The sequence below is a fragment of the Paraglaciecola sp. genome, assembly GCF_039942875.1.
Classification (GTDB): domain Bacteria; phylum Pseudomonadota; class Gammaproteobacteria; order Enterobacterales; family Alteromonadaceae; genus Paraglaciecola.
In genome coordinates this window covers 1-57,671 of record NZ_JBDVBQ010000013.1, presented here as the reverse complement: position 1 = coordinate 57,671, position 57,671 = coordinate 1, and the positions used below count along the sequence as shown (strand labels likewise).

At 38.5% G+C, this 57,671-nt stretch carries 49 protein-coding genes and 1 pseudogene (1 of these 50 running past the window's edge); 22 read left to right on the top strand and 28 right to left on the bottom strand.

The window, feature by feature from the left end:
* From glgX to rluF, 9 genes are all read left to right on the top strand, one after another.
* Positions 1-461 carry the 3' portion of a glycogen debranching protein GlgX gene (gene glgX / locus ABJE44_RS03785; protein WP_348110056.1) on the top strand. 1,612 nt of this gene lie to the left of the window's left edge, so the window shows 461 of its 2,073 coding nt (coding positions 1,613-2,073); its start codon lies beyond the left edge, outside the window; it ends in the stop codon at positions 459-461.
* 37 nt (positions 462-498) lie between these two features.
* Entirely contained in the window at positions 499-897 is a 399-nt protein-coding gene (gene msrB, locus ABJE44_RS03780; RefSeq protein ID WP_348110055.1) for a peptide-methionine (R)-S-oxide reductase MsrB, read from the top strand.
* Positions 898-1,207: 310 nt separating this feature from the next.
* Positions 1,208-2,665 (top strand): glyceraldehyde-3-phosphate dehydrogenase, encoded by a 1,458-nt coding sequence (locus ABJE44_RS03775; RefSeq protein WP_348110054.1) that lies wholly within the window; start codon positions 1,208-1,210, stop codon positions 2,663-2,665.
* A 98-nt stretch (positions 2,666-2,763) separates the two neighbouring features.
* Entirely contained in the window at positions 2,764-3,891 is a 1,128-nt protein-coding gene (locus tag ABJE44_RS03770) for a M14-type cytosolic carboxypeptidase (RefSeq protein WP_348110053.1), read from the top strand.
* Between the two features lie 60 nt (positions 3,892-3,951).
* Positions 3,952-5,622, top strand: coding sequence for an amino acid carrier protein (locus tag ABJE44_RS03765; RefSeq protein ID WP_133469399.1), 1,671 nt, complete (start codon positions 3,952-3,954; stop codon positions 5,620-5,622).
* 68 nt (positions 5,623-5,690) lie between these two features.
* Positions 5,691-6,017, top strand: coding sequence for a hypothetical protein (locus ABJE44_RS03760; protein WP_348110052.1), 327 nt, complete (start codon positions 5,691-5,693; stop codon positions 6,015-6,017).
* A 1-nt stretch (position 6,018) separates the two neighbouring features.
* Positions 6,019-6,312: a DUF1315 family protein gene (locus ABJE44_RS03755; protein ID WP_348110051.1), complete on the top strand. Its 294-nt coding sequence runs from the start codon at positions 6,019-6,021 to the stop codon at positions 6,310-6,312.
* 22 nt (positions 6,313-6,334) lie between these two features.
* Positions 6,335-9,109 carry a DUF349 domain-containing protein gene (locus tag ABJE44_RS03750; RefSeq protein ID WP_348110050.1) on the top strand — a complete coding sequence of 925 codons (2,775 nt, stop codon included), beginning with the start codon at positions 6,335-6,337 and terminating at the stop codon, positions 9,107-9,109.
* Positions 9,109-9,843 carry a 23S rRNA pseudouridine(2604) synthase RluF gene (gene rluF / locus ABJE44_RS03745; protein WP_348110049.1) on the top strand — a complete coding sequence of 245 codons (735 nt, stop codon included), beginning with the start codon at positions 9,109-9,111 and terminating at the stop codon, positions 9,841-9,843. The genes ABJE44_RS03750 and rluF overlap by 1 nt, the downstream gene beginning before the upstream one ends.
* 4 nt (positions 9,844-9,847) lie before the next feature.
* On the opposite strand, the gene ABJE44_RS03740 is transcribed toward rluF, so the two are convergent.
* The 8 genes from ABJE44_RS03740 to putP form a co-directional block, all read right to left on the bottom strand.
* A complete protein-coding gene (locus tag ABJE44_RS03740; protein ID WP_348110048.1) occupies positions 9,848-10,270 on the bottom strand; it encodes a BLUF domain-containing protein in 423 nt (140 codons plus the stop codon).
* A 68-nt stretch (positions 10,271-10,338) separates the two neighbouring features.
* Positions 10,339-12,069: an SLC13 family permease gene (locus tag ABJE44_RS03735; protein WP_348110047.1), complete on the bottom strand. Its 1,731-nt coding sequence runs from the start codon at positions 12,067-12,069 to the stop codon at positions 10,339-10,341.
* A 19-nt stretch (positions 12,070-12,088) separates the two neighbouring features.
* Positions 12,089-13,495, bottom strand: coding sequence for a sulfate adenylyltransferase subunit CysN (gene cysN, locus ABJE44_RS03730; RefSeq protein WP_348110046.1), 1,407 nt, complete (start codon positions 13,493-13,495; stop codon positions 12,089-12,091).
* A gap of 2 nt (positions 13,496-13,497) precedes the next feature.
* A complete protein-coding gene (gene cysQ, locus ABJE44_RS03725; protein WP_348110045.1) occupies positions 13,498-14,286 on the bottom strand; it encodes a 3'(2'),5'-bisphosphate nucleotidase CysQ in 789 nt (262 codons plus the stop codon).
* On the bottom strand, positions 14,286-14,882 hold the full coding sequence (cysC, locus tag ABJE44_RS03720) for an adenylyl-sulfate kinase (RefSeq protein ID WP_348110044.1): 597 nt from the start codon (positions 14,880-14,882) through the stop codon (positions 14,286-14,288). Before cysC ends, cysQ begins: the two co-directional genes overlap by 1 nt.
* Positions 14,882-15,796 (bottom strand): sulfate adenylyltransferase subunit CysD, encoded by a 915-nt coding sequence (cysD, locus tag ABJE44_RS03715; protein WP_348110043.1) that lies wholly within the window; start codon positions 15,794-15,796, stop codon positions 14,882-14,884. Before cysD ends, cysC begins: the two co-directional genes overlap by 1 nt.
* Before the next feature lie 132 nt (positions 15,797-15,928).
* Complete coding sequence (locus ABJE44_RS03710) at positions 15,929-17,152, bottom strand: HDOD domain-containing protein (RefSeq protein WP_348110042.1); 1,224 nt, start codon at positions 17,150-17,152, stop codon at positions 15,929-15,931.
* A gap of 49 nt (positions 17,153-17,201) precedes the next feature.
* On the bottom strand, positions 17,202-18,713 hold the full coding sequence (gene putP, locus ABJE44_RS03705) for a sodium/proline symporter PutP (RefSeq protein ID WP_348110041.1): 1,512 nt from the start codon (positions 18,711-18,713) through the stop codon (positions 17,202-17,204).
* Positions 18,714-18,817: 104 nt separating this feature from the next.
* On the opposite strand from putP, the gene ABJE44_RS03700 reads away from it, so the two are divergent.
* Entirely contained in the window at positions 18,818-19,258 is a 441-nt protein-coding gene (locus tag ABJE44_RS03700; protein WP_348110040.1) for a GNAT family N-acetyltransferase, read from the top strand.
* Positions 19,259-19,365: 107 nt separating this feature from the next.
* Here ABJE44_RS03700 and ABJE44_RS03695 read toward each other — a convergent pair whose 3' ends face one another.
* From ABJE44_RS03695 to ABJE44_RS03660, 8 genes are all read right to left on the bottom strand, one after another.
* Positions 19,366-20,073 (bottom strand): DUF3379 family protein, encoded by a 708-nt coding sequence (locus ABJE44_RS03695; protein WP_348110039.1) that lies wholly within the window; start codon positions 20,071-20,073, stop codon positions 19,366-19,368.
* Entirely contained in the window at positions 20,066-20,623 is a 558-nt protein-coding gene (locus tag ABJE44_RS03690; RefSeq protein ID WP_133469414.1) for a sigma-70 family RNA polymerase sigma factor, read from the bottom strand. Before ABJE44_RS03690 ends, ABJE44_RS03695 begins: the two co-directional genes overlap by 8 nt.
* Positions 20,624-20,696: 73 nt before the next feature.
* Positions 20,697-22,430 (bottom strand): BatD family protein, encoded by a 1,734-nt coding sequence (locus tag ABJE44_RS03685; protein WP_348110038.1) that lies wholly within the window; start codon positions 22,428-22,430, stop codon positions 20,697-20,699.
* 2 nt (positions 22,431-22,432) lie between these two features.
* Entirely contained in the window at positions 22,433-24,316 is a 1,884-nt protein-coding gene (locus tag ABJE44_RS03680) for a VWA domain-containing protein (RefSeq protein ID WP_348110037.1), read from the bottom strand.
* Positions 24,313-25,311, bottom strand: a complete 999-nt coding sequence (locus ABJE44_RS03675; RefSeq protein WP_348110036.1) for a VWA domain-containing protein — start codon at positions 25,309-25,311, stop codon at positions 24,313-24,315. The genes ABJE44_RS03680 and ABJE44_RS03675 overlap by 4 nt, the downstream gene beginning before the upstream one ends.
* Positions 25,304-25,801, bottom strand: a complete 498-nt coding sequence (locus ABJE44_RS03670; RefSeq protein WP_348110035.1) for a DUF4381 domain-containing protein — start codon at positions 25,799-25,801, stop codon at positions 25,304-25,306. Before ABJE44_RS03670 ends, ABJE44_RS03675 begins: the two co-directional genes overlap by 8 nt.
* Positions 25,798-26,751, bottom strand: a complete 954-nt coding sequence (locus ABJE44_RS03665) for a DUF58 domain-containing protein (protein ID WP_348110034.1) — start codon at positions 26,749-26,751, stop codon at positions 25,798-25,800. The genes ABJE44_RS03670 and ABJE44_RS03665 overlap by 4 nt, the downstream gene beginning before the upstream one ends.
* A 26-nt stretch (positions 26,752-26,777) precedes the next feature.
* Entirely contained in the window at positions 26,778-27,734 is a 957-nt protein-coding gene (locus tag ABJE44_RS03660; RefSeq protein ID WP_348110033.1) for a MoxR family ATPase, read from the bottom strand.
* 339 nt (positions 27,735-28,073) lie between these two features.
* Here ABJE44_RS03660 and fadI point away from each other — a divergent pair, with 339 nt between their 5' ends.
* A complete protein-coding gene (gene fadI, locus ABJE44_RS03655) occupies positions 28,074-29,384 on the top strand; it encodes an acetyl-CoA C-acyltransferase FadI (RefSeq protein WP_348110032.1) in 1,311 nt (436 codons plus the stop codon).
* Between the two features lie 10 nt (positions 29,385-29,394).
* The gene (gene fadJ / locus ABJE44_RS03650) at positions 29,395-31,539 is read left to right on the top strand and encodes a fatty acid oxidation complex subunit alpha FadJ (RefSeq protein WP_348110031.1); all 2,145 of its coding nucleotides are present in this window, start codon (positions 29,395-29,397) and stop codon (positions 31,537-31,539) included.
* A gap of 523 nt (positions 31,540-32,062) precedes the next feature.
* Here the strand turns inward: fadJ and ABJE44_RS03645 are convergent.
* The 3 genes from ABJE44_RS03645 to ABJE44_RS03635 all read right to left on the bottom strand — a co-directional run bounded on the left by ABJE44_RS03645 (position 32,063) and on the right by ABJE44_RS03635 (position 39,878).
* A complete protein-coding gene (locus tag ABJE44_RS03645) occupies positions 32,063-32,218 on the bottom strand; it encodes a hypothetical protein (RefSeq protein WP_348110030.1) in 156 nt (51 codons plus the stop codon).
* 202 nt (positions 32,219-32,420) lie between these two features.
* Positions 32,421-36,935, bottom strand: a complete 4,515-nt coding sequence (locus tag ABJE44_RS03640; protein WP_348110029.1) for an EAL domain-containing protein — start codon at positions 36,933-36,935, stop codon at positions 32,421-32,423.
* A gap of 180 nt (positions 36,936-37,115) precedes the next feature.
* Complete coding sequence (locus ABJE44_RS03635; RefSeq protein WP_348110028.1) at positions 37,116-39,878, bottom strand: insulinase family protein; 2,763 nt, start codon at positions 39,876-39,878, stop codon at positions 37,116-37,118.
* A 125-nt stretch (positions 39,879-40,003) separates the two neighbouring features.
* On the opposite strand from ABJE44_RS03635, the gene sixA reads away from it, so the two are divergent.
* On the top strand, positions 40,004-40,477 hold the full coding sequence (gene sixA, locus ABJE44_RS03630) for a phosphohistidine phosphatase SixA (protein WP_348110027.1): 474 nt from the start codon (positions 40,004-40,006) through the stop codon (positions 40,475-40,477).
* 259 nt (positions 40,478-40,736) lie between these two features.
* On the opposite strand, the gene ABJE44_RS03625 is transcribed toward sixA, so the two are convergent.
* Entirely contained in the window at positions 40,737-42,029 is a 1,293-nt protein-coding gene (locus tag ABJE44_RS03625) for an HlyC/CorC family transporter (RefSeq protein WP_348110026.1), read from the bottom strand.
* A gap of 58 nt (positions 42,030-42,087) precedes the next feature.
* A complete protein-coding gene (gene ccsA, locus ABJE44_RS03620) occupies positions 42,088-42,879 on the bottom strand; it encodes a cytochrome c biogenesis protein CcsA (protein ID WP_348110025.1) in 792 nt (263 codons plus the stop codon).
* A 245-nt stretch (positions 42,880-43,124) separates the two neighbouring features.
* Here ccsA and ffh point away from each other — a divergent pair, with 245 nt between their 5' ends.
* From ffh to moeB, 3 genes are read left to right on the top strand one after another with little or no spacing between them, the layout of a single operon-like run.
* The gene (gene ffh / locus ABJE44_RS03615) at positions 43,125-44,501 is read left to right on the top strand and encodes a signal recognition particle protein (protein WP_348110024.1); all 1,377 of its coding nucleotides are present in this window, start codon (positions 43,125-43,127) and stop codon (positions 44,499-44,501) included.
* Between the two features lie 60 nt (positions 44,502-44,561).
* Entirely contained in the window at positions 44,562-46,829 is a 2,268-nt protein-coding gene (locus ABJE44_RS03610) for a bifunctional diguanylate cyclase/phosphodiesterase (RefSeq protein ID WP_348110023.1), read from the top strand.
* A gap of 3 nt (positions 46,830-46,832) precedes the next feature.
* Positions 46,833-47,588 (top strand): molybdopterin-synthase adenylyltransferase MoeB, encoded by a 756-nt coding sequence (gene moeB / locus ABJE44_RS03605; RefSeq protein ID WP_348110022.1) that lies wholly within the window; start codon positions 46,833-46,835, stop codon positions 47,586-47,588.
* 73 nt (positions 47,589-47,661) lie between these two features.
* On the opposite strand, the gene ABJE44_RS03600 is transcribed toward moeB, so the two are convergent.
* On the bottom strand, positions 47,662-48,954 hold the full coding sequence (locus ABJE44_RS03600; protein ID WP_348110021.1) for an NAD(P)/FAD-dependent oxidoreductase: 1,293 nt from the start codon (positions 48,952-48,954) through the stop codon (positions 47,662-47,664).
* Between the two features lie 303 nt (positions 48,955-49,257).
* On the opposite strand from ABJE44_RS03600, the gene ABJE44_RS03595 reads away from it, so the two are divergent.
* The 3 genes from ABJE44_RS03595 (at position 49,258) to ABJE44_RS03585 (ending at position 51,738) form a co-directional block, all read left to right on the top strand.
* Positions 49,258-50,583 (top strand): aminotransferase class V-fold PLP-dependent enzyme, encoded by a 1,326-nt coding sequence (locus ABJE44_RS03595; RefSeq protein ID WP_348110020.1) that lies wholly within the window; start codon positions 49,258-49,260, stop codon positions 50,581-50,583.
* Between the two features lie 67 nt (positions 50,584-50,650).
* A complete protein-coding gene (locus ABJE44_RS03590; protein WP_348110019.1) occupies positions 50,651-51,178 on the top strand; it encodes a RidA family protein in 528 nt (175 codons plus the stop codon).
* 65 nt (positions 51,179-51,243) lie between these two features.
* Complete coding sequence (locus ABJE44_RS03585; protein WP_348110018.1) at positions 51,244-51,738, top strand: cupin domain-containing protein; 495 nt, start codon at positions 51,244-51,246, stop codon at positions 51,736-51,738.
* Positions 51,739-51,752: 14 nt separating this feature from the next.
* Here the strand turns inward: ABJE44_RS03585 and ABJE44_RS03580 are convergent, their stop codons facing one another.
* From ABJE44_RS03580 to ABJE44_RS03555, 6 genes are all read right to left on the bottom strand, one after another.
* A complete protein-coding gene (locus ABJE44_RS03580) occupies positions 51,753-52,457 on the bottom strand; it encodes an SOS response-associated peptidase family protein (protein WP_348110017.1) in 705 nt (234 codons plus the stop codon).
* Positions 52,458-52,765: 308 nt separating this feature from the next.
* The gene (locus ABJE44_RS03575) at positions 52,766-53,023 is read right to left on the bottom strand and encodes a superinfection immunity protein (protein ID WP_348110016.1); all 258 of its coding nucleotides are present in this window, start codon (positions 53,021-53,023) and stop codon (positions 52,766-52,768) included.
* Between the two features lie 115 nt (positions 53,024-53,138).
* Positions 53,139-53,708 (bottom strand): hypothetical protein, encoded by a 570-nt coding sequence (locus tag ABJE44_RS03570; protein WP_348110015.1) that lies wholly within the window; start codon positions 53,706-53,708, stop codon positions 53,139-53,141.
* 134 nt (positions 53,709-53,842) lie between these two features.
* A complete protein-coding gene (locus ABJE44_RS03565; RefSeq protein ID WP_348110014.1) occupies positions 53,843-54,397 on the bottom strand; it encodes a hypothetical protein in 555 nt (184 codons plus the stop codon).
* Between the two features lie 270 nt (positions 54,398-54,667).
* Positions 54,668-54,961, bottom strand: a complete 294-nt coding sequence (locus ABJE44_RS03560) for an antibiotic biosynthesis monooxygenase family protein (protein ID WP_348110013.1) — start codon at positions 54,959-54,961, stop codon at positions 54,668-54,670.
* A gap of 40 nt (positions 54,962-55,001) precedes the next feature.
* Positions 55,002-55,517, bottom strand: coding sequence for an adenylate kinase (locus ABJE44_RS03555; RefSeq protein ID WP_348110012.1), 516 nt, complete (start codon positions 55,515-55,517; stop codon positions 55,002-55,004).
* A gap of 490 nt (positions 55,518-56,007) precedes the next feature.
* On the opposite strand from ABJE44_RS03555, the pseudogene ABJE44_RS03550 reads away from it, so the two are divergent.
* From ABJE44_RS03550 to ABJE44_RS03540, 3 genes and pseudogenes are all read left to right on the top strand, one after another.
* A pseudogene (locus ABJE44_RS03550) lies at positions 56,008-56,406 on the top strand (YcjF family protein); the annotation flags it as partial.
* 83 nt (positions 56,407-56,489) lie between these two features.
* Positions 56,490-56,954 (top strand): hypothetical protein, encoded by a 465-nt coding sequence (locus ABJE44_RS03545; protein ID WP_348110011.1) that lies wholly within the window; start codon positions 56,490-56,492, stop codon positions 56,952-56,954.
* 203 nt (positions 56,955-57,157) lie between these two features.
* Positions 57,158-57,640 carry a YcxB family protein gene (locus ABJE44_RS03540; protein WP_348110010.1) on the top strand — a complete coding sequence of 161 codons (483 nt, stop codon included), beginning with the start codon at positions 57,158-57,160 and terminating at the stop codon, positions 57,638-57,640.
* The last annotated feature ends 31 nt before the right edge of the window (positions 57,641-57,671 follow it).

The window sequence follows — 57,671 nt, the reverse complement described above, 5'->3', positions numbered from 1 at the left end:
TTAATTGGATACATTGGGATATTGATACCACTCAACAAAAGTTCTTGAGATTTTGTCAAGCCGTCATTGCTTTACGCAAAAGTAGTTCAATTCTAAGTAACCTTAACTTTAAAGATGACCATTACTCCACTGGTTGCAATGTTGAAGAGATTCATTGGTATCGCCCAGATGGAGAAAGAAAATTAGATGGGGATTGGCAAGATTATAACAATCAAGCATTTGCTGTTGAGCTTAAAGGTCCTGATAATGAATATCATGAACATTGGTTATTAGTGTTTAATACCAGTGAGCACGATGTACGCTTCCATTTGCCTGAACTTTATAAAGAGGCGGCGTGGAAGATAATGCTTGATACTCGTTATGATGACTGGGATAAGCAACCTGATGTTAAAATTAAGCATTTGTACCTGCAGGGATCACAAAGTATTTCAGTATTTAAATGTTCCAATTCAACTAACTAATAAACAGTTTTATATTAAAGATTTAGAAGGATTAACAATGAAGCTTACCGATGCTCAATGGCAAGAAAAGTTGTCAAATGAAGAGTTTAGAGTGTGCAGGCAGAAAGGGACAGAGCGCCCATTTACCGGTGAGTTATTAGATTTAAAAGCGAGTGGTGATTTTTGTTGTACCTGTTGCGGGCAAAGGCTTTTCCACTCAAGTGATAAGTTTGACTCCGGTTGTGGCTGGCCGTCATTTTCGTCACAAAGCTCAGATGGTAACGTCAATTACTTACCAGATAACTCTTTAGGAATGCAAAGAATAGAAATTTTATGTAAACATTGTGATGCACATTTAGGGCATGTATTTGAAGATGGGCCTGCCCCAACAGGTAAGCGTTATTGTGTTAACTCGGTATCTTTGAAATTTTCTAAAAATACTAATGACAAAGTTTAATTAACACTGTCTTGTTTAAGTTCCTTTTCTAAGACTTTAGTCTTAAATTCAATTTTTTTTAATGAAAGTTAATTTCATGATTTTATTGTGTAAAAAGTGTTTTTACACATTTAAATCAACATTTTCGTACTTTTTTGTTTTAGTTTGTTAATTAACTCTTTTTGCCCTAAAAAATGGTGAAAACTTACCTAAAAATTGATGCTTTTCGTCGTTTCTATGACTAAGTCGTAATTTTTCAACAATTTGGTTGTGCGCCATTCCTTCTTTAGAATGCGCCAGAATCTTTTTAAACCATATTGGGATGAGCATTATGAATCAGCAATTAGAGCAGGAATTAATTGGCAGTTGGCAAGAAAGACAAGAGTATGCTGAGCAAATGCAACCTATCTTGGGTAAGTTGTATCGAAATAGGGCGATTGAAATTTTTGTTTATGGTCGGCCTTTGTTGGGCGCTAGCGCTATAGAAGTTATCAAAGCTCATCGCTCCGTTAGGTTAAAAGAAGAAAATAAACTTAGGTTGCGAGAAAGCTGGCCGCTATTAGAAGCTCTAAACAAAATGCCACTGGCGCCAGCGAAAATAGACATTGGTAAATTAGCTTATGCTTATCAATACAACCCTGCTTTTAAAAACATCACAATTGATGCTTACTTGAATGAACAGCTAAAAACCATTATCAATTTGAAAGATGAGCAACCAGCTCAAGATGTCGTACTTTATGGTTTTGGTCGTATTGGTAGGCTTTTAGCTCGGTTATTAATCGAAAGGCAAGGTACCAATAACAAATTACGTTTGAAAGCCATAGTTGTAAGAGGGGGCCGAGAGGGTGACCTTGAGAAACGCGCCAGTTTATTAAGGCGAGATTCTGTTCACGGTCCATTCAATGGCAGTATTACCATTGATAAAGATAAAAATGCGATTAAAGCTAACGGATCATATATTCAAGTAATATATGCCAATGGCCCTCAAGAAGTCGACTATACACAGTATGGCATTAAAGACGCGATAGTGGTTGATAATACTGGTATGTGGCGAGACGAAGAGGGGTTAGGACAGCATTTGAAGTCAAAGGGGGCTAAAAAAGTTTTGTTAACAGCGCCCGGTAAAGGAGACATTAAAAACATTGTTTATGGTGTTAATGACACAGATATTTCGGAAGATGATGTAATACTATCTGCCGCGAGCTGCACTACTAACGCTATTACGCCAGTACTCAAGGCGCTAGATGAAGAGTATGGCATTGATAGTGGTCATGTTGAGACAGTACACTCGTTCACCAACGATCAAAACCTGATTGATAATTTCCACAAAGGAGATAGGCGTGGTCGTAGTGCACCATTAAATATGGTGATTACAGAGACAGGAGCGGCGAAAGCAGTCGCCAAGGCCTATCCAATTCTTGCGGGTAAATTAACGGGGAGTGCGATTAGGGTTCCTACTCCAAACGTTTCCTTAGCGATACTCAATTTACATATGAGCACAGAGACATCCAAAGAAATGCTTAATGAATATATGCGGGATATCTCATTGTTTTCTCCTTTACAACACCAGATCGACTATACTGCCTCAAAGGAAATTGTATCAACAGATTTGGTAGGAACTCGTGCTCCTTCGGTTGTCGATTCTCAGGCTACTATTGTGGCAGGAAATAGAGCGACGTTGTATGTTTGGTATGACAATGAGTTTGGTTATAGTTGTCAAGTTATGAAGGTTGTTCAACATATGGCCAATTTGTTTTATCCAACTCTACCTCTTTCGCTGCCAAGTTAATCAATACGGGTTGTTTTTATCTTGATTAAAGGACTCTAGTAGTCCTTTTTTTATGACTGTGATAAATTACTTTGGTCAAAAGTTCATGGGAATAAAAAGTGAGAATTAGTAGTAATTTTGATAGTGGTAATATTCAAGTTATCAGCGCAACGTCACCTCAAGATATCCAACTTAGTATTTGTAAAGATAATCAATCCGAATTTTATCAGTGGTTCCATTTCAAATTAGACACAACAGCTTTTGTTTCTCATGCCATTACAATTAAAAATTTAGCAAAGTCAGCTTATCCCGATGGCTGGCAAAATTATCAAGCGGTTGCGTCTTATGATCGCCAAGAGTGGTTTAGGGTAGAAAGTGAGTTTGATGGTGATAATCTTGTCATTCAACATACGCCAGAATTTCCACAAGTGTATTACGCCTATTTTGCCCCCTATAGTTACGAGCGCCATCTTGACTTATTAGCTTGGGCCCAACAGTCTGAACAGTGTAAACCATACCATTTAGGTGAGACGTTAGATGGCCGAGATATGTCTCTACTTATTATCGGTGAGCCAGCCGAGGGTAAAAAATCTATTTGGGTGACGGCACGACAGCACCCCGGTGAAACCATGGCAGAATGGTTAGTAGAGGGGTTTTTACATCGCCTTTTAGATGAATATGATGGGTTAGCTAAGTGGTTATTAGATAAAGCCGTTTTTTATGTGGTGCCGAATATGAATCCTGATGGCTCTGCCCGGGGTCACTTAAGAACAAACGCCAAAGGGGTGAACCTAAACCGTGAATGGCAAACTCCATCGATAGAAAATAGCCCCGAAGTCTATTTTGTCAAACAAAAAATGCAGGAAGTAGGTGTCGACATGTTTTTAGATGTGCATGGCGATGAAGCGTTACCCTACAATTTTATGGCAGGGTGTGAAGGAAATCCCAATTATAATGAAAGATTACAAGGGTTAGAGAGCTCTTTTAAACAAGCATTGTTAACCGCTACGCCAGAGTTTCAAGATACCTATGGCTATGAAAAAGATAAGCCCGGAGAAAGTAATTTGACGGTAGCAGCTAATGCTATTGGTCATGAATTTGACTGCTTGTCTTACACTTTGGAGATGCCATTTAAAGATAACATTGAGCTACCTGACGCAGTGTACGGATGGTCGCCAATACGTTGTAAGCAACTTGGTGAGGATGTCATGGTTGCGATGCGCTCCATAGTTGATATGCTGCGCTAAGTACAGAAACTAAAATTATAAAAAATATATAACTATAAAAATTAATAAAGGGGAAAAACGTTGGAAGCATTTCATAATATATTGAAATCTATGGATGGCATGTTAGGGGGAGCTTGGTGGTTTCCATATGTGTTGTTAGGTACCGGTCTATTTTTTACTATTTACCTTAAATTTCCACAAGTTAGGTACTTTAAACATGCATGGAAAGTGGTAACTGGAAAATATGATAAAGCTAATTCCCCAGGGGATACCAGTCATTTTAGGGCATTAACTACCGCCTTATCCGGGACGGTTGGAACCGGTAATATTGGCGGCGTGGCTTTTGCTTTATTTTTAGGTGGCCCAGCTGCATTATTTTGGATGTGGGCAACTGCATTCTTCGGAATGACCACTAAGTTTGTGGAAGTGACCTTATCTCACAAATATCGAGATAAAACCCCAGACGGTTCAATGGCTGGTGGTCCAATGTATTACATGGATAAACGTCTTAATATGAAATGGTTAGCTATTGCTTTTGCAATTGCCACGGTAATCAGTTCATTTGGTACAGGAAACTTACCCCAAAGTAATGGTATAGCGACCAGTATTGAGTCGACATTCGGTTTCGACCCATTAATGGTAGGGAGCATATTAGGTATTTTATTAGCGCTAGTTATCCTAGGTGGTATCACACGTATAGCAGCGGTTACCTCGAAAATTGTTCCTCTGATGGCCTTAATTTATGTTGTTGGTGCATTTGCGGTAATTTTTGCAAACCTAGAAAACGTGGGCCCTGCCTTTGTTTCTGTTTTTTCGGATGTATTTACAGGTTCTGCGGCAACTGGCGGTTTTTTGGGGGCCACTATAGCTTACGCCTTTAACCGGGGCGTAAACAGAGGATTGTTCTCAAATGAAGCTGGCCAAGGTTCTGCGCCAATTGCCCATGCTGCAGCAAAAACTGATGAACCCGTATCTGAAGGTATGGTATCCATTCTTGAGCCATTCATTGACACCATCATTATTTGTACGATAACAGGGTTAGTAATTCTTTCTTCAGGAGTATGGAAAGAAAAGCATATGAACACCTTTGATCGTTCTGATATGCATATTCTTGCTGGCACTTACGTCGAATCGGATGCCGCAGATAAAGAGACTTTATTTGCTTATATTAACGACTTAGATGGACACGGTGTTACTGATTACACTGGAGATATACAAGTAGTAAATGGTAAAGCAGTAAATGCTGGGTTTACTATTATTAATGCTAGATCATTTGCTGAAAACGTCACTTTCTCAATAGGTGAACCTGTTGATAATTACACTGGTACGCTTCAAGTGATTGACGGTAATCTAGTTAAAGATTCCATTATTGTTACTGGCGAGTCTTTAATTCACTCAGCTAGTTTAACTGCCCTTGCATTTACTAAAGGCTTTTTCGGTGAATCAGGTAAATATATCGTCTCTATCGGTTTATTGCTTTTCGCATTTTCAACCGCCATTGCGTGGTCATATTATGGTGATAGAGCGATGACTTATTTATTGGGCCCTCGCTCAGTAATGCCATATAGAGTTGTTTATGTCGCTGGTTTTGTTTGGGCTGCGGTATCAGATACCACACTCGTTTGGACTTTATCAGCAGTGGCTATAGTTGTGATGACCTTGCCTAACTTGTTTGGTATTTTCTTACTACGCAAAGAGATGAAAGATTCCGTTGCTGAGTATTGGGAAAGGTTTAATAAAGAGAATAAATAAAGTTTTTAATTAACCGATTAAAAAGGCGCGGCTATAAGCCGCGCTTTTCAGTGTAGTAGGAGTGTAAAATGGCATTAATAGATTGCCCTAGTTGTGGTAAAAGAATTTCTGATAAGGCACAAAGTTGTCAACATTGTAATTTTACATTAGGTGAAGCGACTTCAGAAGATATTGCTCGTAAGCAAAACCTTAATAAATACCTAAAAGGTCAACGTATACAAACTCAGTCTATGGTGGCTATGTTATTGTTTGTTGCAGGTTTTGGGTTTATGTACTGGGGTGGGGCTATTCCTGGTGAGCTACAGCATACCGTCGCCATAGGTGTAACAATCATTGGATTTGTTTGGTACATAGTGAACAGAGTACGTTTAGTTTTCCTTAAAAGGTCTGATTAATATGGACAGTGCAATGCTATTGCAAAATATGTCTGAGCAGGTATATCAAAAGTTGCTACAGAGTGTAGAAACTGGCAAGTGGTTAGATGGTTCACCATTGACTGAGCAGCAAAAAGAAATAAGCATGCAGGCGGTAATGATGTATCAGGCTAAAGTCTTGAAGTCAGAGCAACATATGACAGTGGGTGCAGATGGTGAGATTGTCCACAAAAGTCGCGAGACGTTTAAGCAAGAATTTAATCAAAAGGCTGAGAAAGGCCAAACAATAGCACGGTTTAAACAGGATGATATTTAAGAATTTATTTCGGGCTAAATATTTGAGCCCAGACCCACAAGTAAGAATTAAAGCTATTGAAACTCTTGATAATCAAGTATCGGAACAAAAATCTGTTTTACATGAATTAGCATTTAACGATGCAGATTCAAAAGTCAGTTTAGCTGCATTATATAAGCTAGATAGTTTTGTTTTATGGTACAAAATGTCTGAAATAGCTAAAGATGAACTAGTGAAGCGTAAATCTGTAAAATTAGTAGAAAGCGTTTTATTGTCGGAGTCAGATACTACTTTAACGAGTAGTGAAAGACGTAAATTTATATTGGAATTAAAAGACAATAGCTTGCTAGAAAAGTTACTTGCTCAAGCATGGGTACAGAAAGATGCTGAGTTATCTATGAGAATACTCAGAAAAATTGATAAGCCTTTGTTTAGAGATAAAATTCTTGTTACTACCTTTAACGAGGCATTACAGCTTACTATTTTAGATTCTCTAAAGGATGCCCCTAGCAATCGTAAGTTACTTAATAAGTTTATAAAAAGGTCACCTCCAGTAGCGGCGCAAAACAAAGCTGAAGAATTACTATCTTTATGGTTTAAAGTTGAGAAAATTCCCCTGGAACTAGAACAGCAGATGAAGATGTTGCTCTCTAGGTTATTAACATTAAAAGACCACCAAGATTTAGAATACATAGAAAAACTGCGGACAGATCTTGATTTCGAATATCATAAATTAAGCGAAAGCTTTAACTATTTAGACGAGGTTAGGCGTACTGAAATACAACAAAAGTATCTAGACATTAGCAGCAAGGTAAACCGAAATATTGAGCTTTTAAAGCCAGTTTGGATTGCTCAGCAGGTTAAGTTAGTACGGGATAACTCAATCGATACCGTTAGTCAAAATATAGAAGGTTATTTAGGTGAGGTTCACACACAATTAGATTCTAGAATAGCCGAGTTGACCACAGAAGAAGTGGATGGCTTTAAATTTAAGCTAATACAACTTGGTAAAGAGCTCATTCAACTTATTGGAGACGTTCCTGTTTCCGAAATAAAACAGCATCAATGCCTTGAGCAGCTCAACAATAAAGTGAATCAAAGTGTTCATACTTTGGCTAATTTCTCTGGCTTACAGGAGGCGGTGCTTGCAGCCCAGCACTTAGTAGAGAAACTAGAAGCTCAACCATTGCCTAGCGGCCCAAATGACCTTGATGGGGCTCAAGCTTTTCTCGATGATTTAAACAAAAATTGGCGTTCCGTTATTGGCCAGTGCGCTAATTTTCTACCTCAAGAGCTATACGAACGTTGGAATAAGCAAACCAAAGTATGGAAAAAAGCAGTTTCCGAACATAGAAAAGAGCTTAATGCTGAGCTTAACCGCTGTAGAAATAAACTTAAAGCTGTGGATAGTTTAGTACATCAAGGTAAATTTAAAGCTGCCATGGGACTATATCAGAAAGTACACGTTTGGTTTGATAATCTAAATGAAAAGCAGCAAGCACAATTACAAAAGGCTTTTTCTAACGTCCAGCAACAAATTGAAAACTTAAAGGACTGGCAAGATTATATCTCTGCGCCACGTAAACCCGCTTTATTAGACGAAGCAGAAAGTTTAATTGCTAAACCATTACCTATTGAAGCTCAGTCTAAAGCGATAAAAGTGTTACGAAGCCAATGGAATAGTTTAGGTAAAACAGGTACAGAATCAGACCAAGTTCTCAATAATGCCTTTGATGTTGCGATTGAAGCAGCTTTTGCCCCATGCAGAGAGCATTATGAACAGCAACAGAAATTACGAGCGTCAAATTTACAATTCAAAACGCAACTACTCGAAGCAATCCAACTGTTGTCTAATGCTGACATTCCTATTATGGAGCTGGCTAAACAATTAAGGCTACTTCAACAAAAGTGGAGAAGTAGTGGAGGAGTTGACTTCAAATTACGAAATGAACTCAATGAGGAATTTCAGGCACTAGTCGAACCCCTTAAACAAAAGATCAATAAGTTTTATAACGATAATGCTTTGCAAAAGCAAAGATTGTTGGACCAAGCTAGGTTGTTGATTAAACTTGAACCCATTTCAGAAGCTATTGAAGAAGCTAAAAGCTTACAACAAAGATGGAAAAGCATAGAACATGCTGGAAGAAAAGCTGAGGCTGATTTATGGCAGGCATTTAGACAGGCTAACGATAACCTATTTGCTAAAAGAGCTGAATTAAATCAACAGCATAAGCTTGAAGTTAAACAACAAATTGAAGAAATAAAGCTAAAAGTAAATACGCTTAAGTCAAACCTAAATAAGGCCAAAAACAAAAGTGAATTAAAGCAAGCTTTACAAGATACTCCTGCAGTTCAAGACTTGCTTAAATCCATACCAAACAATACCCGTAAAGAGTTAGAGCATGAGATTAATTGTGTATTTGAGCAACAAAAGCGACAATTATCTGAGCTATCTAAAAATGAAAAATCTAAAGAGTATATTCAGTTATTTGAGACGTTACGCCATTGGGAGCAAGGAGCCAATAGACCTGACGTTACTGATCTTCGAAAACATTGGCAATCAGGGTTTACTAAAGCGCCAGCTCTAACTAATCGGGATGAAATCACTTTGAAAATGGAGGTGATCGCTGATAAGCCTTCGCCGCTTTCCGAACAAAATAAACGGAAACAGGTGCAAATGGAATTAATGGCCCATAAACTTCAGTCAGGAAATAGCTTGGAATTAAATACCCTATTGTTAGATTGGATTAAGGGTGGGGAATTAAGTGAAACAGATAAGCCATTGCTTGAGCGAGTTGAAAGAGTGTTTGTATCTTAATGAGTACTCTAATCAGACTAAATAAATTTATTAGCGACTCGGGACATTGCTCACGCAGAGAAGCAGATAAGTTAATCGAACAAAGGCGAGTAAGAATAAACGGAGCAATACCAGAGCTTGGGACTAAAGTTGCCGAGGGAGACAAAGTTACTGTTGACGGTAACACTATTAGTGCCAGTGCTAGTGATAAAACAGATCGTATTTATATTGCATATAATAAACCTGTTGGAGTGACATGTACTACTGAGCGCCACGTAAAAGATAACATTATTGATGCTATTGGCCATAAAGAGAGGATCTTTCCAGTTGGACGCTTAGATAAACCGTCTGAGGGACTTATTTTTTTGACCAGTGATGGGGATATAGTAAACAAAATCCTAAGGGCCGAAAATGCCCATGACAAAGAGTACGTGGTAACTGTAAATCGCCCCCTTACTGATAGTTTTATAGATAAAATGTCTCAAGGTGTACCCATTCTAAATACTGTGACTAAACCTTGTAAGGTTACGATGCAAAGTAAAATGGTATTCAGAATAATATTAACTCAGGGATTAAACCGTCAAATTCGTCGTATGTGCGAGTATCTAGGGTATGAAGTGACAAAACTTAAACGTAGTCGCATTATGTCGGTAAGATTAGCAGGGTTAAAGCCTGGGCAATGGCGAGATCTGACTCAAGATGAAATGGCGGACATTAATAATGCTGTTTTAGGCTCTACTAAAACAGCAATTTAAGTTGTTAGAGTATCTCAGGTTCTGGATTTAGACTTTTTAACAGGAGCCGCAGACTGTCTATTTGTATGTCGGTTAGGTGTTGTTTTTGCGCAAACATATTTGCTATGTGGATTGCGTCTTGTAGCACATCTTGATTTAAATCAGGAGAAAACCCCATTGACCAGTTACCAAATTCTTGGTTAATAGTAGGCTGTTTATATATGCACCTAATATTACAATGCCTTGAATCACCACTAATCTTTGTGAAAGTAGACTCTACGTCCTTTTGATTGCCTTCAAGGACTTGAATGAAGTGTTCAGATAAGTCCAGTAAAATTCCAGTTACATTGAGCAAGTCGTTGTTTAGCCTAGCACTGTAAAGAATACGTGGTATGTCTTCAAGTTCAAAATTTTGAGTTTTTTCACTAATGTATATTAGTTGATACATGAAGCGCTCACAGCAATCATTGTTTAAAAAAGTAGATCATTTATTCGAATTCAAACTCTAATATCAATCTAACTTAAATGATAGTTATAACTTAATAACACGAGAACAATTGTCGAATAACAGGCTGATATTGGCAGCCCAAATTTAATAAAGTGCTTAAATTTATAGTTACTAGCACTAAACACTAATAGGTTTGTTTGATATCCGTAGGGAGAAATAAAGCTAGCGCTAGCGGCAAAGGCAACGGCTAAAGCAAAAGGCATCAGTGGTACCCCTAAGGCTTCAACTAATCCATAGGCTAAAGGGAACATAAGCGCTGCAGCAGCATTATTAGTCACCAATTCAGTTAGGATTAGAGTTAGTAAATAAACGCCCACTAATGCCCATACAGGACTCACTGATAATGCCCAAGGACCCACTAAATCCATTAAAGTAGTTATGACACCTGATTTTTCCAATGCGGTAGCAAGACTTAGGGCTCCTATGATAACGACTATTAGATTTAACGGAATATTACGCTTTATTTCATTGCTTGATGTGACACGGCCAACAACTAAGGTTGATATGAAAAATAGTAGACCTGTCGCCAAGTTCAAAACAGAAGTTGCTGCTAGAGCAACCGTAATTAAAAAACCACCTAAGGTGACCCATTCCTGACGCTTTGTTAGTTTTGTTGGGACCTTTTTTTCAGACAGAATAAAGAAGTTTTTAGTTAAATTATGCCTTTGCATAAAATCAGGGCCTGTTGCCAACAGTAAAAAATCTCCAGCTTGAAGCTTAATTTCCCCAAGCTTTCCTGACAGTGTTTCTCCATCTCGCCTAATTGCCACTACTGCTGCATCAAACAGCGCTCTAAATCCAAGAGCTTTAATGGTTTGCCCAATGATTTGAGCTCGATTAGAAATAATGACTTCGGTAAGGTTGTCTCTCAATAAGCCATCGGATTCAGCAAAAAGTTTTAAACCTTTTATATGACTTAAGTTATCAACTTTTTGTATATTTCCAGAAAATATTAATTTGTCACCTGCATCAATGACTAAGTCGGGATTGACTGGAGATATGAGTTTTCCATTTCGTACAACTTCAATCAAAAAAAGTTCTGGCAAATTTCTTAAATGGTTTTCTTCAACTGTTTTTCCTACTAATTCTGAATCTGTATTAACATCAGCTTCTATAGAGTAGCTATTGTACTTGGAGTTTTTATTACTAATTTCTGGTAAAAATGGTGTTAGAAGAAACATTAATAAACCACAACTCAACCCTGCAACCAAACCGTATACAGTAAAGTCCCAAAATGCAAAACCGGGGTGACCGTGCTCTATCAAAAAACTATCTACTATTAGGTTTGTTGACGTACCTATGAGAGTAACGGTCCCTCCTAAAATGGCTGAATAGGATAGGGGGATAAGTAAACGTGACGCATGATGATATTGATTTTGTTTAACTGGGCCAATCAAACTTGCCACAATAGCAGTATTATTAAGTAGTGCTGATGAAGTGAAAGTTAAGCCAAATAATCGCCAAAAACTGCCGTTGAAGCTAGCTGTTACTAATGTTCGACCAAGTCGCTTTATGAGGGAGGTTTTATCTACAGCTGAACTGACTAGCAACAGCAGTATTAAAGTAATTAAACCTTGGTTAGTAAGGTTATGAATTACATCTCTTATTACTAGTTGCTGACTAGCAATAAGAGCCAATAACGATGCCGCAAAGATAAGGGATGGGCGCGCGTTAGTGGTAACGAGCGCCAATATAGTACCGGCAAAAATAGCTAATACCAGATACTGGTTAATATCCATATTGTCTTATCTTGCTTGTTTAGAGTTTACTGATATCAGTAGAATTCCAGTGCGGAAAGTGCTTTCTGACTAGTTGGTTAAATTCTAATTCAAACTCAGAAAATTGACTTTCATTAGCTTCTTCTGCCGCATCTATAATCATACCTGCGCCTACAGTACCATTGGTTAGTCTATCAATAATGATAAATGCGCCGGTGGCTCGATTGCGGGTATATGGGTCACACGCAACAGGTTGTGTAAGTTTTATAGTTCCTACCGCAATTTCGTTTAAAGCAAGCCTAACGGTATCCTTATGTTCCATAGAGTTGACGTCAATTTGATATTCAACATTAGTCACACTACCCGGTACGAATTTAGTCGCAAACTTAAAGCCATATTGCTTATTAGGCATCATTGGCTCTTCGTCCATCCATACTAAATTGGTGCGGTAGGTATTACTGTGCAATGGCAGATTATCGCTTTTTACAATCATGTCGCCACGTGAAATGTCTATTTCATCTTCAAGGGTAATCGTGGTTGTAAGCGGTGCATAAGCGACTTCTTGTTCACCTTCAAAATTAACAAGTGCTTTAACTTTTGATGTTTTACCAGAAGGAAGAGCTGTTATTTCATCCCCTGGTTTTATCTGGCCTGATACAACTGTACCTGCAAACCCACGGAAGTTTAAATTTGGACGGTTCACGTATTGTACAGGGAAACGGAAGTCATCTGCATTAATGTCATCATTAATTTCAATATTTTCCAGCATGGTCATCAAGGTTTCACCCTCATACCAAGGTGTATTTTCACTTGGGTTTACTACGTTATCGCCATCTAATGCAGATAATGGAATAAACTGAATATCAGGTATATCCAACTCTTCAGCAAATATCAGATAATCTTTCTTGATGTCTTCATACACAGTTTCACTGTAATCTTTTAGATCCATTTTATTGACAGCAACGATGACATGCTTGATACCAAGTAGAGATGCTAAAAACGAGTGACGACGGGTTTGAGTTTTTACACCACCACGGGCATCAATTAATATTATAGCTACATCACAAGTTGATGCGCCCGTAACCATGTTCCGTGTGTATTGTTCATGTCCTGGGGTATCTGCAATGATGAATTTACGTTTATCTGTAGAGAAATAACGATAGGCAACATCTATAGTGATACCTTGCTCACGCTCTGACTGCAATCCATCAACTAAAAGCGCTAAATCAACCTTTTCGCCAGTTGTACCAACTTTTTTACTGTCTTTGGTTATGGCGGCTAATTGGTCTTCAAAGATCATTTTTGAGTCATGCAGTAAACGACCAATTAAGGTGCTCTTACCATCGTCAACACTACCGCAGGTCAAAAAGCGTAGCATGTCTTTCTTTTCGTGTTGTTCAAGATATCCCAAGATATCTGATTGTAATAAAGTATTTTCGCTATTCATAATTAGCAACTCACTAAGAAATAAGGGTTTAAAACGGAATCTTTTTGATTGTACTTAAGAGGGGCTGCATCAGCTTTTAAGGCATCGGCTGAGTCTTCAATAATTGTGACTTTACCACCTGCAGCTTCAACTACAGCTTGTGCAGCACCAGTATCCCACTCAGAAGTTGGGCCTAAGCGAGGATATAAATGCGCAGCACCTTCGGCAACTAAGCAAAGCTTTAATGAGCTGCCCATTGCAACTAGCTCAGTCTCACCATCTAAAGAGTCAAGCAATGCTTTGATTTCTGGACTTTGATGAGAACGACTACCTACAATTTTCCAAGTTTCACCAGTGGCTCTAACACTAGGAGTAATTGGAGCTTGTACACCAGAAGTGATTTTGTAGGCTCCTTTACCTGCAACTCCTACGTAGGTCTGTTCTAGCACGGGTGCGTATACAACTCCAAATACAGGAACGCCATCTTTTATCAGAGCTATATTAACGGTGAACTCACCATTTTTCTTGATAAACTCTTTAGTACCATCCAAAGGGTCAACTAGCCAATAATTAGACCATTGTTTGCGTTCATCCCAAGGTATATTTGCAGACTCTTCAGATAAAATAGGGAGCTCAGAAACGGATGTTAAACCATCCACAATACAATTGTGGGCAGCAAGATCTGCCTCCGTTAATGGGCTTTCATCTGACTTTTCGTAAATGGCAAAATCTCTTTCATATATTTCCATAATTTTATCGCCCGCTTTGTGGGTGATCTCAATTATATTTTGAATAAGCTTTTCATCTAACATCAGTCAATAATTCCTTTTTCTGTAAGTAAATCAAAAAGTTGCTCTGCAGATTCTGCAGCACTTTGGCCAGTGTAGGTCAAGGTTATTTCAGGTGACTCTGGCGCTTCATAGGGGGAATCAATTCCTGTAAAATCTTTGATTTCACCTTGTCTAGCTTTTTGATATAGCCCTTTAGGATCTCGTTTTTCGCATTCTTCTATAGGGGTATCGATAAATACTTCTATAAATTCATGTTCTTCAAGTAAATTACGACAAAATTCCCGTTCACTTTTAAAAGGTGAAATAAAGGCGGTTAATACTATGATACCTGCATCAACAAATAATTTTGCGACTTCACCGACACGACGAACATTCTCAACCCTGTCTTTATCACTAAAGGTTAGGTCGCCACATAAACCATGACGAACATTGTCTCCATCTAGCAAATAGGTATGTTTGTTATGTTCTGCTAATTTTTTCTCTAATAAGTTGGCTATGGTAGATTTACCTGAACCACTTAATCCCGTTAGCCATAAAACACAAGGCTTTTGACCTTTTGCTGTCGCCCGCCGAGCCTTGTCAACATCATGCTGATGCCAAACAATGTTGGTCTCCATTAGAAATACCCTTCCATCTTTTTCTTCTCCATTGAGCCAGACGAATCATGATCAATAACCCGGCCTTGTCTTTCAGATGTTTTAGTTAAAAGCATCTCTTGGATTACTTCAGGTAAAGTAGCTGCCGTTGATTCAACCGCACCTGTAAGAGGGTAACAACCCAAGGTTCTGAAGCGCACCGATTTCATTTCTGGCGTTTCGTCTTCCTCTAACGGCATACGATCATCATCGACCATAATCAACACACCATCTCTTTCAACAACAGGGCGAGGTTTTGCCAAGTAAAGTGATGGAATTTCAATGTTCTCCATGTATATGTATTGCCAGATATCTAACTCAGTCCAGTTCGACATGGGGAATACACGTATGCTTTCACCTTTATTTACCTGAGAGTTATATACATTCCATAACTCAGGGCGTTGATTTTTAGGATCCCATCTATGATTAGCATCGCGGAATGAATAAACCCGCTCTTTAGCTCGAGACTTTTCTTCATCTCGTCTTGCGCCACCAAATGCGGCATCAAACTTATAATGATCTAAAGCTTGTTTCAGGCCCGCGGTCTTCATGATATCAGTATGCTTTGCACTACCATGAGTAAATGGGCCCACATTCATTTTTAAACCATCTGGGTTGATATGTACCAAGAGATTCAAGTCATGTTTCTCGGCCATTTCATCACGAAATGCGATCATTTCATGGAACTTCCAGGTGGTGTCTACATGTAATAAAGGAAAAGGTATTTTACCAGGAGCAAAAGCTTTTCTCGCTAAATGCAACAATACTGATGAATCCTTTCCGACAGAATATAGCATCACTGGATTATCGAATTCAGCGGCTACTTCACGGAATATATGAATACTTTCCGCTTCAAGTTGTTTTAAATGTGTCACAGTAGGTATCGAGGTTGACATAGATTTCTCACGCTAAAGTTTGAGGGTTTATATTAATTAATTCTATAGTTAGAACCATAACAAAAAAAAAAGTAAAATTGTATTTATTATTAAAAATAATAGTGTTCTGTGCTTTTTTAAATTTTTGACTTATCAAGAGTGTAGGGCGTCCATTCTTTCTGATGACCACTTTATAGATTCTTGGAACATTACAGCAGATGCATTGTAATCAATTTCTACTTCTGAGCAAAATTGTTGAATACTTTGCCATTCAGCTTTTTCATATAATTCACATAGCTTTAAAAAATTTGCATAGGTTCCAGTACGATAAACGATTGCATCTTTGAGATCTTTAGATAGTGGCAACTTATCAATTAATTCCTGTAAATCTCCATCAACCATGGCATCTAATAAAGACAGCAGCCCCATTAAAAATGCTGATGATTCCGAGCCTTGAGGTAAGCTTTTGATAACCATCAATTCACAGAACCTTGCTCTTACAAGAGCCATCACTGTTAACTCTCTAGGCTTTTCTTGAGAAAATTGAGCACTAAATAGCAATGAAATAAACCGTTTAAGCTCTTGCATTCCTAGCACCACTACAGCTTGTTTGATGCTTTCAATTGTAATACTGCGTTTAAATATTGGGGATTGTGCATAGCGAAGTAGTTTATAAGATAAGTTAGCGTCACCTTCGAATATAGAAGTGATAACACTAATACTTGGGTCACTTTTATTTGATTCAGACATAAGGTTTACAACAGATAACTGTGTAGGATTAAATGCCACTGTTTTTACAATTTTAGGCTTGCTAAAAAAATACCCTTGGAAATATACGCATCCTATCTCTATTGCGTGTAGGTATTCTTCGTAGGTTTCTATTTTTTCTGCTAACAGTCTAATTTGTGGATAGTCTTTTACTATCTTAACTATTTGCTCAAATTGAACAGGCGATGTAAGTGAATAGTCGATCTTTATAATATCTACGTAGGGAAAAAAATGTAACCATACTGGCTTATGTTCATAATCATCTAAGGCAATGGTGTAACCTTTTTCTTTCAACTCAATACAAGCTGCGAGCAGTTTCTTACCTGGTTTAGCTGTTTCTAAAACCTCAACAACAATAAGCTCTTTCGGCAATAATAAAGGGTAACCTTTTATCAATGACTCGTGGGTAAAATTAATAAAGGCCAGTGAACCTTCTGTAAGGTTGCTTAGCCCTAAGTTGAACTCTAACCCTTCGATAAGTTTTGCCGTTGCTTCGTTATCATTAATATTGGGAAAAACATTATCTAAACTGTCTCTAAACAATAATTCATATGCATACAAGTCTTTAGACTGGGTTAATATTGGTTGACGTGCAACATAAAAATTCACCAATTATTCCTCTGTTAGCCATGATTCAAGGTTTAAAATTTTACACATATTAAGCTTGTTGCAACACTTTTTCTACCTCATCAAATGTCGCTAGTAGTTCTGTATCGGTTTGTTTCTGTAATAAGCTCACTAAAATAATAGTGACACTACAAACCAAGAAGCCGGGGACTATCTCATACATCCAGCTACTTAAACTTTGTCCATAAATGGTCACAGGGAGGTAAATCCAAAGTAATACCGTTATCGCTCCTAATAACATACCTAAGATGGCTGATAGTCGAGTCATGCCTTTCCAGAATAAGCTAATTAAAATGATAGGACCAAAAGCAGCTCCAAATCCAGCCCATGCATTACTCACTAAGGTTAAAATACTGCTATCTCGGTCGTAGGCCAAGTATACTGAAACCATTGCAACTAGAGCTACTGAGGCTCTTCCAGCAATTATTAACTCTTTTTGACTTGCGTGACGTCTAAAAAAGGTTTGGTAAAAATCCCCAGTTAATGAGCTCGATGTCACTAGTAACTGTGAAGATATGGTGCTCATAATAGCGGCTAATATTGCGCCTAATAGAAATCCTCCAATTAATGGATTAAACAATAATTGTGATAGATAAATAAACACTGTTTCAGGATCAGCTAATGTCCCATTATTTGCTGTGACGTAAGCTAGACCCATTAAGCCTGTGGCTAATGCTCCTATTATTGACACTACCATCCAGCTAATACCAATTCTACGGGCTACTTTAACGTCTTTGACTGAACGTATAGCCATAAAGCGTACTATTATATGTGGCTGGCCAAAGTACCCTAACCCCCACGATAATAAAGAAATTATGCCTATTAGTGATACGGCTTTTCCGGTGGACGCATCATGAAAAGCAGCCATATAGTTTGCGGGCAAAGATTCTAACTGGGACACGGCTTCTGTTATTCCGCCTAATTCGAAAACAACCACAACAGGCACCAATACTAGGGAGACAAACATAATACACCCTTGTACAAAGTCAGTGATACTTACGGCGGCAAAACCACCGAGAATGGTGTAAGCCACTACTACGCCTGCTGTTATATATAGTCCCAATTCGTAATCCAAACCAAATGAGCTTTCAAATAACTTACCGCCAGCTACAACTCCTGATGAAGTATACAAGGTAAAAAATATAACGATTACGATAGACGAAATTAATCGCAAGCTTTTACTGGTATCATTAAAGCGGTTTTCAAAGTAATCAGGGATGGTAATTGCATTTTTAGCGTATTCTGTATATACCCTTAATCTTGGAGCTACCCATAAATAGTTTAGATATGCACCAATAACTAAGCCGACAGCAATCCAAGCACTAGATAAACCTGAAACATACATAGCCCCTGGTAACCCCATTAGCATCCACCCACTCATGTCAGATGCTCCTGCAGATAAAGCAGTAACCTTAGGACTTAAGTTTCTACCACCTAACATATAGCCCTCAACATCAGTGCTAGACTGCTTAAATGAATATAAACCTATCCCTAGCATGACAACAAAATATAGACCTAGAGATACAAACGCAAGGGGTTCCATTAGCTATTCCTGAATTATAAATTGCTCTTGTTGAGCTTATCATTATGATGTTTATTTATGCTAACAACTGAATGATAGATATTCTAGCCACATCAAGAGTTTATATGAAAAGAAAGACCTTTAAAGAACTTGACACCAATGATCTATATGCCATTTGTAAATTACGACAAGATGTTTTTATTGTTGAACAAAATAGTATTTATTTAGATTTAGACGATTTAGACCAAATATCGATTCATTACATAGATACAAATCAACATAATGAGATTATTGGTTATGCTAGGTGCAGAGAAATAGAAGCTGGGCATTTTAAAATTGAAAGGGTTGTATTAAAAAAAGAAGCCCGAGGAACAGGTCGTGGGCAAACTATTTTACAAACAATTTTGAAAGATATAGAGCAAATAGGCACAGATGCGAAAATCAGTCTATCCGCACAAACTAATGCTCTTAGATTTTATCAACTGCTTGGTTTTCAGAAAGTAGGCGAAGCTTATGATGATGGTGGAATAGAGCACATTACAATGGTTTTGAGGTACGTAGCCTAACGTTAGGTATTGGCTATAATTTGAATTAAATATATAGAAAGTCAGGTAATCTTTGTTGTAAAAGAGTTACCTGACTCATAGCAGTAACCTAGGTTTAAAATTCAGACTTAAGCAGAAAATTTAAACTTTTTACTCAGAGTTTGCTTTGTTTTAGTAACATCAGACCCAGTATCACTGACAACAATGACACTTGCACGGTTAAACTCCATTGCTTCGCCCGAGTAATTCTGGTCTTTAGACACACTGTGACTATCAAAATTACTTTCATTGGGAACAACAAAAACGGTGACTTTTTCACCGCCCACTTGCATGACCATGTGCAGGCTTCTTACTTCATCAAAATCACAGAAATTTGCATAATAAATTTGACCTACGCTTTCTGTTAACTGGCCACCAAAACTAGCTAATTTTGCATTTACTTGGTCCAAGGTAATATTTTCATGGGCACCCAAAGCATGATTACCTTCTGCTCGAACGTGGGCAATGGCATTCTCAGAAATGTTAATTAGGCTTGACGACTGCCAAAGTGTAAAAGTAATGCCCATAACAAATGCGACAGATGCCACCATAGCAAACTGAAAAATACTGCGCTTTTTAGACTTAGCATGTGTGTCCATAGTTTGCTTGAGTAGCAGTTTATGAACTAAATCAGCAGGTACATCAACATCAAAAGCTTGTGCCATTTTTTGGTCGAGTTGCTTGAGCTCTTTGCAAAACTCCTGCTTTTTAGGATCAGCTAACATTGCCTCTTTTAGCTCAATATCTTGACTATTAGGGTCTCCATAAAGAGTGCGACGAAATTCTAAATCATCCATTTTTACGCCCCATATCTATATTACTTTTTTCTAGCGCTTCTTTTACCTGATTGCGCGCTCTAAATAACCGTGTCATAACAGTGTTTTTATTAAGCTCAAGTTGTTTAGCTATTTCGTCACCGCTATAACCAAACATTATTTGTAGCATTAAAGGTTCTCTATATTCATCACTAAGTGATGCCATGATTTCTCGTAACTCTTTATGTTCAATAACGACTTCGTTAGTTAGTTGATCGTCAATGACAGAAACATCATCAATATCAACTAAATCAAATTGTTTACGTTCAAAGCGCCTAGCATTTTCTCTACGTAATATTGTAATTAACCACGACTTCGCTGCTTTTTCGTCTTTTAACGAATCTAAAGACTTCCAAGCTCGAAGAAAGGTTTCCTGTACTATGTCTTCCGCAACTGCTTTGTCTTTTACAAGCCAATACGCATAACGGTAAATATCGGTATGTAATGCCAGTACGAGCACTTCATAGCGTTTTTGTTTATTTGCCATGTCATTAGAGACCGAGGCTTGTTTATTTTCCTTTCGAGAAAACATTAATTTTTCGCCTTTGTTTTGAGGGATAAGCACCCCAATGAATTTTCATTCTAGCAAATCTGTACACATCAGCTTAAGTATTTGGATATAAAGGCGTTAAATCCGTATTCAATTGCGCGTGCTTCATACCTTTTTGGTCTTTACGAAGTTTACGTAAAACACTATGCAAGTCGTTAGCGCTCCAATTTTTTCGATTTTGAGAATATCTTGAAGCTAATAGCTCATTAACTAGGTGTACGAGTTCAGGATTGTTTAACTTAGAAACGCAAAGTGATAAAGAAGCGCTTCTATCTTTTGTGATATTCCTTAGCCATTTCTCTAAGTATTGTTGGGTGGCTAAGGCATCATTTTTATCTAAGGCTTTTTCTAATGCTCGCCAGCTGGATTGTTCACTCTCGCTAGTTCTGGGGACCGATTGTGAGGGAGAGCTAGAAATAGAGTTTCGAGACAGAATTTTAGAATGATACCACCAAGCCAATACAGTTACTCCCCATAAAATAGCTAATCCTAGACATAACCATTGCCAATAACTTGTGTATATTTGAGCTGGAACGTTTACTGTTGCCTTAGAGGTTTCTATTTCAGGACCTGTTTTCTCAGAAGGAGCTAGGTTTGTAGGTGCAGGTGTATCAGATACTGGCTGCAGAATTGCTGGCTGCACCTGTATGGTTTTGGCAGGTAACGTTGCATATTCAGTTTTCTCAGTCACTGTATTAAACCAAGGAACTTTAACTTCAGGGAGCAGTAATTCTCCTACTTCATTTGGAATTAATGCGATACTTTCTTTGCGTTGTGCTATTAAAGTATTGTCTTTTTCTAGGGTGGCCGTTTCTGCCTTATCTGGATAGGTTTTTACTGAGCTTGGGTAGTGACTTGCTATCTCAGGTAGTTGCTCTTCAACCACACCTATGGCAGTTAAGGTTATGGTTCGAGTTACGGGCTCACCCGCGATAAATTCGTTCTTAGTGTTTTGCCATTCCTCGTTTATTTGCACATATTCGCTGGGTAGCCAGTTTTCTGAATAACCACTTGGGATAGGTTGTATTTCTATGGTTTGTTCTGGGCCCACTCGGTTGACAATTTTACTACGGTTAAAAAATCCAAAATTTTGTTGACTGTTGTCAATTAACTCTCCTTCAAATAGAGGGCCATTAATAGTAAAGGTACCACTTTTTTGGGGGATAATAGCGAAAGTTCGCTCGATAATACGATACCTTCTGTTTTCTACTATCTCATTATATTCTTTATCTTTACCTATTTGACGTATGTCAGCATTTTCTAAAGTAGGGCTAGATAAAGTGCCTCTTTGTAAATCCCTACCAAGATGCAATTTAACCGTATATTGAATTTGTTGTTGCAAGTAGGCTGTATCAAGGTCGACTTCAGTAGTAATAAACAGGTCTCTTCCATTTGTTGTTTTAGTGGTCGATTCTGGTATGACAACTAGATCAAATGATTCGGTTTTATTACCGTTCAAATCGAAAGAAGGAATAGTAAAAAGGCCTTGTTTTCTCGGTATCAAAACTGTTGACCAAGTTGTGCTTTGGGTGGTTTTGAAATTAATCATCTTAGTTTGAGAACTGACCGAAGTGCGGCCAACAACAAAGTCTTTCATTAAAAATGAGGAATCAAATGCATTCGTATCTATGTCGCCATTAGCAATAACACTTAATATAAATGACTCATCAACCATGACGGGGTTTTTATCAACAGAAGCCTTGACTTCAATACTTTGTGCAAAGCTTAACTGGCAAAAAGTATATAAGCACAAGCCGATTATAATTTGGATGATTTTTGACTTTATCACTACTACCAATTCCTCTGTATGTTAGCCGGTAACCGTTCTCTTTTTCTTTGCTGTGACTCAATTAACATTTTACGTTTTAATAAAAATGCTGGGTCGTCTGGTATCTTATTCAATAAGCTTTGCATACGTTGCATTTGCTCTCTTTGCTCGTCTGTAAGCTCTTCTTCAGTTGCCTCTGCCATCTGCGCTTGCTGTTCTTCGGCTTGCTGTTGTTGTTCTTCATTGTCTTCTTGCTGTTGAGCATTTTGATCTTGTTGCTCTGAATCTTCAGCATCTTGTGATGGCTCTGAATCACTTTCAGATTGCTCAGAGTTCTGTTGTTCACTTTGATCTGACTCTTGTTGATCCGTATTTTGCTCTTGTTCTTGCTGATCTGAATTTTGACTTTCTTGACCTTCGGAGTCTTGCTGGTCAGATTGCTGTTGATCATCAGTGTTATCGCCATCTTGCTGCTCGGACTGATCATCAGACTGCTCCTGCTGTTCTTTTAACTTCTCAATTAAGGCTTTATTTGCCGCCGCATCTTCATGATCTGGTTGCGATGCTAATACCTTATCGTAAGCGGCAATTGCTTGGTCCAGCTCCCCTAATTGTGCTAACGCGTTGCCTGCGTTATACATAGCTTCTGGATATGTACTATCTGCCGGCGATACTTCTGAAAAAGACGCTAATGCACCTTGATAGTCTTGACTCTTATACTGGGATGTACCACGCCATAATGGATCTTCAAAAGTACTTGCCGCTTCTTCAAAGCTATTTTGGTTAAAGGCTTTTAAAGCTTGTTGATCCTTGGTCTGCCACATGTCTTGCCACCAATTAGCTTGGGCACTTGGGGTATATGCAGGTAGTAAGCAGGTCAGTAAAACAACGCTGATAAGACCTCTTCTAAAACTGTAAGCTGCAAAGGGCAATAGTAGTAATAATAAGTATGGGCCCATTTCTTGCCATTTATCACCAAAGTTATCTTGTTGTTCTTGATCTTCTTTTGAAGAGCTGCTGTCAATTTCATCTTGCTCCATCAAATAATCAATATCGTTGTCGTTACTTTGCATTGACACATACCTGCCCCCAGCACTCCTCGCTAATGATTTTAAATTGGCAGTAGTAAGCTTAGGAATGACAATTGCCCCACGGTTGTCTTTTAGTAATTCTCCATCAACGAGTTTAATTGGTGCACCTTCTTCTGTACCAACAGCTAATATGGATAACCTAAATGACGAACTGTTAACGACTTCGCTTACCTCTTTCATTTGTTGATTTGATACTCCATCGGTGATCCAAAAAATTTCACCCTGTTGATATCCTGCACTGTTTAGCAATTCAATAGCGGCTTCGATACCTAACACTGGTTCACTACCAGCAATGGGCATAATTTCTGGTGTTAAACTTGGAATAAGTGTAGTTAGGTTTTGGGCGTCACTACTTAGGGGGCTAATTGTAAAAGCATCTCCTGCATAGGCCACTAAGCCAGTTTCACCTTCAGTAATGGTATTAACTAAATCAATCGCTTTGTATTTTGCTCGGGTTAATCTATTTGGAGTAATGTCTGTGGCTCGCATAGACAAAGACATATCAATTAGCACAACCTTACCTGTGTTGAGCTGATAGACAGGCTGAGGCAGCCTTTCCCAAGTGGGGCCAGCTAATGCCAAAGCAGCAATTACCCAGCAAACCCCTAGCAATAAAAGAGGAGGGCGGGATTTCTTAACGCCATCTGTCGTTATCAAATGTTGATATAAATGGCTTGCTAAAACACTTTGCCAACCTGATTGTTGCCTATGAAGGTGGCGTAACAGGCCCACTACGATAATTAGCGGTATGATAGCCCATAGCCAATAAGGCCTGATAAAATGAAAATCATTTAAGAGGGTTAGGAAGTCTGTCATTGTTTAGCCCTCGGGAATACATATTGTTTAGCTAAAGGAAATAACGCCATTAATAAAGTTAATAAAAGTGCCAGACCTAGAGGGTAATAGAATAATGCTTGCAGAGGACGCATCTGACGACTTTCTCGTGCTATAGGCTCTAGCTTATCTAAGGTGGCGTATATCTGTCGTAGAGATTCTGCATCTCTCGCTCTAAAGTAACGCCCTCCTGTTGATGTAGCTATGTTAGTTAGCATATCTTCATCTAAATCTTGAGAAGGGTTGACTTGGCGTTTGCCAAAAAAGCTCTGTACTAACATTTTGTCGGCGCCTACACCTATGGTGTAAATTGTGACTCCGTTATTTATCGCCAACTCGTTGGCTTGCTCTGGGGTAATATTCCCGGCGGTATTTTGGCCATCAGTTAATAAAACTAATACTTTGTTTGATTCTTTTTTGGTTTCAAAGCGTTTTATTGCTAAACCAATTGCGTCTCCAATAGCAGTTTGTTCACCTACTAATCCAATAAGGGACTCATCGAGTAACTGTTCAACTGTTTCTCTATCATAGGTAAGGGGAGCTTGTAAGTAGGCCGTGTCTGCAAACAGTATTAATCCGAGTCTATCGCCCACACGACGTCCAATAAAATCGCCTAACACATACTTAATCATTTTTAATCTGTCGACTTGCCTTCCATTAACTTCCATATCGTCAATTTTCATACTGCCTGATAAATCTACGGCAATCATTAAGTCTCGTCCTTCTGCAGGAATGCTGATTGGTTCACCTAACCACTGTGGCTTAGCAGAAGCTGTAACCAAAGCTATCCACGCCAGACTTGCAAAAAATAATCGCCACTTTTTAATCCCTTTTGTATGAGTTTTCGCTTCAATTCCTGCGGTTAAACGTGGCACTTTGAGTGCCGCTTCTTGACCTTGTTTTTTACTTGGCAATAAAAGTGCAAGTAGCGGAAGCGGTAATAAATAGAAAGCCCATAACCATTCAAACTCAAGCATGTTCTTGCTCCAGTTGCTTTAGCACAGCCTTTTTCGGAGGCAATGCAGAACGTAACCAATCAGAGGTGTGCTTTTTATAACTATCAAAATTATCAGTAGAGGCTTGTTGATATAAAGATTGCTGTAAGCTGGTAATGTTATCTATAAATTCTTTGTTTTGTTTTTTATTAAAACTGGTAATTAAAAATTTCACCCAATCGTCACCATGCATTTGGTGTACATTTATACTCGTAAAGTAACGGATTGCCGCTCGTTTAAGTAGCTGGTTTAGTTGTGCTAAACCCTCTTTATGTTGGTTATCGATCAATGCTAGCTCTTGTAAAGCTTGACGTTTCGCAGCTCTTATTTTGTAAAAATTCATTGCCCATATCGATGTAAATACGATAACTGCCAGTATCAACATAGCGAGTATCCACCATCCGTATGCAGGCGGCCATACTTCGATTGCTGAAGGGGCATGTATATCTTTTAAATTATCCAGCGGATTCATTTTTTCTTTCTCCCAGAAAATCGATCCAGTTGGACTTCTAAGGGTAAACCGGCATCAATGGGGTGAACCTTTGCTTTGCATTGTTTCAAAGTCTGTTCAATTTTTTCAAAGTGTGCCTGATGCTGATTGATATAGGCTTGCTCAGTACGCTTTTCTCCTAAATTTATTTGTTGTCGGTTAGTTCCATCACTTAGGGTAACGCGCTGGCTAACTTTTACATTGGGTAATTGATGTTCAAATGGATCACTTAAAGGATAGGCGATCACTTCATTATGTTTACTTAACTGAGAAATATGCTGTTTAGCTAACTCATTTAGTTGGCTAAAATCACTAATAATAAAAATTAGGCTTCCCGGGTGAGCCAAGCGCCGTAATCTGGCTAATGCATCGGATAATGTAACTTGTGTATCGCCAGTATCTTCTGCGGTTTTCTGTATTTTTATCATGCTATTTAACAAAGATAACACTGCTTTTTGCCGCGTAAATGGTTTGCATTCCAAATGTTGATACTGGTTGAAAACTAAGCCACCAATACGGTCTCCGCGTTTTCTTGCTGACCAAGCTATTAAAGCGCTTAAATGTGCTGCTTGAATGGATTTGAAAAGTAGCTGGGTTCCAAACTGCATATTGCTGGACATATCTGTGAGAACAAAAACGGGACGTTCTTTTTCCTCTCGATATAGCTTAGTATGAGTTTTCCCGGTACGAGCGGTTACCCGCCAGTCAATGGCCCGAATATCATCACCTGGCTGATAATGGCGAGCTTCATCAAATTCCATACCTCGGCCTTTGGTTTTGGCAATATAGCCACCAGATAACTTAGCTTGAACAGCTTTTCGCGGAGTAAGGTTCAATAAACTGGTTTTACTTTGATAGTGTAAAAGTTCTTTAATACCAAGACTTACTCCATCACTGTGAACCTGTGCTAACCATTGAGAATTGTTTTGCATAGCGCTTCCTTCAACTAACAGTTTGCTTAAGGAACAGTGACAAGTTGCAGTATTTTGTCTAGCACTTGGTTTCTACTTACGCCTTCGGCTTCGGCTTCATAACTCAAAATTATTCTGTGGCGCAACACATTATGAAATACCGCCTGAATGTTATCTGGTCCAACAAAATCCCGGCCCATTAGCCAAGCGTGAGCGCGGGCACATTTATCCAAAGCGATTGTCGCTCGCGGACTTGCGCCAAATTCTAGCCAATTAGCAAGATCTGCATGGTATTTTTCAGGTTGTCTTGTGGCCACAATAAGCTGCACTAAATATTGTTCAAGGGATTCATCTAAATGAATGTTAAGCAGATCCTGTCTTGCTTCAAAAATATCGCCTTGAGTCAAATTTGGTGGCGTAACAGGCGTTACGTGCATGGCTTCTTTACGGGTTAAACGCAAAATTTCTAATTCGGTTGCAGCACCAGGATAATCAATTTCTAAATGCATCATGAAGCGGTCAAGTTGCGCTTCAGGTAAGGGATAAGTTCCCTCTTGCTCAATAGGGTTTTGGGTTGCCATTACTAAAAATAGCTCAGGCAATGTATAGGTTTTGTTTCCTACTGTAATTTGTCTTTCAGCCATTGCTTCTAATAGAGCTGACTGTACTTTAGCTGGCGCACGGTTAATTTCATCCGCAAGTACAAGATTGTGGAATAATGGACCTTTTTGGAAAACAAAATTGCCCGTTTCAGGTCTGTAAATGTCGGTTCCTGTTAAATCTGCGGGTAATAGATCTGGTGTAAATTGAACTCGATGAAAATCACCTTCAACCCCTTTTGCTAATGCATTTACTGCTCTAGTTTTAGCGAGCCCTGGTGGCCCTTCAACTAATAAATGCCCATCAGCTAACAAGGCCAATAATATGTTCTGAGTTAGCGTTTGCTGGCCAACAACTTGGCTGTCTAAGTAAGTACGTAACTGTATAAATTTTTCAGCAGTCATATTGTTAACTCTTCCTTCTTATGGGGAATTTAATGCTTTTGATGATTGAAATTTGCACAAAAGCTAATGATTTGTGATTTTTGCCACAGGTTACTGACAATGCAATCTATATAGGGTTCCATAGCTGAAATACAATGTTACAAAGGGTCAAAAATAAACTTTTATTTAATCTCTCATTTTCTTTTCGTATTTAGTGGTTTTATATGGCTATTATTATTCATAAATAATAATAGCCATAGGGCATCAATGCACCTAGCTTGCAGTCACTATAGTTACTCTGTACAATTCGTTTATTACAGGTCTGACCACTTGTGCTAATTTATTTAAAAGGATCCATAGATGACAACTAACCAAATAGTGAAAACAAGAGATGGCGATAGAATAGCCATAGTCGCAGGCTTACGAACCCCTTTTGCTAAAATGGCAACATACTTTCATGGTGTGCCAGCTGTTGATTTAGGCAAGATGGTTGTTAACGAAATGCTGGTCCGTAACAATGTTGATCCTAACCTGATTCAACAACTAGTTTACGGCCAAGTGGTGCAGATGCCAGAGGCACCAAATATTGCTCGTGAAATTGTTTTAGGCACTGGTATGAATGTGCAAACCGATGCCTACAGCGTATCTAGAGCCTGTGCCACTAGTTTTCAATCTACCGTTAGTATTGCTGAGTCGATGATGGCGGGGAATATCAATGTTGGCGTTGCAGGTGGTGCTGACTCTACTTCTGTATCGCCAATTGGTGTGTCGAAAAAATTAGCCCGAGCATTAACAGATCTTCAAAAAACTAAAACGCTTCCGCAAAAGTGGAATGTATTGAAAAAGCTTGGTCTGAAAGACCTATTACCCGTGCCCCCAGCGGTTGCTGAATATTCTACAGGTTTATCCATGGGACAAACTGCTGAGCAAATGGCGAAAAGCCACGGTATAAGTAGACAAAATCAAGATGCTCTAGCTCACAGGTCACATAGTCTTGCTGCTCAAAGTTGGGAAGAAGGCAAGTTAGCTAATGAAGTTATGACAGCATATGCAGAACCCTTTAAAGGGGCTTTAGAGAAAGATAACAATGTACGGTTTGACTCAAAACTTGAAGGCTACGCCAAGTTGAGGCCCGTATTCGATAGAAAGCACGGAACAGTCACAGCTGCTAATGCTACCCCCTTGACTGATGGTGCTTCAGCTATTTTGATGATGACTGAAAGCCGTGCAAAGGAGCTCGGTTATAAACCTTTAGGATATATAAAGAGCTATGCTTGGGCAGCGATTGACGTATGGGAAGATATGTTAATGGGTCCTTCGTACGCAACACCTATGGCTCTTGAAAAAGCAGGTATGACACTTAATGATTTAACCTTAATTGAAATGCATGAGGCTTTTGCAGCGCAAACATTAGCGAACATTAAAATGTTTGCCAGCGATAAATTTGCCCAAGAAAAGCTAGGCAGAAGTAAAGCCACAGGTGAGATTGATATGGACAAATTTAATGTAATGGGAAGCTCTCTGGCTTACGGCCACCCGTTTGCTGCAACTGGCACGCGAATGATTACACAAATGCTAAATGAGCTTAATAGAAGAGGAGGTGGTGCAGGATTACTAACGGCTTGTGCTGCTGGTGGTTTAGCCGCTGCTATGATCGTAGAAACTGAATAGGGTGAATAACATGACTATAAGTAATGATACCAAAGAAATGAAAAGTGCCTTCTCCCTTGATGTTCGTGATGATGGTGTAGCTATATTGACAATGGATGTTCCAGGCGAAAGCATGAACACTCTGAAAGTCGAGTTTTCACAGCAAATAGAAGATGTACTATCTCAAATTAATGCGGATAGCAGCATTAAAGGTGTTGTGTTAGTTAGTGGTAAAGATAACTCATTTGTAGCCGGAGCGGATATCAGTATGTTGGCCGCTTGTGAAAATGCGGAAGATGCCACAAGTATTGCTAAAGGCGGTCAACAAATGTTTGACCGTATTGAAGCTATGCCAGCTACTTTTGTCGCTGCTATTCATGGGCCTGCATTAGGAGGCGGTTTAGAATTGGCATTAGCCTGCCATTATCGAGTGTGTAGTGATGATGCGAAAACGCAACTTGGCTTACCCGAAGTGCAATTAGGCCTCCTTCCAGGAAGTGGTGGAACACAGCGATTACCGAGATTAATCAGCGTACAACAAGCCATGAAAATGATGCTTACGGGGAGCTCTGCTCGAGCTAAACAAGCTCTTAAATATGGCATAGTCGATGACATGGTTCCAAAGTCTATATTACTTGATGTTGCCATCGAAATGGCTAAAAAACCTAAGCCTAAACGTAAAGGTCCTAAACTGGATGTAATGGGTAAGTTTTTAGAAAAAACTAATGTTGGTCGTAACATTATGTTTAAACAAGCTCGTAAACAAACGGCTTCTAAAACCCAAGGTAATTACCCTTCTCCAGCACTGATCATCGATTGTATTGAGACTGGGTTAAGTAAAGGGATGAAGAAGGGCCTTGAAGTAGAGGCATCGCATTTTGGTCAATTAGTAATGAGCCCCGAATCTGCTTCTTTGAGAAGTTTATTCTTTGCCACTACAGACATGAAGAAAGAGTCTGGCATTGAAGGTGTTAAGCCTGAGGTTGTGAATAGAGTAGGGGTGTTAGGTGGCGGCTTGATGGGAGGAGGGATTGCCTTTGTTACTGCCAGTAAAGCTGGTATAGCTGTTAGAATTAAAGATATCCGTACCGAAGGGATTGCTAACGCCATTAAGTACAGCTACGACATTTTAAATAAGAAGTTTAAACGTCGATTTATTAAAAAGTCAGAAATGCAAAAACAATTGGCATTACTCACTGGAAGTGTTGATTATACTGGATTTAATGAAACTGATGTGGTGATCGAAGCCGTTTTTGAAGATCTAGAAATTAAGCAACAAATGGTCGCTGATGTAGAAGAAAACTGCTCAGAGAGTACTATATTTGCCTCTAATACATCCTCCATTCCAATTGGGCAGATTGCGGCCAAAGCTAAAAGACCGGAGAATGTAATTGGTTTACACTATTTTTCTCCTGTAGATAAAATGCCTCTCGCTGAAGTGATTGCTCACGATAAAACCTCAGACAAAACAATCTCGACTACTGTTGAGTTAGCTAAAAAACAAGGTAAAACTCCCATTGTTGTAAAAGATGGTGCAGGGTTCTATGTGAATCGTATTTTAGCACCCTACATGAATGAAGCTGCGGAAGTTCTGCTAAGTGGTGAGCCCATTGAACATATCGACAAATCTTTAGTTAAATTCGGGTTCCCAGTGGGACCTATTAAGTTACTTGATGAAGTTGGAATAGATGTTGGTACAAAAATAGGGCCGATTTTAGAAGCTCAATTTGGTGATAGATTTGCATCAAATCCTGACTTTAATAAAATATTAACTGATGGCCGAAAAGGTAAGAAGAACGGCAGAGGTTTTTATGATTATTCAGGGAAAAGTACAGGTAAGAAAGTTGATAAATCTTTGTATGATTTGTTAGGCATCACACCAGCAATAAAACAAAGCCAAGAGCAAATTTCTGAGCGTTGTGTGTTACTTATGTTGAATGAAGCTGCCATGTGTTTAGATGAAGGGGTCATTCGTAATGCAAGAGATGGCGATATTGGTGCAATCTTTGGGATTGGCTTCCCTCCTTTTTTAGGTGGACCATTCCGATATATGCATAGTTTAGGCATAGAATATGTGGTTAATAGGCTTGAACATTATCAAAGTGTTTATGGAGATAAATATACTCCCGCAGCATGTTTGAAACTTATGGTGGGTGAGAAACGTTCTTTTTACTAGCCAAGATATTTGATATACCCAGCCGAGCTGACTTATACCTAAGCTCGGCTTTTTTTTGTTTGAAACCCATGTAAACTAGCGGCAATTTCAATACAGAGGCAAATTATTATCGCTTATGTATTTGGGGACATAACAGTTGTTATGGGTCTTACTTAAATTTGGTGAGGTGGTTATGGTATTGCTTATTTTAAGTTCTGTAGTTTGGTGTTGTGTATTTTATGTGCAATCGTTTAAGACTGGGTTAACGGCAAAGAATTGGGCGTTAGCTGGGTTGGTTTTGGGGCCTACGATTTATCCACTTTTTAGATCGCGCCAACGAATAAAGTTACTGAAGGCTAGGGGGTACGGTAGCTATTTATTTCGAGCATAAAAAAAGAGGGTTCCCCCTCTCTTTGTCTCTGCCTCAATAAACTTATATTGAGCCTTATTGGTTATCCTTAAACGATTGATATATTCCATTAGGGTTACGTATCCTTACGTAGCATAACATCCAATTGTTAGATGTTAAGTAGAAAACTATTTGTTACCAATTTCTACCAGTTTTTAAACCATTTTTACTGGTATCTGTAGTGGTTACTGGCGCTTTGTTTTGGCTTGGTGCTTTAACTGCTTCTTCAGATTTAATTGCTGCTGGAGCCGCTGTTGCTAGTACTAGTGCTACTGCATATGATTTTAACATTTTTATTTCCTCGTATATTTTATTGACGTTTATGCCGACATTATATTGCCGGTCAATTTTATATTAGCGAGAAGTGTGCCAAAGTTTATGAGTGAAGGTTTTTTACCAGAAATAAATATTGAGTTTATCTAAGTACTTGAGGTATATGGGGATCTATCAAGTCTTTAATATCGGGGGTAAGAAGCACGTTAGACTATTTAATTTAAATGGTGTTCTTTTGAATTACTTTAGATAATTGTTGGTTTTCAGATAATAAACGTTCAAATCTCTGTGAGTTGAGGGGTTTACTATATAAGTACCCTTGCAACATTTCGCACTTGTAACGACGTAAAATTGACAGTTGGCTTTCATATTCAACCCCTTCAGCTACTACTTTCAGCCCTAAATTATGGGCGATTGTAATAATTGCCTGTGTCATATGCCGATCTTCCGCCGCTGTTGCAATATCATCAATAAAAGCTTTATCTATTTTTAAAGTGTTTATTGGGAAGCGCTTTAAATAAGCCAAAGATGAGTAGCCAGTTCCAAAATCATCAAGCGCAAGATGTATTCCCCTTTCTCTCAGACGTAACATCATTCGTAGCGCTTTTTCTGGGTCTTGCATCAAGGTCCCTTCAGTAATTTCGCATTCAAGATGTAATGGTGAAAGGCCAATTTTTTGCAGTATATTAATGATACGCTCATCTAAATCGGGAATTTGAAATTGCCTAGCTGATATATTTACCGCAACGCGCCCTGTAAATAAGCCCTTGTCCACCCAACGTTTGGTGTCTTCACAGGCTTTTTTAAGTACCACTTCTCCAATATCTACTATTTGTCCTGTTTGTTCTGCTAAGGGGATAAATTGAGCGGGGCTAACTATGCCCTTATCAGGATGTTCATAGCGAACCAAGGCTTCCATACTGGTTAGTTTACCGCTTGCTATGTCAACTTTAGGCTGATAAAAAACTGTAAATAAGTTTTCTTTTAAACCGTGGCGGATTAAATTCTCGATTTGTAATTGACGCACAGCGTTTTGGTTCATTTCGCCACTAAAGAATTGATACTTATTACCACCAGCATTTTTTGCAAAATACATGGCGGTATCAGCATTTTTAAGCAATTCTTGTGGAGAACTTCCATCCTCTGGATAAAAAGCGATACCTAAACTAGCCCCTAAAACAAACTCCTGTTTATTGATTATAAATGGGCGAGCCATATTATCTAAAATAGTTTGAGCAAAATGGGTGATGTAATGAATATCGGTGGAATTATCTACTAATATACTAAATTCATCTCCCCCTATGCGGTAACAAGTTGCCTTAGTTCCTGCCATTTTTTGCAGTCTTTTGGCTATTTGTTTTATTAAAATATCACCAGTTTGATGTCCTAATGAATCATTAATCTTTTTAAAGTTATCCATATCCAAACAAATTAAGGCATGAGAAGTATCTCGTCTTACAATATTACTGTGGCTGGCTAAGAAAAATGAACGATTAGGTAAGTCGGTAAGAGGGTCTGTATTAGATAACTTTAATAATTCCTTTTCTGTACCTTTACGGGCAGTAATATCGGAAAATACGCCCACATAATGACTTATTTTGCCGTCTTCATCGGTAATTGCATCAATATTAAGTTCCATCTCATATTTTTCGCCAACCTTTCTTCTGGATTCAACCTCACCAAACCAATTTCCTTTTTGCTGTAGGCTCTTTTTAACTTCTTCAGTAAATACACCTGGGTATTGATGAAAAGCTAAATAACTGGCTAGCGCCTGTTCTCTAGTTTCTCCTGTGTATTTACAATAAGAGTTGTTCACTGAAATAAATCTAAAACTAGTATCAGTTATAAATACCCCATCAGATATGGTCTCAATTGAGCGTTTAAATAGTTTTAACTGCTCTTCTGCTTCTTTTAGGTGGCTGATATTTTTTAAGGTGCCTGTCATTCGCTGTGGTTGATGGTTGTTATCCCTCGCAACGACTTTACCTCTGTCTAGTATCCATAACCAATCACCCTTGTAGGTTTGTGCTCGGTAGGCTAATTCATAATTTTCAGTTTTTTCATCTAAGTGCTCTTTTAAAGCGAGCTGCACTCTTTCTATGTCATTTGGATGGATATTCGCTTCATAGGAACTATTGACTCGAATGTCGTCTTGAGGGAAGTCTAAGGTTCCCCAAGTATTTGACCTGAAAACCTGCCCCTTATAGATATCCCAATCCCATAATTCATCGCCACTGCTCCATAAGGTTAATTTTAGGCGTTCCTCATTTTCCAAGATTGCTTGACGTATGGCATTTCTAGCTCTTATCTGTTTTATCCAATAAAACAATATCAATAATGTTAAAGCGGCAAATAAAATTAAGGCATTTTTATGTAACCAAAAAGGGGGCGCAATGTTAATTTGAACCTGCTTAGAAGGTGACCATTCATTAAATGGTGCTCTACTTTGAACAACAAATATATACTTGCCAAAATCCAAGTTTGAAAAGTCTGCTCGTCTTGGGGATTCACTATCAGTGGTAATCCACTTGTTTGATAACCCTATAAGCTTGTATCTGTACTCTATAGCTTCTGGTACCACAGGGTTTAGCTGAGCGAATTTCAAGCTAATCATGCTCGACTCATTAGGAAGGTCGATACTTGTGGCCATATTAATTGCAGAGGATAAAGGAGAGTTTTTTGAATGAATAGAAACGGGAAGATTGAAAATTCTAAATTGTGTTAAAGTTGGCGAATTGTAAGAATTAAGATTGGCTTGATTAGCACTTTTTTCTAATTCTGAATATGATAACTTCTTTGGGTCAAATGTTAGGATACCACTTGCCCCTCCAAACATTATTTCATTTGTTTGAGTGAGTAAGCCAGAACCTTCATTTAATTCATTAAACATTAATCTTTCTGGCCCGATGTTTTGAAGTACTTTACCCTCCTTTACTGACACTTCATCTATTCCATCACTTATATGTGATAACCAGAGGCTATCTTTTCGATAAACAGTTTCAATAATTTGATTACTAGCTAAGCCATTTCCTTGGTTTAAATGTGTTTTGACTTGATAAGATGTTTTATCTAATTCAATAAGGCCGTGGCTTAGGGTTGATAGCCAAAATGCAGTATCTGTCTCAACTACAGAGTTAAACAATCTCACTGAATCATCAAAGTTAATGATTAATCTTTCTAACGTTTGAGTAGCTGTATTGTATAAAACGAGCCCTAAATTTGTTGCTAGCCATAAATTTTTGGATGAGTCGTAGTAAAGAGGTACTACATAATTAATATTTTTATTGGGCAGTTCAATGTTTGTTATTTTGAGTGTTTCTGTGTCGACAGAGCTAATAATACCCACTTCTCTTCTGAGCCAAATTTTATTGGAAAACTGACTGATATTTTGGGTGTCCATTCCTGCGAAAAGTGTTTTTACATGCTCTAGTTGACCTTCTGGAGTCTGTTTATATATAAAAAGCCCCCCAGAGCTGGCTACCCAAATCCTATCTAAGGCATCAATTTTTAATGCCCATATATTATGTTTGAAATCTGTTAAAAAATGTTCAAAAGTAAAGTTATCTGAATCAAATTTATTCAATCCATTAGATTGTGTCGCTGCCCAAATTTGACCTTTAGAGTCTTGAGATAACCCCCAAATAACGTTTCCCGATAACGAGTTGGGGTTATTAGCGTTTTTTTGAAAAAACTTAATTTTTGAGCTTTCTAAATTATAATGGTAGACACCACCAGAAAAAGTACCTAACCAAATTGTGTTATTCGAGTCTTTAAATAGTTTTAAAAAATGAGTGCTGTCTAGCCCAAAATTGCTATTGTTTTGATCATTATATGAAAATAGGTGCTCGAAATTTTTATCGATAATACTGATACCAGTTGTTGTTCCTAGCCATATATTTCCATCTTTATTTTGTGAAATACTTCTTATCTCATCTCCAACAATAGCGGGGGAGCTTTGTGTATCAATTTTGGTTACATCAAAAGTGTCGCTATTAACCACATACGCACCTTGTTCAGTGCCAAGCCAATAGTTATTACTAATCAATTTTAAATCAAATAGATAGTCAGCATCGATAGATATATCCCAAGGATTAGCTTCTTTTAAACTAAACAAGGTATTGGTTGCATGTTCGAGGAGAAATAATCCCTCACCTAAGCTACCGATCCAAGTTTTATCTACTTCACTAAATATTACTTTGATGTCCGCAGGTAACGCATCTCCGTCTACTCTATAAGGCAAAAATGTATCGGTGTGGTTATCATAAATATAAAGGTTTTCACTAGTAGTGACCATCAAGCGGCTATCAATGCCTAGCGCTAAAGAGAATATTTCGTTATCGCTTAATTCACTATTGTTACTGTTATAAGTTTTAAAATTATCTAGTTTTGGATTATATTTTGCTAAGCCGTTTCGGGTACCTATCCAAAGAATGCCTTTAGAGTCCACCAACATTTTTTTAGTAAAGTTTGCGGGTAAAGAAAACTCATCTTCTGGGACATGCTTGTATGTTTTAAAGTCGTACCCGTCAAAACGACTGACGCCCTCAAAAGTTGAAAACCACAGAAAACCTTGTTGATCTTCAACTATATCGGTGACTGTACTCTGGGCGAGTCCATCTGACTTTGAGTATTTAAAAAAGACATTATTTGAGGCATACGCAGGGGTAAGGAAGTTTAATCCAAGTGATATCAGAAAAACGGACAAGCATGTTATATATAATTGGTGTGTGCGCACTTTGTACCCAAAGATAGTAGACTACCTTTTCATTATTAGAATTAGTAAGTGGTATGTCCTTATCTCCTGATACTAAATATGCCCAATTTCAACGCGGGCTACAAGCATTTATAATAGAAAAGTACCGGAGTTAGCTTAAAAAAGTAGATTCTCGCGGTTTTTATGCAGCTAAGCGGTACGTTACAGGTAATTTATCTCTGATTTAAACCTCTGAATATTAGAAACGTTTGCGGTGTTAATGGTGGCTGGGTAATCACTTAAGTCACCACTATATAACAAAAATTCTCCAAAATTTTGTCTTGAAACCATATCTTGTAGGTAATTATTCAGGTCACTTAATTCAAGTTCTATAATTGATTCAACCATTTTTTCATTATGATTAAATGTCAAATTTCCATTACCTATTGCCATCCATAAGTGCTGACTTTTCATATTTAAATTGGTGTCTTTTTGCATTAATTGCTTGATGACCCCGTTTTTGAGCATTTTCCAGACATTCTGATACTCTCTAATGTCTTCTAGTGTGGCAATTAGGAAGGTATTAATCGCTTCTATAAGGTGACTAACACTTTTATGGGGCGATTGAATGTAAAAGCTGATCCCTGGGTGATTGTTATAGGGTACGTATCCAGTCCCAACTAAATAGCCTAGTTGTTGGGTGGTGCGCAATTTATGAAAAAACGGCGTTGCCAATAGTTGCTCTGCTAAAATAGTTAATACTGTGGTCTTAATGCTTGAGTCTGGGGCTTGAAAGTATAGAACCACAGCTGAATCAGGATGTTCGCAGTTGACTTGATGTATTTGTGTTGCCTGCTTACGTATGTCAGCTACCCCTCTGTTAATTTTGTCAGCTGTTGGGTATGCATTTCGGAAGCTTTTTACATCTTTAACCACTTTAATCGTATCAGAATACGCCCAGTCACCGTACATTAATCCTTCTAAATGAAAGCTACTAAGCAGTTGTTCTTTCGTGGTTTTTATATCGTGTAATGCTAACTGATTGACATTAAATGCCATTTGTTCCGGCGAGTAGTTTTGTTGTTGCATGAGAACCGCTAGCCTTGAAAACATTCGGTTTATTGGCTTGTTAAGAAGGGTATTTGATAAGCCGTTAAGTTGTTTATGCTTTACCTGTAGAAAACTGTTTTCAAAATTATCATGAACTATGATCTCAGTTAAAAGATTACTGCAAAATTCAAGTTGTGGATTGCTAAATCCACTGGTTTGTATAGAGAAGCCTCCTTGATGGGGGTAAAAATGGAAGTGAATTCCAGCCATGTTAGCTTGGTAGTATTTCTGATTTAGTCTTTCATTTAATAACGCAATCCATAATCGCTTACCTGCAACTATTTCAATACCTTGGTTAACGACTGGACAATCAAATGTTAAAAAACAATGTCCTTTAGGTTGTTTAAATTTATCATCTTGCCCGTACCAAATATGAAGTCCGGTTTCGCTAACTATTTTTTGGGGTAAGTGGTAGTCATGATTTATGTCATTAAGTTTTGAAAGTGGCTGAATGAATTTGTTTACATCAGGTAATTTCAAATTAGCCATGTCTCTAGATTTAAACATGTTTAAATCAAAATTTAGATTCAAATTTGTAACATCATAAGGTGTGTTATACCACTTAGCGATTAGTTTAGTGGATGCATCTGGCGTTACCACTTTTAACCTTAGATTCTCTGGACTGAAGTAATCTAACATCTGAAGTGTCAATGCTGGGCTAGGCTTATCGAGTATATAGTCTCCACAAAGCAGATACTCTTCAGGGTATTCAAATATGGCGATACTTAACTCTTGGGCTTCATCTATTGGTTTCGCGTGGTCAGTAAAGTCCCACATTAATTGATTGAGAGTAGAGATTTCTTGAATGCGCCAGCTGCTAACGCCTTCTTCTTTAATAAGTTGGATAAACGCGAATAATGCTAAAATTATGTTGTCTTGGTTTTTAATTCCTTCACTGGTTAATTGCAGATTGATGTTAAAGTCTTTAAAACTGCTGCCTTCTATTCCACCACCAGCACTTAGGCTCGTGGCCCAATTTTTTTGTTTGTAAAAGCTCAGTAACCCTCCATCTCCCTCATCACCTAATATATGGCTTAGTACACTTAAAGGCTTGCTTCTGAAGTACTCTCTTTGTCCGGGTAAAGGAAACGTAAAAATCATCCTTTGAGCTTGTTGAATAGGTTTTATACTCATTTGTATTCCCAAATGTTCAGGTAAATACAAACTAGGGTGCTTATCAGTTGATGTTAACTTTTTAGCATCCCATGGACCGAAATGTTTCCGTACTAGCTGCTCAGAACTAGTGATACTTTGTTTGCTAATTATACATAAAGAGGTGTTTTGTGGTTGATAGTAGCTTTGATGGAAGCGTTGGATTTTTTCCTTTAGTTCTATAGCTGAAAATGCAGAGAAGGTTTCCAAATTACCCACTGAAAACTTGCTAAAGGGGTGATCGGGGTTGCAGGTTTCCTTATGTACTTGGTATAAACGTCTTAAATCATCTTTTTGCTTTAAAGAAAATTCAGCATCAATTGCGTTTATTTCTTTTTCAATCAGTGTTTCATCGAATATAGGCTGTAACATCATTGCGCTTAGATGTTCTAAGGCATTATCTTCAGTCTGAATATCAGAGTTTAAATCGTAAAAAAAACTTGTAAACTCGGAGCCAGTAGAAGCGTTAATACTGCCATTGTGGCTCGCTAAAAAATTTGAGAAGTCATTGGCATTAGGGAATTTATCATTTCCTAAAAAAAGCATATGCTCCAGTAAATGACTGATACCAGGGCAATCATTATCGTCGTTAAAGTGACCTGCATTCACTGTTATAGAGCAAGCGCTTTTGTTGGCAAGTGGATCTTGAACCAATAAAAATTTTAAACCATTGGGTAATTCTATGAATTTATATTGGCGTTTATCATAGGCACTTTTGAGCAAAATATATTTTCCTTGACGTTACAACTAGTAAGCATAAACCAATTTTTTATAGATAATCACTTTCTAAACATTTTTCGTGGTATTTTTATTGTACTATTAAGAAAAATACAAACTAAATCAATAATATGAAGTTAGCAATAATGCGTCACGGACAAGCCGAAGTGCTAAGTGAGCCTGATGAAACTAGGGCTTTGACGGTTTTAGGTAAGCAGCAAGTATCTGATGCAAGTAATTGGCTAGCAAAACAGTTAGGTGAGAATACCAAAATTGACTTAGCATTGGTGAGTCCATACTTGAGGACGCAACAAACCTATGATGAGTTAACTTCAGTTGTGAACGTTGTTACAAAAGTTGATACATCTGATATTGTCCCAGAGGGTGATCCTGCTATCTTTCACGACTATTTAGATGCCTTAATATCACAAAGTCCGTCTTATAAAACCGTTTTGGTGATAAGCCATATGCCTTTTGTGTGTTATTTTTTAGAGGAAATCAGTAAAAGTAAAAAATCAATGCTATTTGATACATCTAGTACTGTTATTGTTGAGTATGACCCTACCGATAGAAATGGAGACGGGGGAGAAACATTCCACCCCTAGCATAAAATACATATTTATCTCTGCTTGTATGTATTCTGGTCTTAAGAATTTGCTGGGCTAACCGATATCATTAATATGATGAATAAAAGTTTGCCCGCATATTTACAACAGGTGCTAGAGCATCAGGTTGTGGAATCGAAACTGACTCATGACGATGAGCTTCAGGGGATCATGGATCGCCTAACAAATCTAAATGATAAAGTTGAGCTTTTAAAAACGAAAATTCATCAAAACCGTCAAAAACATAGCGAAGAAAATACTAATCAGACGTGAAAGTTGGCTCTTCGCGGTAGTACTCTGGTAAAACACGCACTGTTTTAACCATATTATCTTTCATTTCAATTAGCTCTATAGGATAGCCAGCAATTCGTAAACTGATATTGGTCTCTGGTATATCTTCGAGATATTCCAATATCAAGCCGTTTAAGGTTTTTGGACCCTCAGTTGGAAAGTTCCAATCTAATTCTTTATTTAACTCTCTGATATTGGCGCTACCATCAATTAAAAAGCTGCCATCTTGTTGTAGGTTGGCTTCTTTACTATGGTCGGGTAAAAAGCTAGTGGTGAAGTCACCGATAATTTCTTCAAGAATATCTTCCAAGGTGACTAATCCTTGAATGTCACCATATTCATCTACTACTAATCCTATTCTTTCTTTAGCAGCTTGAAACTTATACATTAGTGTATGCAGAGGCGTTGATTCTGGCGTAAAGTAAATGTCTCTAACCGCCCTCAGCAAGGTTGCTTTTGTAAATTGGTCTTTTGACAATAATCTCAGGGCATCTCGAACATGCACAAATCCTACTGCGTCATCTATGCTGTCACGATAAAGTAAAACCCGGGTGTGTTGAGCGTTGACTAACTTTCGTTGAATATCTTTCCACTCATTATTAATGTCAATAGCAACGATATCACTGCGGGGAACCATAATATCTTCAGCGGTTACTTTTTCTAAATCTAAAATACCGACTAGCATATCTTGGTGTTTTTTAGGTATGAGCGTGCCAGCTTCGTGTACTACGGTTCTCAACTCTTCTCGGCTTAAATTTTCGCCATCGTTGTTTCTAGGGTTAACTCGAATTATGGCTAATAAGCCGTTACAAATTCCATTTATCAAATATACGAATGGGTAAAGAATAAACATCAGTGGCAGTAAGATAATGGAGCTAGGGAAAGATATTTTTTCAGGATAAAGTGCCGCTAAAGTCTTTGGCGTCACTTCGGCAAAAATTAAAATTACAATGGTTAAACCAATATTTGCAGCTATTAGGCCCCAAAACTCACCAAACAATCTTAAGCATAAAATTGTCGCGACTGACGCTGCTGCAATATTAACCAAATTATTACCAATCAGTATTAAACCAATCAGTCGGTCAGGTCTTTGTAGTAATTTTTGTACTCGAATAGCGCCTTTGTGACCTTCATTTTCAAGGTGTTTCAGACGGTATCGATTAATGGACATCATGCCCGTTTCAGAGCTTGAGAAATAAGCTGAGAGTAAAATTAAAACGCCGAGAATAATGAATAAACTACTAGTGGCGATGTCGTCCAACTATGGAAATCCTATAAAGATATTAAGTCTGCAACTTTAAGGGCAATTAAGCCTCTAATCAAGAGTTAAGTAAGACTTCTCTGACAAAACGACTACCAAAATATCCAAGGGTTAATAGTGCTGCTGCTAATATACTTGTAGTTATAACCCATCTACCTCTCCAACCATAAAGCCAATGACCAATGACTATGACGCCATAAATAACCCAAGCTATCAATGCTAGCACTGTTTTATGAGCCTGTTCTTTGGCAAACATGTCATCTAAAAACATAAAGCCTGTAATGAGAGATAATGTAAGTAAAACCGTACCCACTAGTAGTAATTTAAATAGAATGTTTTCGACCGCCATAAGAGGAGGTAGAGACGAGTGGAGTAGGGAGGCTTTTTTTTCCTTTAGGCGCAGATTGATATAAGACAGTTGCAAGGTGTATAAAAATGCAATGGATAAGCTTGCATAGGCAAATAGAGAGAGACCGATATGAATAAGTAACGTTGGTTTTATCCCAACATTCATCATATGGGCGCTCGGTAATTGACTATTGGCTATAACAATTAAACCACTAAAACCATATATTACGGGCAATAAGATAGTGTTAGGTAATTTGAATGATGTTGCCAACATGGTGACACTGATCAACCAGCCAATAAGTGACGCAACATTGAGCATGCTCATGTTTTGACCTGGAGATAAAAACACCCCCAGTTTTAGAATATATGCATGTAATACTATAGCGATGACAACGCTAACCGTGGCTAACGTTTTGTTTGGGCCTTTTTTATCAAACATACCAGCAACGACTATTGCTGATGCTATAAGATAAAACACAAAACAAAGTACATCTAGTAACATCTTAAACTCTCTGGCTTATTCAATTGATTGTAACTACAGTGCATTGTCAGCACTATGACTCAATAATATTTTAATAAAAATCTAACTCGTTAAAATTAACACTTATTTTGCTTACATGACATAGCTTTGAGATCATTTCAAAGATTACAAATAATTTCTGTGATGAGAAATGCCTTTGAGCATTCTTATCTGTAACTATCTTCTATATAATACAAGTAATTAGCAAATTTTAGGTAATACGAAGCATGTTTGAGAATCTAAGTGACAGATTAGGTAAAACGCTAAAAAATATAAGCGGTAAAGGGCGTTTATCAGAAGATAATATTAAAGATACGTTACGCGAAGTGCGCATGGCATTACTAGAAGCTGACGTGGCCTTGCCAGTAGTACGTGAATTTATTGCTCAGGTTAAAGAGCGAGCTGTTGGTACTGAAGTTAGTAAAAGCTTAAACCCCGGTCAGGTATTCATTAAGATTGTTCAATCTGAACTAGAATCAGTTATGGGGCAGGTGAATGAGTCTTTAAATCTTGCTGCTCAACCTCCAGCTGTTGTTTTGATGGCCGGTTTACAAGGTGCCGGTAAAACTACCAGTGTGGGTAAATTAGCTGCTTTATTAAAGCAACGAGAAAAGAAAAAAGTCTTAGTTGTTAGTGCTGATGTCTACCGACCTGCGGCAATCAAACAGCTTGAAACCCTCGCTAATGATATAGGTGTTGAGTTTTTCCCTTCAACGGCTGAACAAAAGCCTATTGATATAGCTAATGCTGCAATCGATTTTGCACGTAAGCAATTTTTTGACGTATTACTTGTAGATACTGCGGGTCGTTTGCATGTTGACGGCGAGATGATGCAAGAAATTCAAGCATTACATCAAGCCATTAATCCAATTGAAACCTTATTCGTAGTTGACGCTATGACAGGTCAAGATGCGGCCAATACAGCCAAAGCATTTAACGATGCCTTGCCTTTAACTGGGGTAATCTTAACCAAAGCGGATGGTGATGCTAGAGGTGGTGCCGCGTTATCTGTCAGGCACATTACCGGTAAACCCATTAAGTTTATGGGGATGGGTGAAAAATTAGACGCTCTAGAAGCTTTCCATCCTGAGCGTATCGCATCTCGTATTCTTGGGATGGGAGACGTACTAAGTTTAATTGAAGAAGTCGAACGCAAAGTCGACAAAGACAAAGCTCAAAAACTAGCTAAAAAAGTTCAAAAAGGTAAGGGGTTTGACTTACAAGATTTCAAAGAACAGTTAGAACAAATGCGAAACATGGGCGGTATGATGTCTCTTATGGATAAAATGCCAGGTATGGGAAATATGTCTGCGCAGATAAAAGATAAAGCAAATGACAAATCTTTTAATCAGATGGAAGCTATAATCAATTCTATGACACCCGGCGAGAGAGCAAGGCCAGATGTTATAAAAGGCGGGCGTAAGCGTCGAATTGCTGCTGGTTCGGGTACTCAGATTCAAGATGTGAATAGAATGCTTAAGCAGTTTACCCAAATGCAAAAAATGATGAAGAAAATGTCAGGTGGAGGCATGAAAAAAATGATGCGTAATATGAAAGGTATGATGCCACCGGGTGGGCCAGGAGGCATGTTCCCACCGAGGTAATTAGTACAGTGTTACGCCCGAAAGTTTAACCTTTAATTTCTATTTTTTGGATTTGATATTTTGTTAGTAAATGCTGCTAATCAACGTTCTAATTTTCTCGTTAATGTATTGTTTTCGCTCGTTTTAACTTTAGGTGTGGTTGTTATTGCGGTGGTTTATTTTTACGGTGAAAGTATTGCCGAAAAAACAACTAACTTAATATCAGATGACCTTCCTACTTATGATTTATTACATAAATTAGAGAAAGGTTTGATTGAGCAGGAGCGATACCTGTATGAATTTTATATAAACAAGCGGGAAAGTGACTTTAGCCGAGGTTATACAAATAGTTTTCAACAAGGACTCGATACCCTAGCAGAATTACAGCTCAGATTGGGGAATGTTCAACCACTACAGATTATTCGAGAAAACCTGACTAGTGTAAGTAAAGTAGGTAATGAATTTTTTCTGAATATAATGGAGCCCGACACAGATTGGGATTTCGCTATGGAGCAGTTACGTTTAGTCAGCGAAATAAAGCGAGATACCGCACATCAAATTCAATTTTTAGTCCATCAAACGGAACGAAAAGTGAATGTCTCTGAACAAAAAGTTTTAACAGGGCTAGAAAGTGTTAGGTTTTTTGTTATGTTGTACAGTGTGATTACTCTTCTAATTGCATTTGTTGTAACTAAGGCTATTAGGACTTACTTGGTCAATTCTGTGAGTCATCAACGTTTATCACTTTTTCCGGCACGTAACCCTAACCCTATCATTAGCCTAGACCATAAAAGCAACGTAACTTATAGCAACCCAGCCACAGATAGCTTACTGCAACGACTAAATTTGCCCATGGGCAAGACCCATTTGTTGTTAGATAAAAACATTCGGTTGCACCAAGAAAAAATACTCTCAGATACAAGTATTCGTTCGACTGTTTTTGAGTACGAAATAGATAATTTATATTTTCAATGTGACTTGCATTGGGTAGAAGACCAACGTCAATGGGACATACATTTAACTGATGTTACTGAGCGTAAACGCGTCCAGCAGGAATTGTCTTACAGAGCTACCCATGATCAAGAAACAGGCTTGAAAAACCGTTATGAATTAGAAAAGTCATTTACCGATTTGTACGCCAAAACTGATGCTTTTGTACTTGGATTAATCGAAATTCGCTCTTTCAATCAATTACTTACCATCAGAGGTTTAACTGTCGCCTCAACCGTTGTAAAAGAGGTGGCCTTAGTTATTGATGAGGTGGTTTCTAATGCAAACTTGACAGGGTTTCAGGTCTATCATACAGGTGAAAAAAGCTTTGCGATAACCAATACTGAGGGCCTAAGTAAGAAGGATATTTATTCGTTAGTAAAACAGATTGAGGCGAAAATTTCATCGACGATATTTCATAGTCAAGATCAGGTCCGGTTAGACTTTGGATTTGCATGTTTTCCTGAACATGGAAACGATTATACAAGATTACATAAAAATGCCTTAGCAGCGCTAGATAAGTCTGCGAGTAGTGAGGATAAGTCTCATATTTTATTTACGGTAGAGTTAGGCACCAAGTTAGCGTATGAACAAAAGTTAATAGATGATATGCGTGTCGCTATAGAAGAGGTTGAATTTGAGTTATATTTCCAACCCCAGTTAGAGCTGCAGACTGGCACTATTATTGGAGCAGAAGTGCTTATTCGTTGGCAACGAGACGATGAATGGGTTTCTCCCGCAGAATTTATTCCTTTGGCTGAAAAGGCTGGCCTAATTGATATTTTAGGTGATTGGATACTGCACACTTCTTGCCAAAAGGCGCGAAAATTAGTCGATTTAGGGTTCTATGACTTAGTTGTGGCGGTCAATATATCACCCCTGCAATTTGGACGTAAAGATTTTCTAGAGAAAGTAAAACAGGCATTAAAAGACACGCAATTATCTGCTAAAAACCTTGAGTTGGAAATTACTGAAGGGGTCATCATATACAATGAGCAAGAAACCATAGCGACACTAGAGTCCTTAAAATCATTAGGTGTGCAACTCGCCATTGATGACTTTGGCACGGGTTACTCATCTCTTAATTACTTGAAAAAATTTAATATTGATAAGCTTAAAATAGACCAGTCTTTTGTACGCAACATTCAGCATGAAAGTGCAGATCAATCCATCGTAAGAACGATTATCGAACTAGGTCGTAACCTTGGCCTAACTTTGATTGCCGAAGGAGTGGAAGAGCAAGAGCAGTTAAACATATTGAAACATATGGGATGTGACGAAATGCAAGGTTATTTCTTTAGTCGTCCATTACCAGAGCAGGAATTTATTGAGTTTGTTCAACAGCAAAGCGGAGCTTAGTCAGTGCTCAAAAGGATCTCCTCAGAGAACGCTATGCGTTACAGTAGGCAAATATTGTTATCAGGCTTTGATTTAGAAAAACAAGAAATATTACTCAATAGTCGGGTGTTACAAATTGGGGTGGGAGGGTTAGGGTGTGCAGCCGCTCAGTATTTAGTCTCTGCTGGGGTAGGGGAGTTAACCCTTGTAGATGACGATCAGGTTGAAACTTCAAATCTACAACGTCAAGTTTTACACACCGAATCGAGTGTAGGGCTCAATAAAGGCGTATCCGCAAAGCGTACATTAACTGCCTTAAATAGTGACGCCAGCATTAATCTTATTCAGCAGCGCCTGTCAGATGATGACCTCAGCGAACAGGTTAACCAGCATGATATTGTCATTGACTGCAGTGATAATATTGAAACACGTAATCAATTAAATAGAATGTGCATTAAACAGCAAAAACCCTTGGTTTCAGGGGCTACTATAAGAATGGAAGGGCAGTTATCTAGCTTTCTACCTAGCGCTAACAACCCTTGTTATGAGTGTCTAAGCACTATGTTTACCGAGCAAAGCCTAACGTGCGTTGAAGCCGGAGTCATGTCTCCAGTAGTTGGAATTGTTGGAGCTATGCAGGCTTTAGAGTGCGTAAAAATACTGACTCACTTTGGTAAGCCATTGACTAACAAATTAATGATGTTTGATGGAAAAAGCATGGAATGGCAAACCTATATTATTCCTAAAAATAATTCTTGTTCAGCTTGCTCTATGCTCTAATTCGCTGGTTGAAATTTAAAAGGCTTACCTTGGTAAGCCTTTTTTAATTAATCCACTATTTAACTTATAGGTATTAATGTAGTTTCAGTTTTTGGCCCACAATATTACTAACTTTGCGACTCAATAAAACTAATGCACCTTTTAACCAGCCATGCACAGCAAATTGGTGCATATTGTATAGCGATATATAAACAAAGCGGGCAAGCTTACCTTCTACAAACATGCTGCTATTGCTTAGGCTACCCATTAAACTACCCACAGTACTGTACTTACTTAAATGAACTAACGAGCCGTAATCCTTGTATTGATAAGCCTTTAACGGCTTTGACTTTTGAATGTTAATTAAGTTTGTTGCCACTAGGCTTGCCATTTGATGGGCTGACTGTGCTCTTGGCGGCACCCAAGAACCATCCTCTTGTTGAAAACCACAACAGTCGCCTATCACGTAGATATTATCGATTAAGGTACTTTGTAATTGTTTATTAACAAGGATCTGTTGTGCTCGGTTAGTTTCAAAAATATTTAACTCTTGAATAAAATCTGGGGCTTTGACTCCTGCTGCCCATACCATTAAATCAGCTTCGATTAGGTTAGTATCACTGGTAATAAACCCTTCTTTTTGAGCGCTTGCTACTCGGGTGTTTTCTAACACTTTAATGCCCAGTTTGTGCAAAGCAGCTCGAGCTGAATTGGTTATGCGCTCGGGTAGGGCTGGCAATATACGAGGACCTGCTTCAATAATGGATATTTGTAAGCGCTCTGCCGACATCTTTGGCATACCATAAGAGCGGGCTAAATTAGCCACATGGTGTAATTGTGCGGCAAGCTCGGTACCTGTGGCTCCACCACCCACTATAGCAACCTTTAAGCTAGAGTCAGAATCACTTAACTGGTTAATTTTAATTAACTGATTAAGCAGCGCTTTATGAAAACGCTCAGCCTGTTTTAGCGAGTCTAATAAGTAACAATTTTCAGCTACTCCAGGGGTGCCAAAGTCATTGCTGACACTGCCAATTGCTAGTACTAAGGTATCGTATTCTAGGGTGCGAGCAGGTAATAAGACATCACCATTATCGTCAGGTAACGGGTCTAAATGAATGGTCTTATTTGTATGATCAATATGACTCATGTTACCTAACTGGAAGCCATAATGGTGGCTTGCAGCATGAATAGGGTAGTCGACACCATCAGAATTTTTATCAATAACGCCAGCCGCCACTTCATGTAGCAAGGGCTTCCATACATGGGTACGGCTACGGTCTACTAATATGACTTCAGCTAGTTTCTTTTTACCTAGCGTTTTACTTAACTTGGTAACTAGCTCAAGGCCACCCGCACCTCCGCCTACAACGATTATTTTTTGCATGATATTTCCTAAAGTTTAAATAAATCTGGGGCGCACTTGCGAGTGGGGTAGAGAGGCTACCTAAGGTGTAGACAAGAAAGAGTAAGAAAAGAAAAAACACAGCTATCGCAAGTTGTTATGCTATGTGAAAATTGTGACAAAAAATACGACTTTTGTCTAGAATAGGGCGCTATTTACTGAGCATAATCTCTAGATATTTTAGTGGCCGTAATTGCTTATGGATCGAGTTGTGCAATACGCCGCTGTTTAAAACAAGCAATAATTAAAAAAGCCGTATCATTAACCAATTTAGAAGGTGCAGTAATGAGCTCAGAATCATCAAGTTTCAACCGTAGAAGTATGCTCAAAACCCTTACCGCAGGTGCTGTATATTCGCTAGCAGCATCAGAGCTAGTTCACGCTAAACCTCTTGTAAATACACTTGAGTCTTTGCAAATCCCCAAAGGTGTCACCCCTGAAGCCCTAGCTAAAGATGAGTCATTTTGGGCTAAGGTTGCACTTTTTTATGACAAAGCTGAAGGCATAGTCAATCTCGAACATGGCTACTGGGGTAAAATGTCGCGCCCAGTACAAGCTGCTTACCTCGAAAACACCGAAATGGTGAATACCCAACTATCCTATTATGCTCGTAAAGAATACAACCAAGATTTAGTAGATAGCGCTAATAAAGTTGCAGCAGCCCTAGGGGCTAAAGATGGTGAAGTGGTGTTAACAAGAAATGCCACCGAGTCTATCCATAATTTACTCAGGCAATATAACGACTTTAAACCCGGCGAAACGGTTTTATTTACTGATATTGATTACCCGAGTTTCAAAGAAACTATGCAGTGGCTAGCCAAATCACGTGATGTTGAACCTGTAGAAGTGATTATTCCGCCTCAAGCAAACCAGCAACAAATACTCGATTTATACATTAAGGCGTTTGATAGCAGCCCTAATCTTAAGTTGATGTTACTGACTCACGCGAGCAATCAACATGGGTTAATACTTCCCGTCGCTAAAATCGCTGACGCAGCCAAGCAAAGAGGCATAGATGTAGTGTGTGACTGTGCACAATCTTGGGGGTTGTTAGACTTTAAAATTACTGACCTTAACGTAGATTGGGCAGGGTTTAATTTACATAAATGGATTGGCAGCCCTGTTGGAGTAGGGGCCCTGTATATGAAACAAGGCAGCCTAACAAAAATATCACCTTACCCTGGTGAAACGGATCCTGACGATACCTTAACTTACAAACGTGTTCACACCGCGACGACTAATTTTGCCGCCACTTTAACTGTACCTACTGCGATAGATTTTCATCAATCAATGGGGCCAGCCAACAAAGAAGCGCGTTTACGTTACTTACATTCCCTTTGGGCAACAGAAGCCAAAAAGATGTCTCACATAGAAGTACTAGGTGGGTCTGATGCAGAATCATCAACAGGTATGGGCGCATTCCGTTTAGCAGGTAAAACTAGCTTAGAAGAGGTTACCCAGTTACAAAAACGTTTAGAAAACGAATTTGGCGTATTCACAGTTGTTAGAAAGGGCCTAGCGAGTGGCTGTTGTATCCGGGTTACTCCGCAGGTTTTCGTTTCTGCTTCTGAAATCGCAAAATTAACTGACGCTCTAAGAAAGCTAGCGTGAGCGGCAAGCAGAATAATTTCGACACTATAAAACTAACCACATTAAAATAACGATAAATAGGCAACCCATGAAAAAATTATTACTAAGCAGCGTATTGTCACTAGGACTGCTTACTCCATTTTTAAGCTCTGCAGACGACACCACACCAGAGCAACGTATCAAAGCTGCTGGTTTTACCTTACCAGCGCCCGTTAAACCCATAGCTAATTATGTGACATGGAGACGCTCAGGCAATACCTTGTATTTATCTGGCCACGGTGCATGCGAAGGTAAAAGTGTACTAGGTAAGTTGGGTAGCAATCTTAATATCGAACAAGGCTATGATGCTGCGCAGCTTGTTGGCTTATGTGCTTTAGCAACCATAAAATACGCCACTGGTGATCTCTCAAACGTAAAACAAGTACTTAAAATAACAGGTATGGTAAATGCGACCGACACATTTACTGGCCACTCAAAAGTTATTAATGGATTTTCAGACTTGTTTGTAACTGCATTTGGTGATGACGGCAAAGCCGCCCGAGCAGCAGTGGGTATGAGTAGCCTACCGGGTAATATGTCGGTAGAAGTCAGTGCCATTATTGAGCTTAAAGACTAACGTAAAAAGTAGTATCAAAGGGGCAGTGCATGCTTGCCCTTTTTGATGATTAATTAAGGAGCCCTATGACCAAAGACGAAGTCATCGAATTACTAAACTTAGAGGGCCACTTTGAAGGTGGCTATTTTAGGCAAACTTTTAAAGCCACGCATAGAGCGCCTGTCATTACCGAATATGGAAACCGCACCAGCATGACAGCGATTTACTACATGCTGAGTACAGACAACAATATCGACCATTTTCACACTAAACATTCAGATGGTATTGAGTTCTATCATATGGGCTCGCCCATTACCTATCACATGATCCACCCTGATGGTCGCTATGAAAAAGTCGTAGTGGGCCCAGATATAAAAAATGGCCAACAGCTGCAATTAGCGGTAGCGGGTGGCACCTATAAAGCCGCAGAATTGAGTCTTGGAGACTATGATTTCGGTTTAGTCAGTGAAGCTGTCGCACCCGGTTGGGAGCCTGAAGACATGATAGACGTTAGCGCCAGTGAGTTACTTAAAAAATTTCCTCAGCATAGTAAGGTTATTCAGCGCCTAGCAAGAAGTTAAGCTTACAGTTCAACTTAAGTGTCCGCATCTATTTTAAATACCTCAGCTATAGGTTTGTGGGTGGCTGGCTTATCAATACGACACCCTACAAGACGTTGCGAAATATTAGGCTTTAGTAAGTCTGCAAATACACTGACATTTTTTAGATTAGGATCTAGCCACATATTCATAGTATCGTCATCTTGATTCAACATCAGAGGGCTCGCCTTAGTGTGGTAGGGCATGATTTTTTCATGGGGAGGTAAAGTTATCACCGAACACGACAAAGCTGTTTCACCAGTAGTAGAGTTAACCCATTCTCGGCATAAGCCACCTAAGGCAATAGCTTCACCTTTAATGGCTTTAAAGTCTGTATAGTTTGCATCATGGCCTTTACCTTCGGTTTCACCAAAGCCAGAAGCTGGAATAATACAGCGAGACTGCCTAAACGCTATATAGCCGGCACTTTGGGGCTTGTTAAGCTTGTCATAACGGGTGTTAAAGCTCGCCCATTTATAATCTGGCTTAAAGGTATCACCCTCTAAAGTCTGCAATAACCACCAACTGGCATTTGCGATAGTGCGTTGCTGCGCCACTTGCCTAACGATTGAAACCTCGCTACCCGCCCGAATAAAGCGCTCAAACCTAAGGGGCACTTCGCCCACATCAATTTTAATACCCAGCACACCCAGCAGGCCAATAACACCTGGGTTGTCGGTTACATTTAAACGTCCACACATTAGGCAAGTATCATAGGTTAAGAATGCCTAATAGTTTTGCATAAAAATAACAAAAGCTCATGACATAACTTAAAGAGTGAAAAGTCACTACAAGCAAAAAGGTGTTCCTACCAATTAATACATTTTAAGGCATGTACTTTTTAAAAGTGGCCAAGGCACACTTTGATTTAGATGGGGCAAAGTCGTTTACTTAGTGAGTCTCATTAATGCATTGCTGAGTGGCCTTAATATGGGCATGTTTTTCGTTAACCATTCTTTGGACACCCAATTTAATTTCAAGAAAATTACGATGGGTGTCCAATTAGTGTTTATGTTTCAGTTTCACTGTTCGCTTTGTTTGCATATTTACCAATAGCTTTACCAGTTGTTGCCCAAACCAATACACCTCCCCATGCAATCAATGAAAAACCAGCAGGAATACATGCAAGCAATATATATTTAAAGTGCTTTCTATTGAAAGCTAGAGCAAGCATTGCGGGAAGAAACCAGAGAATAAATACCCCAATTAATATGAAGCCAATAAATGCATAGTTGTCACTTGCCAAAATACTATCGATAAATTCCATCACTTATTTCCTTTTAAATTAACTACTTTGTTTTTTAAAATTGACAACGTTATCTGATTGTCAAAGCTAGTAGTCTTTAATCAGGGAAATATATTACAGAATTGACTTGTTAGCTTTAAGCGCACTTGGCGATAGTTGATAAAGCATCTTTCCAAGCCGCTAGAGCATCAAAGTCTTCAACCAAACCGTCTTTAGTACTTTGACCAGTGAAAGCCCCCATTCCATGTTGAATCATATAAGTTGGCTTATATGCTGGTGCCCCTAGATCAGTTAGGCTCTGACAAATCGCAGTATTATCAGAACTTAATTTTGTAAGAGCCGTTTGCAACTTATCCATATCATCTTGTGATTGCGCACCGAACAAATTCATACGCAGAACACTAATCGCTTGATGCGCAGTTTTATCTGAAACACGTTTAGTATCAAAAAAGCCATAAGACATGCCAGCAAAATATAGCTCTGCAGCATTCGAGTAATTATTGTCGGTCAAGCACGCATTAAGCCCAGTAAATATATCGACAGGGTTCTGCATGTTCGATAACTCGGCCACAGATAAACATCCAGCTGGTTTCGGGGATTCCAAATTCCCAGTAATCTCATAGCTTGTGACACTGCTTTTAGGCGTGGAATTACAAGCTGAAAATAGCAAAGCCGATAATGCTGCCAATATTATATTTTTATCCATGAGCCTAAAGCCCTCCTTTAGAGCTAACGCTCAAGCTAAACAGCAGTTAAGGGGACATTGGCGAAGCCAACGAGAAACTGTCAGATTAAGCTTTTTGTTAGCTGCTTTAGACAAACTTAATACCCCCATTTGAATTACACTACAGCTCCTCTGACTGGAGAGTTTTTGATATTGAGGTATTTTTCTATTTCTTGCTCAATATACAATGCCTGCTCACTAGCTTCTAAACCGCTTAAAAGTTTAGTGTTCGTACCACTATTTAATATTGCGTGTACTTCATAAGTAACCGTTGTTCCATTCTTACCGCTAGAGACCTTTTCTTTTGTATAGATTTGTTTTAAATCAGCGGATTTTATTTTTTTGTTACCAAACCATGGAATAGGTTTATGATTAATCTCTATGGTTTCCTTGCTAACGAAGACATTTGATTTGTTGAACCAACCAGCAATAGCGTAGTAAGAAATACCAATGCCAGCAGCAACATGAATTAAAGGAAATATTTTAGAAAAGACATCTGCCTCTTCCCCCATATCTGCATAAAATTGCCAAAGAAAACCATTCCAAAATATTGCAAACACAGTCATGAAAATCACTTGCCCGCCAAACCATTTTCGAGATATACGCATATAGTCAGGAAACTCTTGCAACTCTAGTTTCTCTGGGAGCCCTAAGTCCATATGTTCTTTCATAAAAATAATCTCCGTATTTAAGTTCGTAGCTAACGCCCCTGAACAGCTTGTTCGCCTTACTTTTCGACCAAATTAAATGATGTTTTTAATGGAACTGAAACACCACGTACAGAGTCTTTCATTTCAAAATAAACTGTCCATTTGCCATAAAGGCAATTGTATGGACACCCACTTTAATTTCAAGAAAATTACGATGGGTGTCCAATTAGTGGCCCGCGATGGGTGTCCAATTAGTGTCCCGAAATCAAAACAATTAGATTAATTACACAATTAAACATCAACAACTTCGACTACTTCGGCTGACTTTGCTCTAAACGAAGGACTTTTAGAGTCTGCATCAATCATATGCGGTGTTGCGTCATGTGCATCAAGCGCTTCTTGTGAAGCCCATTCTTCTATTAAAAGAAACTTAGTATCACTACCTTTAATTCTTTTTAGTTCGTACTTAATACAGCCTGGTTCTGCCAAAACCAGAGGTTTAATATCATTGTATAAATTAATTTGTTCCTGTGCTCGCCCTTCTTTTACTTCTATATGTACAAGGCATGACAACTTACTATTCATAATTTCTCCTTTTCCCACGGCCTTGGATTGTTATATGCATTTATTTGACATTTCGGTATACAAAGTTATTTAGCTCAGAAACTGACTTGACAATGTATAGTGACTTTTTATCTGACATTGCTTCTAATCTGGCAGTAAAATCATCATTCCAGAATTTTGGGCATAGCCGTAACACTTTATAACTCTCAAGAGTACCTTTTAGAACCGAACTACCCTCAGGCCAACCTTCAGGTTTGACGAAAAGCCCTTTTAAAAATCTCTTTGTCACAAACCAGTAGCTTTTTAGGTATGGCAGATCAACGTAAACCAATGTATCGGCTGCTTCTAAACGTTGGTGAAATGAGTTTATTGGTCCAAACCCATCAATGATCCAATTTTCAGATGATAAGATACTCTCATGTGCTTCATCGAATGAACTGCGATCTTCCAGCTCCCCATTCTTTTTATACACTATCGAATCTAGCTGATGTAATTGTATACCAGTAGCTAAAGCAAGATCTTTGCTTAAAGTAGATTTACCGCTTCCGGGCTTACCAAAAACTGCTATTTTTTTCATACTGCCTCCTTCATGCGAATTATTCCCATGAGGCAGAAACAGGAAACCCACCTCTATGGGGTGGGTTTGATAAATTACAGACGCATCAAATCTCCCACCATTCCTATGGAATGATGATAATTCGAGATATTTTGTGCGTAAGATTTAGATTCATTATTTTATCCTGCTAGAAGAACGACATCATGTCAACCGGAAGAGGGATGAAGGTGTTCTCGAAGGCATATAACGCTCCAATAACATTGTGAAGGCACCCAAATTAATAACTTACTTAAATGCTTTCCAATCAACAAGCATAAAATGATTTGAATAAGCTATTTGGTGATTTTCTACATTTGGGTTTGAGAATAATTTGGCGGGTATGGTTTAAATTTACTTAAATTGGTGGCATTAGGTAAATTTCGGGCAGCATAACTTAGCCAATGGACAAAACAATTCTTTGGACACCCAATTTAATGTCAAGAAAATTACAATGGGTGTCCAATTAGTGTTGGCAGGTGTTATGATTGCTGTCAGCCCATTCGCACTTTTAGACATGTTTATTGTGTTATGGCGAAATATTCGAATGATGGACCAAATTAGTGAAACCTATGGACTGCATTTAGGCTACTGGGGAAGAGTTAGGCTAATACGTAACGTGTTTCATACCATGTTGTACGCAGGGGCTGCTGAAATACTGTCAGACGCAGGTAGTTATGCGCTTGATGCAGGCATAACGGGAAAACTATCTACAAGCGCCGCCCAAGGGCTAGGGGCTGGTGTACTGACGTCACGTATCGGTATTAAAGCGGTGGAGCAATGTCAGCCAATTGATTGGGTAACAGAAAACAAGCCAAGCATTATTAACATAAGTAAACAAATACTCGAAGATTTAAATGGTAAGCCTAAATAAAGCGTTACTTTTAAAAAATAATCAATTAATTAACATTGACGAGTGCTATTACAATAATTTTTAGTTTTATGGAGTAACGCAAAGTGTGTTTAAGGTTAGTGTCTGTTGTTGCTTTTTTAATTGTTGTGACGAGTTGTGCCGTTCAACCAGTTAAACAGATCACTAAGAGTAAAGCACAAACAGAGATTAACAGTACTGATGATACTGAAATCAAAACTAAGATAGTGGGCGTATGGTTTGTAGACGAAGAGTTGCATCACAGAGATTGGCCTAGCAGCACGATAAAAGCTTATGGTGAAGACTTTTATTATAGCAATGGTGTTGTAGAAGGATACACAATCTTTTCATATCCCAATGAAACACAAGAGTGGGCCTACCGTGCAAATTGGTGGGTTGACGATGGCTATTTATATATGCGGGTGGTATGGGATAACAGTAATACGCCAATTGATGGGCACACATCAAAAGATAAAATCATTTCTATTTCAGATAATAATCTGGTGTTATTGGCAGAAGATGGCACTAAGTTGACCCGCTACAGAAAGTAGTTGTTTTGTAAGGTGGGACTGCAGGTAGGTGCGTTGCAACGTTAAAACAATCACCTATCGCAATAGAATCATCTTTTGCGAGATTACCCCTATTCTTTTAGATAAGAATATTTGATTATGAGATGTTGTATTGCACAAGAAAATATCTATCTAGCTACAAAACTAATGGATACACTAGGGTTTTGCTTTAGCCATAATTTCAAATGACTCAGCCTTTCGAATATTCAACCCGTTATATACTGGATAAAAGCCATTTCAGCGAAACCTTTGACCAAACCGTCACTGAAGTTGCACCACAAAAAGCCTATTTAAAATCCCTTGTAATAGGAATGCTGGGGGCGATATTGCTGTTAGCCACAGAACTTAATCCATATATCTCTTGGTTTGTTGTTGCCTGGGCTGGGGTAGAGGTCTTAAGTGTGCGTTTTCAAAAATCTTGGTGGTTGGCGAGGCAAATGATAAGTAAGGCGGCCAATAATGAATTGACCTTAACCATAGATGAAGAAGGAATTCGTAGCCAATCAACCTCTGTTAAAAGCTTTATCGCTTGGGGCGATATTATAAAAATAGAACAAACTAGCCAAGGCTGGTTGTTGCACTTTGAGGCAGGCAAGTCTTATTTATCAAGCCGTTGTTTGTCACCAGAAGCGCAAGCGTTTGTGGCGCAGAAAGTCCGAACTAGGTAGTTAAGCTTTACATGTCTGGGGTAGAACAAGG

Bases quoted from the DNA above. Each gene is read 5' to 3' on its own strand.
- msrB (WP_348110055.1), top strand. From the start codon at position 499: ATGAAGCTTACCGATGCTCAATGGCAAGAAAAGTTGTCAAATGAAGAG.
- ABJE44_RS03775 (WP_348110054.1), top strand. From the start codon at position 1,208: ATGAATCAGCAATTAGAGCAGGAATTAATTGGCAGTTGGCAAGAAAGA.
- ABJE44_RS03760 (WP_348110052.1), top strand. From the start codon at position 5,691: ATGGCATTAATAGATTGCCCTAGTTGTGGTAAAAGAATTTCTGATAAG.
- ABJE44_RS03755 (WP_348110051.1), top strand. From the start codon at position 6,019: ATGGACAGTGCAATGCTATTGCAAAATATGTCTGAGCAGGTATATCAA.
- rluF (WP_348110049.1), top strand. From the start codon at position 9,109: ATGAGTACTCTAATCAGACTAAATAAATTTATTAGCGACTCGGGACAT.
- ABJE44_RS03740 (WP_348110048.1), bottom strand. From the start codon at position 10,270: ATGTATCAACTAATATACATTAGTGAAAAAACTCAAAATTTTGAACTT.
- ABJE44_RS03735 (WP_348110047.1), bottom strand. From the start codon at position 12,069: ATGGATATTAACCAGTATCTGGTATTAGCTATTTTTGCCGGTACTATA.
- cysN (WP_348110046.1), bottom strand. From the start codon at position 13,495: ATGAATAGCGAAAATACTTTATTACAATCAGATATCTTGGGATATCTT.
- cysQ (WP_348110045.1), bottom strand. From the start codon at position 14,286: ATGTTAGATGAAAAGCTTATTCAAAATATAATTGAGATCACCCACAAA.
- cysC (WP_348110044.1), bottom strand. From the start codon at position 14,882: ATGGAGACCAACATTGTTTGGCATCAGCATGATGTTGACAAGGCTCGG.
- cysD (WP_348110043.1), bottom strand. From the start codon at position 15,796: ATGTCAACCTCGATACCTACTGTGACACATTTAAAACAACTTGAAGCG.
- putP (WP_348110041.1), bottom strand. From the start codon at position 18,713: ATGGAACCCCTTGCGTTTGTATCTCTAGGTCTATATTTTGTTGTCATG.
- ABJE44_RS03700 (WP_348110040.1), top strand. From the start codon at position 18,818: ATGAAAAGAAAGACCTTTAAAGAACTTGACACCAATGATCTATATGCC.
- ABJE44_RS03695 (WP_348110039.1), bottom strand. From the start codon at position 20,073: ATGGATGATTTAGAATTTCGTCGCACTCTTTATGGAGACCCTAATAGT.
- ABJE44_RS03690 (WP_133469414.1), bottom strand. From the start codon at position 20,623: ATGTTTTCTCGAAAGGAAAATAAACAAGCCTCGGTCTCTAATGACATG.
- ABJE44_RS03680 (WP_348110037.1), bottom strand. From the start codon at position 24,316: ATGACAGACTTCCTAACCCTCTTAAATGATTTTCATTTTATCAGGCCT.
- ABJE44_RS03675 (WP_348110036.1), bottom strand. From the start codon at position 25,311: ATGCTTGAGTTTGAATGGTTATGGGCTTTCTATTTATTACCGCTTCCG.
- ABJE44_RS03670 (WP_348110035.1), bottom strand. From the start codon at position 25,801: ATGAATCCGCTGGATAATTTAAAAGATATACATGCCCCTTCAGCAATC.
- ABJE44_RS03665 (WP_348110034.1), bottom strand. From the start codon at position 26,751: ATGCAAAACAATTCTCAATGGTTAGCACAGGTTCACAGTGATGGAGTA.
- ABJE44_RS03660 (WP_348110033.1), bottom strand. From the start codon at position 27,734: ATGACTGCTGAAAAATTTATACAGTTACGTACTTACTTAGACAGCCAA.
- fadI (WP_348110032.1), top strand. From the start codon at position 28,074: ATGACAACTAACCAAATAGTGAAAACAAGAGATGGCGATAGAATAGCC.
- fadJ (WP_348110031.1), top strand. From the start codon at position 29,395: ATGACTATAAGTAATGATACCAAAGAAATGAAAAGTGCCTTCTCCCTT.
- ABJE44_RS03645 (WP_348110030.1), bottom strand. From the start codon at position 32,218: ATGTTAAAATCATATGCAGTAGCACTAGTACTAGCAACAGCGGCTCCA.
- sixA (WP_348110027.1), top strand. From the start codon at position 40,004: ATGAAGTTAGCAATAATGCGTCACGGACAAGCCGAAGTGCTAAGTGAG.
- ccsA (WP_348110025.1), bottom strand. From the start codon at position 42,879: ATGTTACTAGATGTACTTTGTTTTGTGTTTTATCTTATAGCATCAGCA.
- ffh (WP_348110024.1), top strand. From the start codon at position 43,125: ATGTTTGAGAATCTAAGTGACAGATTAGGTAAAACGCTAAAAAATATA.
- ABJE44_RS03600 (WP_348110021.1), bottom strand. From the start codon at position 48,954: ATGCAAAAAATAATCGTTGTAGGCGGAGGTGCGGGTGGCCTTGAGCTA.
- ABJE44_RS03595 (WP_348110020.1), top strand. From the start codon at position 49,258: ATGAGCTCAGAATCATCAAGTTTCAACCGTAGAAGTATGCTCAAAACC.
- ABJE44_RS03590 (WP_348110019.1), top strand. From the start codon at position 50,651: ATGAAAAAATTATTACTAAGCAGCGTATTGTCACTAGGACTGCTTACT.
- ABJE44_RS03585 (WP_348110018.1), top strand. From the start codon at position 51,244: ATGACCAAAGACGAAGTCATCGAATTACTAAACTTAGAGGGCCACTTT.
- ABJE44_RS03580 (WP_348110017.1), bottom strand. From the start codon at position 52,457: ATGTGTGGACGTTTAAATGTAACCGACAACCCAGGTGTTATTGGCCTG.
- ABJE44_RS03575 (WP_348110016.1), bottom strand. From the start codon at position 53,023: ATGGAATTTATCGATAGTATTTTGGCAAGTGACAACTATGCATTTATT.
- ABJE44_RS03570 (WP_348110015.1), bottom strand. From the start codon at position 53,708: ATGGATAAAAATATAATATTGGCAGCATTATCGGCTTTGCTATTTTCA.
- ABJE44_RS03565 (WP_348110014.1), bottom strand. From the start codon at position 54,397: ATGAAAGAACATATGGACTTAGGGCTCCCAGAGAAACTAGAGTTGCAA.
- ABJE44_RS03560 (WP_348110013.1), bottom strand. From the start codon at position 54,961: ATGAATAGTAAGTTGTCATGCCTTGTACATATAGAAGTAAAAGAAGGG.
- ABJE44_RS03555 (WP_348110012.1), bottom strand. From the start codon at position 55,517: ATGAAAAAAATAGCAGTTTTTGGTAAGCCCGGAAGCGGTAAATCTACT.
- ABJE44_RS03540 (WP_348110010.1), top strand. From the start codon at position 57,158: ATGACTCAGCCTTTCGAATATTCAACCCGTTATATACTGGATAAAAGC.